This is a genomic window from Streptomyces sp. NPDC003248, assembly GCF_055563235.1.
In genome coordinates this window covers 170,530-227,559 of record NZ_JBVHDT010000002.1, presented here as the reverse complement: position 1 = coordinate 227,559, position 57,030 = coordinate 170,530, and the positions used below count along the sequence as shown (strand labels likewise).

The 57,030-nt window shown below is 71.2% G+C and carries 50 protein-coding genes and 1 tRNA gene (2 of these 51 cut by a window edge); 24 read left to right on the top strand and 27 right to left on the bottom strand.

Annotation, left to right across the window (positions count from 1 at the left end; genetic code table 11):
- Positions 1-336, top strand: the 3' end of a protein-coding gene (locus ACZ3KJ_RS06365) for a serine hydrolase domain-containing protein (RefSeq protein ID WP_467525069.1). It extends 1,050 nt beyond the left edge of the window; the window shows 336 of its 1,386 coding nt (coding positions 1,051-1,386); the start codon falls outside the window, past its left edge; its stop codon occupies positions 334-336.
- A 128-nt stretch (positions 337-464) separates the two neighbouring features.
- Here ACZ3KJ_RS06365 and ACZ3KJ_RS06360 read toward each other — a convergent pair whose 3' ends face one another.
- Positions 465-917, bottom strand: coding sequence for a GNAT family N-acetyltransferase (locus tag ACZ3KJ_RS06360; protein ID WP_467525068.1), 453 nt, complete (start codon positions 915-917; stop codon positions 465-467).
- Between the two features lie 13 nt (positions 918-930).
- Positions 931-1,395: a MarR family winged helix-turn-helix transcriptional regulator gene (locus ACZ3KJ_RS06355; RefSeq protein WP_467525067.1), complete on the bottom strand. Its 465-nt coding sequence runs from the start codon at positions 1,393-1,395 to the stop codon at positions 931-933.
- 145 nt (positions 1,396-1,540) lie between these two features.
- Here ACZ3KJ_RS06355 and ACZ3KJ_RS06350 point away from each other — a divergent pair, with 145 nt between their 5' ends.
- Together ACZ3KJ_RS06350 and ACZ3KJ_RS06345 are read left to right on the top strand one after the other, a co-directional pair.
- Positions 1,541-2,749 (top strand): MFS transporter, encoded by a 1,209-nt coding sequence (locus ACZ3KJ_RS06350; RefSeq protein ID WP_467525065.1) that lies wholly within the window; start codon positions 1,541-1,543, stop codon positions 2,747-2,749.
- A gap of 82 nt (positions 2,750-2,831) precedes the next feature.
- The gene (locus ACZ3KJ_RS06345; RefSeq protein ID WP_467525064.1) at positions 2,832-3,251 is read left to right on the top strand and encodes a GlcG/HbpS family heme-binding protein; all 420 of its coding nucleotides are present in this window, start codon (positions 2,832-2,834) and stop codon (positions 3,249-3,251) included.
- An 82-nt stretch (positions 3,252-3,333) separates the two neighbouring features.
- Here ACZ3KJ_RS06345 and ACZ3KJ_RS06340 read toward each other — a convergent pair whose 3' ends face one another.
- Positions 3,334-4,200, bottom strand: coding sequence for a GNAT family N-acetyltransferase (locus tag ACZ3KJ_RS06340; RefSeq protein WP_467525062.1), 867 nt, complete (start codon positions 4,198-4,200; stop codon positions 3,334-3,336).
- A gap of 699 nt (positions 4,201-4,899) precedes the next feature.
- On the opposite strand from ACZ3KJ_RS06340, the gene ACZ3KJ_RS06335 reads away from it, so the two are divergent.
- Complete coding sequence (locus ACZ3KJ_RS06335) at positions 4,900-6,402, top strand: globin domain-containing protein (RefSeq protein WP_467525061.1); 1,503 nt, start codon at positions 4,900-4,902, stop codon at positions 6,400-6,402.
- Positions 6,403-6,436: 34 nt separating this feature from the next.
- On the opposite strand, the gene ACZ3KJ_RS06330 is transcribed toward ACZ3KJ_RS06335, so the two are convergent.
- The 5 genes from ACZ3KJ_RS06330 to ACZ3KJ_RS06310 all read right to left on the bottom strand — a co-directional run bounded on the left by ACZ3KJ_RS06330 (position 6,437) and on the right by ACZ3KJ_RS06310 (position 10,164).
- Entirely contained in the window at positions 6,437-6,919 is a 483-nt protein-coding gene (locus tag ACZ3KJ_RS06330) for an NUDIX hydrolase (RefSeq protein WP_467525059.1), read from the bottom strand.
- An 88-nt stretch (positions 6,920-7,007) separates the two neighbouring features.
- Entirely contained in the window at positions 7,008-7,913 is a 906-nt protein-coding gene (locus ACZ3KJ_RS06325; RefSeq protein ID WP_467525058.1) for a LysR family transcriptional regulator, read from the bottom strand.
- Between the two features lie 227 nt (positions 7,914-8,140).
- Positions 8,141-9,292 carry a cystathionine gamma-lyase gene (locus ACZ3KJ_RS06320; protein WP_467525057.1) on the bottom strand — a complete coding sequence of 384 codons (1,152 nt, stop codon included), beginning with the start codon at positions 9,290-9,292 and terminating at the stop codon, positions 8,141-8,143.
- Complete coding sequence (locus ACZ3KJ_RS06315; RefSeq protein WP_467525056.1) at positions 9,289-9,780, bottom strand: low molecular weight protein-tyrosine-phosphatase; 492 nt, start codon at positions 9,778-9,780, stop codon at positions 9,289-9,291. Before ACZ3KJ_RS06315 ends, ACZ3KJ_RS06320 begins: the two co-directional genes overlap by 4 nt.
- A 6-nt stretch (positions 9,781-9,786) precedes the next feature.
- Positions 9,787-10,164 carry a phage holin family protein gene (locus tag ACZ3KJ_RS06310; protein ID WP_467525055.1) on the bottom strand — a complete coding sequence of 126 codons (378 nt, stop codon included), beginning with the start codon at positions 10,162-10,164 and terminating at the stop codon, positions 9,787-9,789.
- Positions 10,165-10,212: 48 nt separating this feature from the next.
- On the opposite strand from ACZ3KJ_RS06310, the gene ACZ3KJ_RS06305 reads away from it, so the two are divergent.
- The 4 genes from ACZ3KJ_RS06305 to ACZ3KJ_RS06290 all read left to right on the top strand — a co-directional run bounded on the left by ACZ3KJ_RS06305 (position 10,213) and on the right by ACZ3KJ_RS06290 (position 12,533).
- A complete protein-coding gene (locus tag ACZ3KJ_RS06305; RefSeq protein ID WP_389518958.1) occupies positions 10,213-10,530 on the top strand; it encodes a cupin domain-containing protein in 318 nt (105 codons plus the stop codon).
- 185 nt (positions 10,531-10,715) lie between these two features.
- Entirely contained in the window at positions 10,716-10,928 is a 213-nt protein-coding gene (locus ACZ3KJ_RS06300; RefSeq protein WP_391645679.1) for a DUF5326 family protein, read from the top strand.
- Positions 10,929-11,124: 196 nt separating this feature from the next.
- Positions 11,125-11,988 (top strand): IclR family transcriptional regulator, encoded by an 864-nt coding sequence (locus ACZ3KJ_RS06295; RefSeq protein WP_467525053.1) that lies wholly within the window; start codon positions 11,125-11,127, stop codon positions 11,986-11,988.
- 98 nt (positions 11,989-12,086) lie between these two features.
- On the top strand, positions 12,087-12,533 hold the full coding sequence (locus ACZ3KJ_RS06290; protein ID WP_467525052.1) for an SsgA family sporulation/cell division regulator: 447 nt from the start codon (positions 12,087-12,089) through the stop codon (positions 12,531-12,533).
- Between the two features lie 115 nt (positions 12,534-12,648).
- On the opposite strand, the gene ACZ3KJ_RS06285 is transcribed toward ACZ3KJ_RS06290, so the two are convergent.
- Complete coding sequence (locus ACZ3KJ_RS06285) at positions 12,649-14,418, bottom strand: YibE/F family protein (protein WP_467525051.1); 1,770 nt, start codon at positions 14,416-14,418, stop codon at positions 12,649-12,651.
- Between the two features lie 254 nt (positions 14,419-14,672).
- Here ACZ3KJ_RS06285 and thiC point away from each other — a divergent pair, with 254 nt between their 5' ends.
- Positions 14,673-16,469, top strand: coding sequence for a phosphomethylpyrimidine synthase ThiC (gene thiC / locus ACZ3KJ_RS06280; protein ID WP_467525050.1), 1,797 nt, complete (start codon positions 14,673-14,675; stop codon positions 16,467-16,469).
- A 213-nt stretch (positions 16,470-16,682) separates the two neighbouring features.
- On the opposite strand, the gene ACZ3KJ_RS06275 is transcribed toward thiC, so the two are convergent.
- From ACZ3KJ_RS06275 to ACZ3KJ_RS06265, 3 genes are all read right to left on the bottom strand, one after another.
- Positions 16,683-17,567, bottom strand: a complete 885-nt coding sequence (locus tag ACZ3KJ_RS06275) for a hypothetical protein (protein ID WP_467525049.1) — start codon at positions 17,565-17,567, stop codon at positions 16,683-16,685.
- 193 nt (positions 17,568-17,760) lie between these two features.
- Positions 17,761-18,843 (bottom strand): metallophosphoesterase, encoded by a 1,083-nt coding sequence (locus ACZ3KJ_RS06270; protein WP_467525047.1) that lies wholly within the window; start codon positions 18,841-18,843, stop codon positions 17,761-17,763.
- Positions 18,844-19,409: 566 nt separating this feature from the next.
- Entirely contained in the window at positions 19,410-20,522 is a 1,113-nt protein-coding gene (locus ACZ3KJ_RS06265; RefSeq protein WP_467525045.1) for a LacI family DNA-binding transcriptional regulator, read from the bottom strand.
- A 443-nt stretch (positions 20,523-20,965) separates the two neighbouring features.
- Between ACZ3KJ_RS06265 and hisC the strand changes: the two genes are divergently transcribed.
- The 5 genes from hisC to ACZ3KJ_RS06240 all read left to right on the top strand — a co-directional run bounded on the left by hisC (position 20,966) and on the right by ACZ3KJ_RS06240 (position 29,609).
- Positions 20,966-22,045 carry a histidinol-phosphate transaminase gene (gene hisC, locus ACZ3KJ_RS06260; RefSeq protein ID WP_467525044.1) on the top strand — a complete coding sequence of 360 codons (1,080 nt, stop codon included), beginning with the start codon at positions 20,966-20,968 and terminating at the stop codon, positions 22,043-22,045.
- Positions 22,046-22,305: 260 nt separating this feature from the next.
- A complete protein-coding gene (locus ACZ3KJ_RS06255) occupies positions 22,306-23,811 on the top strand; it encodes a cytochrome ubiquinol oxidase subunit I (protein WP_467525042.1) in 1,506 nt (501 codons plus the stop codon).
- 20 nt (positions 23,812-23,831) lie between these two features.
- Positions 23,832-24,836, top strand: coding sequence for a cytochrome d ubiquinol oxidase subunit II (cydB, locus tag ACZ3KJ_RS06250; RefSeq protein ID WP_467525040.1), 1,005 nt, complete (start codon positions 23,832-23,834; stop codon positions 24,834-24,836).
- A 59-nt stretch (positions 24,837-24,895) separates the two neighbouring features.
- Positions 24,896-28,432: a thiol reductant ABC exporter subunit CydD gene (gene cydD / locus ACZ3KJ_RS06245; RefSeq protein ID WP_467525038.1), complete on the top strand. Its 3,537-nt coding sequence runs from the start codon at positions 24,896-24,898 to the stop codon at positions 28,430-28,432.
- Between the two features lie 112 nt (positions 28,433-28,544).
- A complete protein-coding gene (locus tag ACZ3KJ_RS06240; RefSeq protein WP_467525036.1) occupies positions 28,545-29,609 on the top strand; it encodes a M23 family metallopeptidase in 1,065 nt (354 codons plus the stop codon).
- Between the two features lie 21 nt (positions 29,610-29,630).
- Here ACZ3KJ_RS06240 and ACZ3KJ_RS06235 read toward each other — a convergent pair whose 3' ends face one another.
- From ACZ3KJ_RS06235 to ACZ3KJ_RS06220, 4 genes are all read right to left on the bottom strand, one after another.
- Positions 29,631-30,530: an HAD hydrolase family protein gene (locus ACZ3KJ_RS06235; RefSeq protein WP_467525035.1), complete on the bottom strand. Its 900-nt coding sequence runs from the start codon at positions 30,528-30,530 to the stop codon at positions 29,631-29,633.
- Between the two features lie 90 nt (positions 30,531-30,620).
- Entirely contained in the window at positions 30,621-31,523 is a 903-nt protein-coding gene (locus tag ACZ3KJ_RS06230; RefSeq protein WP_467525033.1) for an LLM class flavin-dependent oxidoreductase, read from the bottom strand.
- 163 nt (positions 31,524-31,686) lie between these two features.
- Positions 31,687-32,235 carry an RNA 2'-phosphotransferase gene (locus tag ACZ3KJ_RS06225; RefSeq protein WP_467525031.1) on the bottom strand — a complete coding sequence of 183 codons (549 nt, stop codon included), beginning with the start codon at positions 32,233-32,235 and terminating at the stop codon, positions 31,687-31,689.
- 185 nt (positions 32,236-32,420) lie between these two features.
- Positions 32,421-34,208, bottom strand: a complete 1,788-nt coding sequence (locus tag ACZ3KJ_RS06220) for an SDR family oxidoreductase (RefSeq protein ID WP_467525030.1) — start codon at positions 34,206-34,208, stop codon at positions 32,421-32,423.
- Positions 34,209-34,530: 322 nt separating this feature from the next.
- Here ACZ3KJ_RS06220 and ACZ3KJ_RS06215 point away from each other — a divergent pair, with 322 nt between their 5' ends.
- The 5 genes from ACZ3KJ_RS06215 (at position 34,531) to ACZ3KJ_RS06195 (ending at position 38,483) form a co-directional block, all read left to right on the top strand.
- The gene (locus tag ACZ3KJ_RS06215) at positions 34,531-35,556 is read left to right on the top strand and encodes an ABC transporter ATP-binding protein (RefSeq protein ID WP_467525029.1); all 1,026 of its coding nucleotides are present in this window, start codon (positions 34,531-34,533) and stop codon (positions 35,554-35,556) included.
- Entirely contained in the window at positions 35,546-36,457 is a 912-nt protein-coding gene (locus tag ACZ3KJ_RS06210) for an ABC transporter permease (RefSeq protein WP_467525027.1), read from the top strand. The genes ACZ3KJ_RS06215 and ACZ3KJ_RS06210 overlap by 11 nt, the downstream gene beginning before the upstream one ends.
- Entirely contained in the window at positions 36,454-37,365 is a 912-nt protein-coding gene (locus ACZ3KJ_RS06205) for an ABC transporter ATP-binding protein (RefSeq protein ID WP_467525026.1), read from the top strand. Before ACZ3KJ_RS06210 ends, ACZ3KJ_RS06205 begins: the two co-directional genes overlap by 4 nt.
- A 10-nt stretch (positions 37,366-37,375) precedes the next feature.
- The gene (locus ACZ3KJ_RS06200; protein ID WP_389518938.1) at positions 37,376-38,095 is read left to right on the top strand and encodes an ABC transporter permease subunit; all 720 of its coding nucleotides are present in this window, start codon (positions 37,376-37,378) and stop codon (positions 38,093-38,095) included.
- Between the two features lie 301 nt (positions 38,096-38,396).
- Positions 38,397-38,483, top strand: a tRNA-Ser gene (locus tag ACZ3KJ_RS06195).
- Positions 38,484-38,692: 209 nt separating this feature from the next.
- Here the strand turns inward: ACZ3KJ_RS06195 and ACZ3KJ_RS06190 are convergent.
- From ACZ3KJ_RS06190 to ACZ3KJ_RS06150, 9 genes are all read right to left on the bottom strand, one after another.
- A complete protein-coding gene (locus tag ACZ3KJ_RS06190; RefSeq protein WP_467525024.1) occupies positions 38,693-39,508 on the bottom strand; it encodes an HAD family hydrolase in 816 nt (271 codons plus the stop codon).
- Positions 39,505-40,782, bottom strand: coding sequence for a serine--tRNA ligase (gene serS / locus ACZ3KJ_RS06185; protein WP_467525022.1), 1,278 nt, complete (start codon positions 40,780-40,782; stop codon positions 39,505-39,507). Before serS ends, ACZ3KJ_RS06190 begins: the two co-directional genes overlap by 4 nt.
- Before the next feature lie 621 nt (positions 40,783-41,403).
- A complete protein-coding gene (gene pheA / locus ACZ3KJ_RS06180; RefSeq protein ID WP_467525021.1) occupies positions 41,404-42,336 on the bottom strand; it encodes a prephenate dehydratase in 933 nt (310 codons plus the stop codon).
- A gap of 253 nt (positions 42,337-42,589) precedes the next feature.
- Positions 42,590-44,065: an iron uptake transporter deferrochelatase/peroxidase subunit gene (gene efeB / locus ACZ3KJ_RS06175; protein ID WP_467525020.1), complete on the bottom strand. Its 1,476-nt coding sequence runs from the start codon at positions 44,063-44,065 to the stop codon at positions 42,590-42,592.
- 8 nt (positions 44,066-44,073) lie between these two features.
- Complete coding sequence (locus tag ACZ3KJ_RS06170) at positions 44,074-46,092, bottom strand: copper resistance CopC/CopD family protein (protein WP_467525755.1); 2,019 nt, start codon at positions 46,090-46,092, stop codon at positions 44,074-44,076.
- A gap of 109 nt (positions 46,093-46,201) precedes the next feature.
- A complete protein-coding gene (locus ACZ3KJ_RS06165) occupies positions 46,202-46,654 on the bottom strand; it encodes a copper chaperone PCu(A)C (protein ID WP_467525018.1) in 453 nt (150 codons plus the stop codon).
- Positions 46,651-47,304, bottom strand: a complete 654-nt coding sequence (locus tag ACZ3KJ_RS06160) for an SCO family protein (RefSeq protein ID WP_467525017.1) — start codon at positions 47,302-47,304, stop codon at positions 46,651-46,653. Before ACZ3KJ_RS06160 ends, ACZ3KJ_RS06165 begins: the two co-directional genes overlap by 4 nt.
- A gap of 78 nt (positions 47,305-47,382) precedes the next feature.
- Entirely contained in the window at positions 47,383-48,138 is a 756-nt protein-coding gene (locus tag ACZ3KJ_RS06155) for a YcnI family copper-binding membrane protein (protein ID WP_467525016.1), read from the bottom strand.
- A 132-nt stretch (positions 48,139-48,270) separates the two neighbouring features.
- The gene (locus tag ACZ3KJ_RS06150; RefSeq protein ID WP_467525015.1) at positions 48,271-49,122 is read right to left on the bottom strand and encodes a hypothetical protein; all 852 of its coding nucleotides are present in this window, start codon (positions 49,120-49,122) and stop codon (positions 48,271-48,273) included.
- A gap of 361 nt (positions 49,123-49,483) precedes the next feature.
- Between ACZ3KJ_RS06150 and ACZ3KJ_RS06145 the strand changes: the two genes are divergently transcribed.
- From ACZ3KJ_RS06145 to ACZ3KJ_RS06135, 3 genes are all read left to right on the top strand, one after another.
- Complete coding sequence (locus ACZ3KJ_RS06145) at positions 49,484-49,948, top strand: ATP-binding protein (protein WP_389518929.1); 465 nt, start codon at positions 49,484-49,486, stop codon at positions 49,946-49,948.
- Positions 49,949-50,126: 178 nt separating this feature from the next.
- On the top strand, positions 50,127-51,095 hold the full coding sequence (locus tag ACZ3KJ_RS06140; protein WP_467525013.1) for an intradiol ring-cleavage dioxygenase: 969 nt from the start codon (positions 50,127-50,129) through the stop codon (positions 51,093-51,095).
- Positions 51,096-51,104: 9 nt separating this feature from the next.
- Positions 51,105-51,938 (top strand): triphosphoribosyl-dephospho-CoA synthase, encoded by an 834-nt coding sequence (locus ACZ3KJ_RS06135; RefSeq protein WP_467525011.1) that lies wholly within the window; start codon positions 51,105-51,107, stop codon positions 51,936-51,938.
- Between the two features lie 313 nt (positions 51,939-52,251).
- Here ACZ3KJ_RS06135 and ACZ3KJ_RS06130 read toward each other — a convergent pair whose 3' ends face one another.
- Positions 52,252-53,742 (bottom strand): aminopeptidase P family protein, encoded by a 1,491-nt coding sequence (locus tag ACZ3KJ_RS06130; protein ID WP_467525010.1) that lies wholly within the window; start codon positions 53,740-53,742, stop codon positions 52,252-52,254.
- A 180-nt stretch (positions 53,743-53,922) separates the two neighbouring features.
- Positions 53,923-55,428, bottom strand: coding sequence for a PP2C family protein-serine/threonine phosphatase (locus tag ACZ3KJ_RS06125; RefSeq protein ID WP_467525753.1), 1,506 nt, complete (start codon positions 55,426-55,428; stop codon positions 53,923-53,925).
- Positions 55,429-55,940: 512 nt separating this feature from the next.
- Here ACZ3KJ_RS06125 and ACZ3KJ_RS06120 point away from each other — a divergent pair.
- Both ACZ3KJ_RS06120 and ACZ3KJ_RS06115 read left to right on the top strand, forming a co-directional pair.
- Positions 55,941-56,606, top strand: a complete 666-nt coding sequence (locus tag ACZ3KJ_RS06120; RefSeq protein WP_389518924.1) for a bifunctional DNA primase/polymerase — start codon at positions 55,941-55,943, stop codon at positions 56,604-56,606.
- A 394-nt stretch (positions 56,607-57,000) separates the two neighbouring features.
- A protein-coding gene (locus tag ACZ3KJ_RS06115; RefSeq protein WP_467525751.1) for a hypothetical protein crosses the window boundary here: on the top strand, positions 57,001-57,030 show its beginning. The gene runs 507 nt beyond the window's last position; 30 of the gene's 537 nt are visible here — the first part of the coding sequence; the start codon lies at positions 57,001-57,003; its stop codon lies off the right edge, out of view.

Here is a 57,030-nt window from a genome sequence, read left to right as displayed (position 1 = left end):
CCGATGCGGGAGGTCGATCCTGCCGTCCTGGAACTGGCGGGCCAGTGGTACTGGGGTACCACCCCCTTCGCCCTGCGCCTCACGGCCGACGGACTCCTCTCCCTGGGGCCGCTCGCGGGCGGAGGACGGCGCTCACGCTTCCGCCAGGACGGCGAGGGGGCCTGGAAGGGGATGGAAGGGTACTTCGCCGGGGAGGCCCTTCGGGCCGTGCGGCGCCCGGACGGCACGGTGGACCATCTGGACCTCGGGTCCTTCGTCTTCACGCGCCGGCCCTACGACGACCGGGCCGATGTGCCCGGTGGCGTGGACCCGGACGGCTGGCGGGGAATCGGCTAGCCGCCACTGAGCGGGCTCTGCGGCTCCGTGACGCTCCGGGACTGAGGCTCCGCGGCTCTGTTCCATCTGTTCCACGTGAAACAGAGCCGCGTTCCCTTCGGAGCCGTGGACCGCGACCGGAAGGCCTGTCAGAGCTGAAGCTTGAATCCCACGTGCGAGGCCTGGAACCCCAGCCTCTCGTAGAAGCGGTGGGCGTCGGTGCGCGTGTTGTCGGAGGTCAACTGCACCAACTGGCATTGCGCGCGCCGGGACTCCTCGATGGCCCATTCGATGAGACGCGTGCCGAGACCGCTGCCCCGTTCGTCGGCGTGGACGCGCACGCCTTCGATGATCGACCTGGTCGCCCCGCGCCGGGACAGGCCGGGCACGATCGTCAGCTGGAGGGTGCCCACGACGCGTCCGTCGCGGACGGCGACGACCAGCCGCTGGTTCGGGTCGACGCCGATCCGTTCGAGAGCCACCAGATACGGCGCTAGGTCGTCCGGAGACTCCCGCAGTGCACCCAGCGGGTCGTCGGCGAGCATGCCGACGATCGCGGGGAGGTCATCGGCGACCACGGCGCGTATCTCGAGATCTTCCATGGCCGCACCTTAGCTACAGGGCGGCGGGAGCCTTCAGCGATTCCACGACCCGCACCAGCGGAGCCAGCTCCGGGTTCTTCGCCGCTTCGTCGAGGGCCTCACGCAGTGCCGCGTCGTTGGTCGGGCGGGCCTCCCCGAGCAGCTTCAGACCGGCCTCCGTGACATTGGTGTAGATGCCACGGCGGTCGGTGGGGCACAGATAGCGCTCGAGCAGCCCCCTGTCCTCGAGCCGGGAGACCAGCCGGGTGGTGGCGCTCTGGCTCAGGACCACCGCGTCGGCGACCTGCTTCATCTGGAGGTGGCCGCCGTCCCCGTCGTGCTGGCGGCTGAGCACGTCGAGCAGCGAGTACTCGCGCACGCTCAGGACGTGCCGGGCCTGCAGCGCGCGCTCGATGTGGGCCTCGATCCTCCCGTGCAGCAGGGAGAGGGCGCACCAGCCCTGGGCGAGGGCGGTGAGGGCGGGGTCCGTCGCGGTCATGGGTCCTCTTCCTCCGTCCCGGAGCGACTTGACTCCCAGGATAGAGCACCTCCGCAATTGTCGGCGATTGCATGTAGCCCGCGTATGCAACTATTGTGGACGCACGCAAAGCGCACCTGCAATCTTCTGGAGGGTGTACCCCACCATGCCTCTCGCGCTCCTGGCCCTCGCGATCGGGGCCTTCGGCATCGGCACCACCGAGTTCGTGATCATGGGCTTGCTGCCCGAGGTCGCGGGCGACTTCGGGGTCTCCATCCCCACGGCGGGCTTCCTCGTGACCGGCTACGCGCTCGGTGTCATGTTCGGCGCCCCGCTGATGACCGTTCTCGGCACCAAGATGTCCCGTAAGCGGATGCTGATGGTCCTCATGGGGCTGTTCGTCGTCGGCAACCTGCTGTCCTCCGTCGCCCCGTCCTTCTCCGTCATGCTGATCGGCCGTGTGGTCGCCTCGCTCGCGCACGGCGCCTTCTTCGGCATCGGCTCCGTCGTCGCGGCCGACCTGGTCGCGCCGGACAAGAAGGCCGGCGCCATCGCCATGATGTTCACCGGCCTCACCGTCGCCAACGTCGTGGGCGTCCCACTGGGCACCCTCGTCGGACAGAGCGTCGGTTGGCGCGCCACCTTCGGCATCGTCGCCGCCCTCGGCGTGATCGGCCTCGCCGGCATCGCCAGGCTGGTCCCCGAGATGCCCCGGCCCGAGGGCGTGCACCTGCGCCACGAACTGGCCGCGTTCAAGAACGCCCAGGTCCTGCTCGCCATGGCGATGACCGTCCTGGGGTTCGGTGGGGTCTTCGCGGCCATCACCTACATCGCGCCGATGATGACCCACGTGGCCGGCTTTTCCGACGGCTCCGTCACCTGGCTGCTGGTCCTCTTCGGCCTCGGCATGGTCGGCGGCAACCTCGTCGGCGGCAGGTACGCCGACCGCGCCCTGATGCCCCTGCTGTACGTCTCCCTGGGCGCCCTGGCGGTCGTCCTGGCCCTCTTCAGCCTCACCGCCCGTCACCAGGCCCTCGCGGCCGTCACGATCGCTTTGATCGGCGCCTTGGGCTTCGCGACCGTCCCGCCGCTGCAGAAGCGGGTCCTCGACCAGGCGCACGGCGCTCCGACGCTCGCCTCGGCGGTCAACATCGGCGCCTTCAACCTGGGCAACGCCCTGTCCGCCTGGCTGGGCGGTCTGGTCATCGCCGCCGGTCTGGGCTACACCGCCCCCAACTGGGTCGGTGCCGTCCTCGCCGCGGCGGCCCTGCTCCTCGCCGTCGTCTCGGCCGCGCTGGAGCGCCGGGACAGCACCCCGAGCGCCGTCGTCACGGGTTCCGCCCCCGCCGAGCGGCCGACCGCCGTCCACCGCTGAACCGCCCGGCGTGCCATCCGAGGCCACTGCCGCGTTCCCGGTCCGTCCCGTCCCCAGAAACACCCGCAAGGAGAACCTGTCCGTGAGCACCACCGCTGTCGCCCCCTTGACCATCCGCGATGCCGAGGTCCTCGTCGAGGCCGCCCGCCGCGCCGCCGAGGCCGCCGGGGCCACCGTCAGCGTGACCGTCCTGGACGCGGGCGGCCATCTGCTGGCCTTCCGCCGCGACGACCGCGCCGTGCTGATCTCCGGTGAGACGAGCACCCGCAAGGCCTACACGGCGCTCCAGCTGGACACGGCGACCGCCGACCTCGTCGACGCCGTGCAGCCCGGTGGGCTCTTCCACACCCTGCCCACCGCACTCGACCGGCCGTTGCTGTTCATCGCCGGCGGCGTACCGGTCCACCGTGACGGCCGGCTCGTCGGCGCGATCGGGGTCGGCGGCGGCGCACCCGAGCAGGATCACGGCTTTGCCGCCGCTGCCGTGCAGGCCCTCGCCTGACGGCCCTGTTCCGCACAGCGCACACGGAGAACGCCGGCCTCCCACAGCGAGGGGAGGCCGGCGTTCTCCGTGTGCGCGGGTGCTATCCGGCCGCCACGGTCAGCGGGGCGAACCGCCGACTCCAGTCACCCGGCAACTCCGTGGTCCCGTAGGTCATGACGGTGTTGAAGGCGACGGACCGCAGACCCCGCTCCTTCAGCCAGGCCAGCAGATCCGTGTGCCGCACGTCGATGTCCGTGCGCAGGGGCCGGTCCGTGTGAGCGGCGAGCGAGGTGACGAGTGCCTTGGCCGTCTTCGTGTCCCGTGCGATGAGCGGCCCCACCACATGGGTGTCCATGTTGGGCCATGCGGCCGCGTAGCCGATGATCCGGCCGCTGTCCTCGGCGACCCGCATCTGGTCGGCGAAGGCGGGCAGCCGCGCGATCACGAGAGTGCGGTCGGCGCCGAACACCTCCTCGTCGAGCCGGAGGAGGGTGGTGAGGTCCTCGGCCGTGGCCGCACGGGTGAGGACACCGGGCTCCTGAGCCTCCGGTGCGAAGTGCCCGAGCACCATCTCGGCACGTCCGGTGGCTTTGAACCCCAGCTCCTCGTAGAGCGGACGGCCGTTCGGGGTGGCGTGCAGGGTCAGCGGGGTGGCGCCCATCTCGGAGACGACGTGCCGCATCAGGCGTCGTCCGACGCCTTGACGGGCGTACCGCTCGGCGACCAGCACCATGCCGATGGCGCCGAGAGCAGGACGTCCGTGCGGGCCGTACTCGGTGACGACGCAGGCGCTGAGGAGGCCTCCGCCGGGGTCGTCGATGCCGTACCCCTTCCCGGCGCTGAGGAGGAGGCCCCACTTGTGCTCCTCGCGCGGCCACCCCCGGTCCTCTGACAAGTCGGCGCAGGCGGTGAGGTCGCGGTGCGTCAGACGGCGGACGGGAAGAGAGGGCGGAAGAGGTGTCGACACGCAGGTCAGGCTGTCCGACCGGTGCCCTCGGCGTCCACCTCTTTCATCGGTGGAAGCCGTGCTTTTGGCCATGTCGTGACCCGCTCCCCGGCGACATCGGGCCAGGAGGCGTTTCACGTGAAACCTCTCCACAGATCTCGGACAGGGACCTGCTCGTGAAGTGACCGTTTGCAGAGCGGTCGACAGGCGGCATTCATCGGCCCGGACCGTGACTTCCTCCGTAGGGAAAGATCTGTGGAATGCCCATGAATAGCCCTGCGGTGCCCGGTAATTCAAGGAATTGACGGTTCGTTCCCCTGCTTCCTTCGAAGGGAGGGAAGGGGGGACTTGTGTGCGCGGCCGCGCCCGGTATGGTCGACTCCGGTTCGTGTCCGAAGGTGTGGCGCGAGAGCGCTGCACCCCTTCCGCACGAGCCGGGAACGGGGCGATAAAGCCCGAGGGGACGGAGAGATCGAAGACCCGCCATCTCGGTTGTGCGGGCGAGGGGTCCGTAAGGGGTGGGATGCTGCGGTGGGGAGACTGCGGCCCATGTCGCACTCGCCTTCACGACCGTACGCGGCTGGGACACGGGTGGACCGCGACCATATCGGTCGCAGGACGGAGCGGAACGGAACAGCCGCCCGTCCGCGGGGGAAACAGGCACCTTCCGATCGTGCAAGTGCGTAGACCGACCTAGAGATGTTCGAGGCGAGGCACACCATGGACGCTCCGACCACCAGGTCGGCCGACAACGGCACGTCCGGCGGCGGGGACGGCTGGTTCACGCCGCGCAGACAGCCGGCGTCGGCTGCCGACAGCGAGCAGGCACCCTCCGAGGGCCGTCGTCTGGCCGGGCTCCGCCCCATGGGCAGGGGCACGGCGGCGTCGGCGGACGAGGCACTCCGGAGCGAGCCCGCCGAGCCGAGCACCCGCATACCCGGCCAAGACCCTCGACCGGCGGATTCCCGACCACCCGCGCCTCCTTCCCCGCCCGAGGCGTCCGCCGGCGTCCGGTCCGAGCGGGCCGTCGAGCATCGCGGGCACGTCCCGCCTGCGTCCCCCGAAGGACCCCGCGTCCCCACCCAGCGGTCCGCACCCGCCGGGAACGCCTCCCCGGACGCCATCCTCATCCGCCGCACCATGGACGAGGTGGCCCCCGTCGCCGACAAGGTCACCTCGTACTTCTACGCGTTGCTCTTCGTCCGCCATCCCGATCTGCGCCCTCTCTTCCCGCCCGCCATGGACGCCCAGCGAGACCGGCTGCTCACAGCCCTGCTCACCGCCGTCGAGCACATCGACAACACGCCGGTCCTGGTGAACTACCTGCAGAACCTCGGCCGAGGCCACCGCAAGTACGGAACCCGCCCCGAGCACTACCCGGCCGTCGGCGAATGCCTCATCGGAGCACTGAGCAAGTACGCCGGATCCGTCTGGGACGGGGAGACGGAAGCGGCCTGGGTGCGGGCCTACACGACGATCTCCCAGATCATGATCGACGCGGCGGCCGCCGACGAGCTGCGCGCCCCGGCCTGGTGGCACGCGGAGGTCGTCTCCCACGACCTGAGAACCCCCGACGTCGCCGTCCTCACCCTGCGACCCGACCAGCCCTATCCCTTCCGTGCCGGGCAGTACGCCGGCCTGGAGACCCCCTGGTGGCCACGGATCTGGAGGCACTACTCCTTCGCCTCGGCGCCTCGCTCCGACGGGCTGCTGACGTTCCATGTGAAGGCGGTTCCGGCAGGCTGGGTCTCCAACGCGCTGGTGCACCGCGCCCGACCCGGCGACGTCGTCCGGCTGGGTCCTCCGGCCGGCTCGATGACCGTCGACCACACCCGGGACAGCGGACTGCTCTGTGTGGGCGGTGGCACCGGCATAGCCCCCATCAAGGCCTTGGTCGAGGACGTCGCCGAGCACGGCGCCCGCCGCCCGGTGGAGGTCTTCTACGGCGCCCGCAGCGATCACGATCTCTACGACATCGACACGATGCTCAGGCTCAAGCAGTCCTATCCCTGGCTGGAGGTGCGCACCGTGATCGACCGGAACGGCCTGCTCCAGCTCCCCGCCGCCATACGGACCTTCGGCCCCTGGATCGAGTACGACGCCTACGTCTCCGGCCCGCCCGGGATGATCCGCAAGGGAGTGGACGCCCTGCGCGGCGTCGGCATCCCGGTGGACCGCATACGGCACGACTCGGTCGAGGAGCTCGTCGCGGCCGGGCAGTGAACCGGCGGACCAGGCGTCCGCGGGCCGGCCGCGGTCACCCCAGATCGGGCGCGTGCATCGCGCGGACGCCCTCGATATTGCCGTCGAGGTAGTGCCGCAGCGACAGCGGGACGAGATGCACGGAGGCGATGCCGACCCGGGTGAACGGCACGCGCACGATCTCGTACTCGCCGAGGGGCTCGTCGACCTCGGGGCCGTGCCGCAGGGCCGGGTCCATGGATTCCAGACGGCAGACGAAGAAGTGCTGGACCTTCACTCCGGTCGCGCCCCCGTCCGCGCCGATGTGCTCGACGGTGTCGACGAAGCAGGGCACCACGTCGGTGATCTTGGCGCCGAGCTCCTCGTACACCTCGCGGTGCAGGGCGTCGACGACGGACGTGTCCCCCGGCTCGACCCCGCCCCCGGGCGTGACCCAGTAGGGATCGGTACCGGGCTTGGTGCGCTTGATCAGGATCAAATCGTCACCGTCCAGCAGAACGGCGCGGGCGGTGCGCTTGACCACGGGTCGGACGGTCATGGGAGAAATGTGGCCCGGCTGGTTCCACGTGAAACATCACGAAACGTCACCGGATGAGCTCGGATCGTGTGGTTCCTGCCCCACTCGCTCAGCACCAGTCGGCCGCCGCCCTGAGCAGCCAGTCATGGGCCCGGGCGATGTGCGGCATCGCCAGCGTGCCGGTCCGCACCACCAGGACGTACGTCCGCAGCGGAGGCACCGCGGGCTCGTGCAGCGCGACGACGTCACCCCGGTCCAGCGCTGCCGCGCACAGGTAGCGGGGCAGCACTGCCAGGCCGGCGCCCGCGATGGCGCACGCGAGGACCGCGCGCAGATCGGGGACGATGACGGTGCCCGAGGCGGCGGGGCGCGAGTCGAAGACGGAGGCCCAGTAGCGCGAGACGAAGGGCAGCGACTCATGGACCTCGACCACGGGGAGATTCTCCAGAGCGGACGCGCCCGTACGGCGCAGGTTCTGGGCGCCGATCTCCTCGGCCCGGCCCGGAGCGGCGACGAGGACATGCTCCTCGTCGCACAGCGGGGTGGCCGTGAGGAGGGCACCGCGCGGCCGGAGTGTGCCGATGGCGAGGTCGTGGTGTCCCGAGGCCAGCCCCTCCAGGACCTCCTCGGCGGTGCCGAAGGAGGCGCGCAGCTCGAACCCCTGACCGTCGTCCCCGGTCAGCTCGGTGAGCGCGGGAAGCGCTCGCTCCGCGGTGAACTCGGGAGGCCCGGCAAGATGCAGCGTGCGCACGGAGGACTCGTCGTCGAGACCGGTCTCGGCGATCTCGACCAGGGCGTCGAGATGCGGGGCGGCCTTGTGGGCGAGTTCGTCCCCGATGGTCGTCGGCGTGACGCCACGGGCCTGCCGCAGGAACAGGGGGCGCCCCAGTTGTCGTTCCAGTGTGCGGATCTGGGAGGTCACGGCAGGCTGGGACAGGCCCAGCAGGGCGGCGGCGCGGGTGAAGGAGCCAGCCCGGTGCACGGTCACGAAGGTGCGCAGCAAGGCCAGATCCATGGCGCGCGTCCCCTTCCTTTGCCCGTCGTCCGGCCCTGAGGCAGGGCCCAACTATAAATAAGTCGATAGGTCTCTGTCGCTACTGTGATTGGACACTGACACAGAGTCAATTAGCCTTGTTCGCGCGGTTCTTCGCGCGCAGAACCGTGGACGGTCCGAGCCACGAGGGGGGAGGCTCGGACCGTCCGATGTACGTAGCGGGACACCGCCGCGGCCTGGCGCACGCCTCACCGAGCCGACTCCTCCAGCGCTCGCAGCACATCCGCCACCAGGTCCTCGGGATCTTCGGCGCCGACCGAGAACCGGATGAAGCCCTCCGGTACCGCGTCCCCGCCCCAGCGCCCGCGCCGCTCGGCCGTCGACCGCACGCCCCCGAAGCTCGTGGCGTCGTCCACCAGCCGCAGCGCCTCCAGAAAACGCTCGGCACGCGCGCGCGTGGGCAGCGTGAAGGAGACCACGCACCCGTAGCGCCGCATCTGCCGCGACGCCACCGGGTGGGACGGATCGCCGGTCAGCCCGGGATACCGCAGCCCGGTCACCTCGGGCCGCTCCCGCAGCGCCTCGGCGACGGCCAGGGCACTGGTGTTCTGCCGGTCCACACGCAATTGCAGCGTCGCGATCGACCGGTGCGCGAGCCAGGCCTCCATGGGCCCCGGAATCGCCCCGACGATCTTGCGCCAGCGCCGTACGGCCGTCATCGGCTCCCCGGCGTGCCCGGTGACGTACCCGAGGAGGACATCGCCGTGTCCGGTGAGCTGCTTGGTACCGCTGGCCACGGAGAAGTCCGCGCCGAGCTCCAGCGGACGCTGTCCGAGCGGCGTCGCGAGCGTGTTGTCGACGGCCACCAGGGCGCCACGCGCGTGTGCCGCCTCGACGAGCCGCCGGATGTCGCACACGTCGAGCCCCGGGTTCGACGGCGACTCGATCCACAGGAGCCTGGCGCCCTCGAGGACGCCGAGCTGGGCGTCGCCACCGGTCGGGGCGGTGCGCACCTCGATGCCGTACGCCTCCAGCTGGGCGCCGACCAGCGGCAGCGCCTGGTACCCGTCGCTCGGCAGCACCACGGCGTCCCCGGCGCGCAGCACGGAGAACAGCACCGACGAGATCGCGGCCATGCCGGAGGCGAACGCGAGCGTCTCGACGCCGGCCCGTCCCGGTGCCTCGAGCTCGCCGATGGCGCGCTCCAGATGCGTCCAGGTCGGGTTCTCGTCACGGCCGTAGGTGTACGGGCCCGTGGGCTCACCCGGCAGGTGGAAATGGGCGGCGAAGACAGGACCCGGCAGGGTCGGCTCGTACTTCACCGGCTCGGGCAGGCCCGCCCGCACCGCGCGGGTGCCCTCGCCCGCGGGGCGTACGCCGTCCTCGGCGGAACCGTTCACGCCACGCGTCCTTCCGCGTCCTTGCGGACCGAGGCGAGCAGGCCGTCGCTGGCCCGCTCCACCATCTCCAGGCACTCCTCGAAGCCGTCCCGGCCCCCGTAGTAGGGGTCGGGGACGTCGAGATCGTCGCCCGCGGCGGGGTCGTAAGCCCGCAGCAGGCGCACCTTGCGGGCGTCCTCGTCGGTCGGTGCGAGACGGCGCAGGTCCCTGAGGTGGCCGGAGTCCAGGGCGATCACCAGGTCGAGGCGGGCGAACCAGGAGCGCTCGAACACCCGCGCCGTATGGGCCAGGGCGTAGCCGTTCTCCTCCAGGACGGACAGGGCGCGCGGGTCGGCGCCCTCCCCCTCGTGCCAGTGGCCCGTGCCGGCGCTGCCGGCCTCGACCACCTGGTCGAGGCCGGCGTCCGCCACACGCGCGCGGAAGACCGACTCGGCCATCGGGGAGCGGCAGATGTTGCCGGTGCAGACGAAACAGACGCGGTAGGTCATCGCGGCTCAGTCCTTGTCGGGAAGGACGACGTCGAGCGCCCAGGAGACGATGGAGATGATCAGGCCGCCGAGGACCGCGGTCCAGAATCCCTCGACGTGGAAACTCAGGTCGAGCTGCTCCGCCAGCCACGAGGTGAGCAGCAGCATCAGCGCGTTGACGACCAGCGTGATCAGACCGAGCGTGAGGATGAAGAGCGGGAAGGTGAGCACCTTCACGACCGGCTTGACCAGGGAGTTGACGAGTCCGAAGAGCAGCGCCACCAGTATCAGGGTGCCGATCTTCCTGCCGGTGCTGTCACCGGTCAGGGTGATCTTGTCCAGCAGCCAGAGGGCGACCGCCAGGGCACCCGCGTTGGCGATCGTCTTGACTACGAAATTCTTCATGTGTCTGATCGTGGCAGAAGAGATCGGCTGCGAGCGTGGGCGAGGGCGATGAAGGCATTCCGGCTGGACGAACTGGAGGCGGAGCGAGCCGCCAACGACGGCGCCTACCTGCAGTTCCTGCGGGAACGGAACATGTCGGTGGGGCTGTACGCGCTCGATGCCGGGGATCACGATCCACAGAACCCGCACCACCAGGACGAGGTGTACTTCGTCGTCAGCGGCCGGGCCTCCCTGACCGTCGGTCTGGAGACCACCCAGGTCGCCCGTGGCAGCGTCGTGTACGTGCCGGCCGGGGTCGCCCACAAGTTCCACCACATCAGCGAGGACCTGCGCGTCCTGGTCGTGTTCTCGCCCCCCGAGGGGTGATCGTCTCCACCCGTGAGCCGATGCGCGGCTCGGGGTTCCCTAGGGGACCGGTCAGGGGAGGACAAGGGGTGAGAGGCCCCCGCCGGCACATCCTTCGGACCTAGCATCGACGGCAGGACATCGACAAGGATCCGGCCCGTCACAGGAGCCGGACACCGGCCCGGACGAGAATGAGGACGAGGGAGATGCGAGAGATCTTCGCGGGACTGCCGTGGTGGGTGAAGTGGGTGGCGGTGCCGGTCATCGCCCTGGTCGTCTTCGGCGGCCTGATAGCGAGCGTCGTCGGCTTCGTGATCGGCCTGCTCTTCAAGCTGCTGGTCTTCGTGGCGCTGGTCGGCGGACTCATCTACGTCGTCAGGAAGTTCACGTCGAGTTCCAGCTCGCGCGGCGACTGGTGAGCGGTGCGGGAGATGAGTGACCGGTAACGGGACTCGCCGGTTCCCTCGGCCGGGGGAAGTTTCCCGTACGTCCCGTCCGCGAGCGGTGGCGGAGGGTTAAAGTCCGGAGCCCGACGCGGGGGACGACCCCGCGAGCGGCGCATCCCCCTCCCGTGTTTCCCGCACGGGCCGCCCTCTCGCGCTCCGGGAGTGACCCTTGGCCACGGTTGACACCGCATCGCCGAATCCGTTCACGACCCCCACCCGGCCGTGCTCCACCGCGCCCCCGCACCAACGCCCGCCGAACGGCTGCGTTCCCGAGCAGCCGCATCCCGCGGCCACGCTCATCGGTTCCGTACAGCGCGCGATGCGCCTGCTGGAGACCGTCGCCGAACACGCCTGCGGGGCTCCCGCCAAGCAGCTGGCCCGGGAGACCGGCCTCGCCCTCCCCACGGCGTACCACCTGCTGCGCACCCTCGTGCACGAGGGCTATCTGCGCCGCGACAAGGGGCTGTTCTTCCTCGGGGAGTCAGCCGTGCGACTGGGCAGCAGCGGGGCGGCGCAGAAACGTCGCAGCACGGTTGTCGACACCCTCGCCCACTGGCGCGATTCGATCGGTGTTCCGGTCTACTACGCCGTGTACCGCGACGGCGAGATCGAGGTCATGTGCGTGTCCGACACCCCGGGCAACCCGGCGGTCGAGGAATGGGCCGACTTCCGTGAAACCGGTCATGCGCACGCCATCGGCCAGTGTCTGCTCTCCCAGCTCGACGAGGACTCCCGCCGTGACCACCTGGACCGCTACCCGGTGCAGTCCATCACCCCGTACACAGTCCGCGACGAGCACGTCCTGATGCGTCGACTGGCCCGTGTGCGCCGGATGGAGACGGTCGTCGAACGGCAGGAGTACGCGCTGGGCACGGTCTGCGCCGCGATCCCGATCACCGTGGGCACGACCGCGGCCACGATGGCCATCTCCCTGCCCGCCCACCAGGCGGACCGGCTGTCGGCGGCGGCGCGGCAGTTGCAGGACGAGGTCGGACGGATGCTGGGCTCGCTGGCGATCTCTATCAGTATCTGAAAACTCACTCCTTGTGATCTGCCGTGCACTTTCAGCAAGATGCCCTGACAGTCAGGGGTTCAATCCCAGCCAACCGACGGCCACGACGGGGTAAGGCGATGCGAGAGTCCGTGCAAGCAGTCCAGGCAGAGGTCATGATGAGCTTTCTCGTCTCGGAGGAGCTCTCGTTCCGCATCCCTGTGGAGCTGGGCTACGCCACCTGTGATCCTTACGCCGTCCGGCTCACTTTCCACCTTCCCGGTGACGCCCCGGTGACATGGGCGTTCGGGCGGGAGCTGCTCATCGACGGGGTGGGCAGACCGTGCGGCGAGGGGGATGTACGGGTCTCTCCGGTCGACCCGGATTCCCTGAGCGAGATCCTGATCCGGCTTCAGGTCGGTGGCGATCAGGCGATCTTCCGTTCCTCGACGGCTCCGCTCGTAGCCTTCCTCGATCGCACGGACAAGCTGGTGCCGCTGGGCCAGGAGGGCGCGCTGGCCGATTTCGACGCCTACCTGGACGAGGCGCTGGACCGGATCCTGGCGGAGGAGCAGAGCACCGGCTGAGCGGTGCGCACTGAAGCGCTGGCGTAACGCTTCAGCAGGGGCCGAGTCATTGCAGTAACGCTTCTTCTGGGCGGTCCGAGCCGGTCGCCGTTGCCGGCTCGGACCACTGGTCGCCTCAGCGCTTGCGACGTCTCCCCCTGCCACCGCGGGGGACCTGAGGAGCGGCACCCGTCGCACCGGCCGACGCCGGGTCCGCCGCCACTCCCGGTGCCACCCCTGGAGCCGCCTCGGTGGCCGTCCCGGGCCCGGGACGGTCGGCCGACACCACCAGGGCCGCGAGGGCCGTGGTCACCGGCACCGACGCGACCAGACCGATCGAGCCCACCAGCGTGCGCACGATCTCCTCGGCGACCAGTTCGCTGTTGGCGACCGTGCCGACGCTGCTCTGGGCGATCGAGAAGAGCAGCAGCAGAGGCAGCGCGGCACCGGCGTAGGCGAGGACGAGCGTGTTGACCACCGACGCGATGTGGTCACGGCCGATCCGGATGGCGGCCCGGTACAACCCGCGCCAGCCCATCGAGGGGTTGGCCTCGTGCAGCTCCCAGACAGCCGAGGTCTGGGTGACCGTCACATCGTCCAGGACACCGAGCGAACCGATGATGATGCCGGCGAGCAGCAGACCGCTCATGTCGATCGACGGATACAGCCCGTGGATCAGACCGGTGTTGTCGTCCGTGTTGCCGGTCAGGGCGGCCCAGTCGATGAACCACGAGCCCAGGAAACCGATCAGCAGCAGCGAGACGAGTGTCCCGAGCACCGCGACCGAGGTGCGGGCCGAGAGTCCGTGACACAGGTAGAGCGCGATCAGCATGATCGCGCTCGCTCCCACGACCGCCACGACCAGCGGGTTCGAGCCTTGAAGGATCGCGGGCAGGATGAAGAAGTTCAGGATCAGGAAACTGATGGCCAGTGCCACCAGTGCCATCACGCCCCGCAGCCGCCCGACGAGGACGACGGCGACGGCGAAGATGGCGGCGAGCACCGCCAACGGGACACGGCGGTTCACGTCGGTGACCGAGTACTGCAGGTCCTTCGGCGCGGAGGGCTCGTAGGCGACCACGACCTTCTGGCCCTCGTGCAGTTGCCGTGACTGGTCCGGCTGCACGATCTCCGTGAACGTACGGCCCTTGTCGTCGCCGGTGTCCACCCGGATCGTCGCCCGCTTGCAGGTGCCGTTCTCCTGCTGCTCCGCGGAGGAACCCTCGGCCGTCGAGGTGTCGCCGGTCGCGGTGGCGCCCGAGGCGTTCACCGACGAGCAGCTGACGCTCACCACCTTGGTGACCGTCGCGTGCTGCGTCTGCCGGTCGAAACCCACCCCGGTGCGCTCGTGCGGCGGAGCACCGCCGGGCCACAGCACGACAAGGCCGGCGAGCACGGCCACGGCAAACGGGATGAGAACGGCCGCGATGACCTTGCGCAGATGCTGGGAGACGGGGGCGGCCGGGCCGTGGCTGTGCGAGTGCCCGTGCCCTCCACCGGAGCCCTGGCCGTGTCCTCCGCCACCAGGACCGGGGCCATGCCCGCCGCCCGGACCGCCGCCGTGTCCACCGCCGAGTTCGTCACCCGGGCCATGCCCATGGCCGTGCCCGCCGTTGTGGGAGCTGCCCGGTCCGTGCCCGCCGTTGCGGGGACCGACCGGTCCGTGGCCGCCACCGAAGCCGGAGCGGCCCTCTCCGTACCCGGACACCGGGGCGCGCCCGCCCTGGGCATGGGGACTGGCTTCAGGAACGGTTCCAGGACCGTGACCGGCGCCCGGACCTGAAGCTGGGTGAGGGCGTGGCCCTGGACGCGGCCCTGGCCCAGGACCGGAATCAGGACCGTCTCCGGCACCCGGTCCGCGAGGCGGTTCGGGTGGTGGATACGGGGGGTGGTGTGTCGTGGTCACCGACCGATCATCGCAAGAACGACAGGGGCCCCCTGTTCACCGCGCCCGAATTGCCGCTAGCGTGGGGGCAACCTTTGCACACGCGGGAGCTCGGAGCACCGGGCTGAGAGGGCGCTGACCTCCGTCTTCGCGATGTTTCACGTGGAACGTCACTGGAACCGAGTGATGTTTCACATGGAACGTCGGCGGACGGTAGCCGCTGCGTCGACCGCTGAACCTGTTACCGGGTAATGCCGGCGTAGGGAGTAGGTCTCATGACCATCAAGGACGCACGCACGCCTGCCTCCACGCAGATCTCTGCCGAGATCTCTGCCAACGGGGAGGCCGGGAAGTCCATCGGCTGGCACAAGGCGTATGTCGAGGGCGCGCGCCCCGACCTGCGGGTGCCGGTCCGTCAGGTGCATCTCACCAACGGGCAGTCGGTCACGCTGTACGACACGTCCGGCCCGTACACCGATCCGCTCGTCGAGACCGACGTCCGCAGGGGCCTGCCGCCGCTGCGGGAGAACTGGATCATCGCCCGCGGGGACACCGAGGAGTACGCGGGCCGCCCCGTCCGTCCCGAGGACGACGGCATCAAGCACACCTCGCCGCGCGGCGGTCTGCGGAACCTGGACGCGGTCTTCCCCGGACGGCCCCGACTGCCGCGCCGTGGCCGGGACGGCAAGGCGGTCACCCAGCTCGCGTATGCGCGCCGAGGCGAGATCACACCCGAGATGGAGTACGTGGCCCTCCGGGAGAACGTGGCACCCGAGGTGGTGCGCGAGGAGATCGCGGCGGGCCGTGCGGTCCTGCCCGCGAACGTCAACCACCCGGAGATCGAGCCGATGATCATCGGCAAGCGGTTCCTGGTGAAGGTCAACGCCAACATCGGCAACTCGGCGGTGACGTCCTCCATCGAGGAGGAGGTCGAGAAGATGACCTGGGCGACCCGCTGGGGCGCGGACACGGTCATGGACCTGTCCACCGGTCGCAACATCCACACCACCCGTGAGTGGGTGCTGCGCAACTCCCCCGTTCCCATCGGCACGGTGCCGCTGTACCAGGCACTGGAGAAGGTCGACGGCAGGGCCGAGGAACTGACCTGGGAGATCTACAAGGACACCGTCATCGAGCAGGCCGAGCAGGGCGTGGACTACATGACCGTCCACGCGGGCGTCCGGCTGCCGTACGTCCCGCTGACCGCGAACCGCAAGACCGGCATCGTCTCGCGCGGCGGCTCGATCATGGCGGCGTGGTGCCTGGCCCACCACAAGGAATCGTTCCTCTACGAGCACTTCGAGGAGCTCTGCGAGATCCTCGCCGCCTACGACGTCACGTACTCGCTAGGAGACGGTCTCAGGCCCGGTTCGATCGCCGACGCCAATGACGAGGCACAGTTCGCCGAACTGCGCACTCTGGGGGAACTCAACCGGATCGCGAAGCGTTTCCATGTGCAGACGATGATCGAGGGCCCGGGACATGTCCCGATGCACAAGATCAAGGAGAACATCGACCTTCAGCAGGAGATCTGTGATGAAGCTCCGTTCTATACGCTCGGCCCGCTGACGACGGACGTCGCGCCGGCGTACGACCACATCACCTCCGGTATCGGTGCCGCGATGATCGCCTGGTGGGGCACGGCCATGCTCTGTTACGTCACGCCGAAGGAGCACCTGGGCCTGCCCAACCGTGACGACGTCAAGACCGGCGTCATCACGTACAAGATCGCAGCCCATGCGGCCGACCTCGCCAAGGGGCACCCCGGTGCGCAGGAGTGGGACGACGCGCTGTCCGACGCCCGCTTCGAGTTCCGCTGGGAGGACCAGTTCAATCTGGCCCTCGACCCGGACACGGCCCGTGAGTTCCACGACGAGACCCTGCCGGCCGAACCGGCCAAGACCGCTCACTTCTGCTCGATGTGCGGGCCGAAGTTCTGCTCGATGAAGATCTCCCAGGACATTCGCCGTGAACATGGAGGCTCACGTGCGGAGATCGAGGAAGGGATGGCGCAGAAGTCGCAGGAGTTCGCGGCGGCGGGCAATCGTGTCTATCTGCCGCTCGCGGACTGACATCGAATCCTCAGCGGTCCGGGGCGGCGCGAGGCCGCCTCGCGGTCAGGTCCACGGCTCGGCCCGCGGCTCGGCCTGTGTCGGCGGAGGCCGTAGGTGTGCCGGTGGCGCGAGACGCTCCTTGAGGTGAGGGGGCGAGCCGGGCTCGGGCCGGACCGTACCCAGCCGGGTGTACGGCTTGCGTCCCCTTGGGTGGGGGCGCAAGCCGTGGGCCTATTCCGGCTGGTGTTCGGGCCCTCCGAAGTCCGGGCTGGTGTAGTCCGGGCTGGTGTAGCTCGGGCGGGAGCCGGTCGAGCGCCCGTCGTCCGGGCTGCTGAAGCCCGGACGGTCGTAGCCGATCTTCGGCAGACGGCCGGGGGGCGCCTGTGGGGCCGGGTCGCTGTGCAGTGCGGCGGCCGTGCCCGGGTTGACGAGGGCCTCGCGCAGGAACGGCATTATGCCCCGTTCCAGCAGGGCTTCTCGCCAGGCTTCCCTGGCGCGGGTCACCTCCTCGCTCAGTTCGGCGTACGGACCGGCCTCCAGTGTCGGCCGGTTGCGCAGGGCCGTGAGGAGGAGTCCCACGGTGGCGACGAGGATCGCGGCCGCGGCGATGGCTCCGAAGGCCCAACCGGTGGTGAGCATGGCCTGGGCGAACGACTGCCCGGGGTCGAGCATCTTGAGGACGTAACCGACGAGCAGGAAGATCACCGCGGCGGTGCCGGCGAGGACGGGGGTGAGGACGGCGGCGATGGCCACGGCGCCCGCCCCGGCGCCCTCGGCGGCCTGGGCCGCGTCGCCCATGGTGGCGGCGAGCCCCATCCCGCCCACGTCCGGCTCGCCGTGGCCGGACTCCTGGGTGGGTGAGGACGAGGTGGACGGCGTCGGACGCCGCAGTTCCTCACGGACCTTCACGTAGTACTGGTATTCGGTCGCCGCGGCCGCCGTGATGAGAGCGGTGGCGTTGAGCGCCATGGTGCGCAGTTGTTCGGCGTTGAGCCGCTGTCCGACAGCGGTCAGTTCCGGGTGGTGTGGTGCGGAGCGCAGCGCCTCGTCGAGGACCCGCTCGTACTCCTGGCGGTCCTCGCTGTGCAGGTGCTGCGGAACGCTGTTCATGTGCATCCCCCGATGCTCCGTAGGGCTTGGGGCTCGCATGCCAACGAGCCGTCGGGCAGAAACGGAGGGGAGCCTGCTACGGATAAGCCGATGGTAGAGCGGCGACGGCCCGGGGTGACAGGGGGTTCGCGGAAATTGGCCCCTGGCCTGCGGGGTCGCCGGACGCGTCCGACGCGGGGGACGGCGGGTGCGTGAACGGTCAGTCGGTGAGCGGCAGTTGCTGGACCAGCAGCTTTCCGGCCATCGTCACGCCGCCGTCCATCGCGATGGCCAGTCCGTCCGCGTAGACGTGCGGTCCTTCGACCACCGGGCCGGACGCGTCGTCGTCGTCCTCGGAACCGACCTCGCCCGTCAGGTACGGAATCGGGCTGTGGCCGTGAACGATACGGGTGCCGCCGTACGTATCCAGCAGGGAGCGGACGGCGTCGGCGCCGCCCTCGTCGCGGAAGGAGAAGCGCTTGGTGAACTTGCGGAACAGATCCCACACTTCGTCCGCGTCGTTGCGGGTGAGCGTCTCGCGGACGGTGTCGTTGACCGCCTCGATCGAGTCGCCGTAGTCGAGATAGGCGGTGGTGTCGGAGTGGACGAGCAGGTGGCCGTCGACCTCCTCGACGGCGTCGAGGCGGGCCATCCACTGCAGATGGTGGTCCTGGAGGCGGTCCATGTCGGACTTCTGGCCGCCGTTGAGCAGCCAGGCCGCCTGGAAGGTGGCGGTGCCCGCGCCGGAGTTGACCGGGGTGTCGCCGAAGCGCTTGGCGCCGATGAGGAGGAGCTCGTGGTTGCCCATGAGGGCCTTGCAGTAGCCGCCGGCCGCGGCGGCCTCGGCGGACAGCCGCATCACGAGGTCGATGACGCCGATGCCGTCCGGACCGCGGTCGGTGAAGTCGCCGAGGAACCACAGCCGGGCGGTGCCCGCGCACCAGTTGCCTGCCGCGTCGATCAGGCCTTTCTCCTGCAGGGCGGCGACCAGCTCGTCGATGTAGCCGTGCACGTCACCGACGACGAACAGCGGACCGGGGCCGTTCGCGGGCAGTGGGGCCTGGACGGTGGCGGGGTCCACGGTCACCTGGACGGTGTCGCCCCGGTTGATGACGGGCAGATCGCGCTGGGTGGGCGTGTAGCCCTCGGGGTGCTCCAGCGGCTCCTCGATGGGCGGCGCGGCATTCCCGGGATGGCTGCTGTGGGCGTACGGACCGGTCTCGTGGACGTACGCGGGCACCCGGAAGTCGCGCAACGTCGCCGTCCGCTCCACCTCGGGTCCCTGACCGGCCCCCTGAGTCATCAGACCCCTCCACCATCGCGCCGCATCTGCACCGCCTCGGACTGCCTGGTCCCAACGGCCCGCGGTGCCGTGGGCCCATCATAGGAATGCGGATCGTGCCGTGTGATGACCCAGGGGTGGTGAATCGGAGCAAGGCTCCGGTTCACCGCGGCTTTCGCCCCGATTGGGGCGGGCTTCGGCAGTCGGTGTGCACCCGGCGCACACCGTGCCCACACCCTCGCCCCACGCACCTCTGACGTCACGATCGGAGTCCAGGGTACGTACGAAGGCTCCCCGAGGCCGAATCCGCGCCCGGTCGTCGCTCGTGTCCTGGTTCCCGTCGCCGGTGCCCGTGGCCGCTGCCGCGGTCTCGCGAGCCTCCTGTCGCCGATGCCGCGGGCGTCCGGCGCCCGCAGTGGCGGGCCGCCGTACGCGTTTCCGGCCCGGACGCCGGTCCCAGGGGCCCGACCGGACGCCGGTCTCGCCGGGCCCGCACCGGACGCCGCCCCACCGGGGCTTGACACGCGTCCCGTACCCCGGCCGGCCCCGGGGGGCGGCGGCCCCGCGGGGGACGTGCCCGCGGGGCCCTACGTCTCCTCGGGCGCCCTCGGTGGACTGACCGTCGTCCGCTGTGTGCGTCGCTGGGACGAGGTACGCACGATCAGTTCGGTCGGTATCACCTGCTCGACGGGCTGGTCCGCTTCGACGCCCTCGATGGCGTCGATGAGGAGCTGCACCACGGCCGTACCGATGCGGCGCGGTTTCAGGGAGAGCGTGGTGATGGGGGGCTCGGTGCTGGCGTACACGGTGGACTCGCTGCAGCACACCAGCAGCAGGTCCTCCGGGACGCGCAGCCCGTAGCGGCGGGCGGCGGCGAGCAGGTCGGTGCCGTTGGGGTCGAACAGGCCGTAGACGGCGTCGGGGCGGTCGGGGCGCGCCAGCAGCCGGTCGGCGGCGACGGCGCCCGCGCACGGGTCGTGGGCGGGGTAGGCCTCGTAGACGGGGTCCTGGCCGACCCGTTCGCACCAGTGCAGGTAGGCGCTGGTCGACAGGTGGGTGTACGTGTCGGTGGTGGTGCCGGTGAGCAGGCCGATGCGGCGGGCGCCGGCGTCGGCGAGGTGGTCGAGGATGTCGAGGACGGCGGCCTCGTGGTCGTTGTCGACCCAGGCGGTGACCGGGAGAGCGCCGGCCGGCCGGCCGTCGGAGACGACGGGTAAACCTTGCCGGACCAGCTCGCTGACCACGGGATCCTCGTCGGACGGGTCGATGACGACCGTGCCGTCCAGGGCGACGTTCGACCACACGTCGTGGCGGGAGGTCGCGGGCAGGATGACGAGCGCGTAGCCGCGGGCCAGGGCCGCGGAGGTCGCGGCACGCGCCATCTCGGCGAAGTACGCGAACTCGGTGAAGGTGAAAGGTTCATCCCCGTACGTGGTCACGGTCAGGCCGATGAGGCCGGACTTGCCGGTACGGAGGGTTCGGGCCGCGGCCGAGGGCCGGTAGCCCAGTCGGTCGGCGACCTCACGGACATGGCGTCGGGTGGCATCGGGGAGCCTGCCCTTGCCGTTGAGGGCATCGGAGACGGTCGTGATGGAGACTCCGGCGGCGGCGGCCACGTCCCTGATGCCCGCTCGGCCCGGCCGACCGCCTCGGCGTGATGTTTCCGCGCGGCTCACCTGGTGCTTCCCTGCTGCTGTCATGGCGAGCCGATAGTAGGGCTCATCCGGTGGGGTAGGGCGGACGCATATGCACGCGTTGACAGGCACGTTTCTGCATGGCCGTTAGTGGTCAAACGCCTTTGAAAGCAAGTCATTTCAAGGGTCCTATGCCAGGACGTGGGGTGTGGGCAGGGATGAGCCTGCCAACGCATCGATGTCTCGAAGAGGTCTCAACTCACCTGCACGAGGGACGCGCGCCACGGAGCGAGCTACCGGCGCGTAGATATATGTGGGGCGCGCCCCCGTTTCGTACGCCTTGGTGCGGTGATGCCACTGATGCGGCGCGCCGGGACGGGGCGGGGCCGGGACCGGAGGGGCAGGCGGGATGCCGTGCCCGAGTGCTCGGCCACAGCTGTTCGCACCCGCGCCGAACCCTCTTAAGGTGAGCAGTATTGAACGCGGTGGTGGTCACGAGGAGGACTGCGGTGAGCGAGACAAGCCCCAAGCTGCGCGCCGAGCTGGAGGGGATCCCCACCTACAAGCCGGGCAAGCCGGCCGCGGCGGGCGGTCCCGTGGCCTACAAGCTGTCCTCCAACGAGAACCCCTATCCGCCGCTGCCCGGAGTGATGGAGACGGTCACGGCGGCCGCCGCGTCCTTCAACCGCTATCCGGACATGGCCTGCACCGGCCTGGTGAACGAGCTGGCCGAGCGGTTCGGCGTGCCTGTCTCCCATCTGTCGACCGGCACCGGTTCGGTCGGGGTCGCCCAGCAGCTGGTGCAGGCGACCGCGGGTCCGGGCGACGAGATCATGTACGCCTGGCGATCGTTCGAGGCGTACCCGATCATCGCCCAGATCAGCGGTGCGGCCTCGGTGCAGGTACCGCTGACGCCGGGGGATGTGCACGATCTGGACGCGATGGCTGACGCGATCACCGAGCGGACCCGGCTGATCTTCGTCTGCAATCCCAACAACCCCACGGGCACCGTCGTGAAGCGGGCGGAGCTGGAGCGGTTCCTCGACCGGGTGCCCGGTGATGTGCTGGTCGTGCTGGACGAGGCCTATCGCGAGTTCATCCGCGATCCCGAGGTACCGGACGGTGTGGAGCTGTACCGGCAGCGGCCGAACGTCTGCGTGCTGCGCACCTTCTCCAAGGCCTACGGCCTCGCCGGGCTGCGCGTCGGTTTCGCGATCGCCCACGAGCCGGTGGCGGCGGCGCTGCGCAAGACGGCGGTGCCCTTCGGGGTGAGCCAGCTCGCGCAGGAAGCGGCGATCGCCTCGCTGCGGGCCGAGGACGAGCTGTTCGGCCGGGTCGGCTCCCTGGTCTGTGAGCGCCAGCGGGTGGTCAAGGGGCTCCGCGAGCAGGGCTGGACGGTGCCGGAGACGCAGGCGAACTTCGTGTGGCTGCGGCTCGGTGAGCGGACGACCGCCTTCGCGGCGGCGTGTGAGCAGGCCGGTGTCGTGGTCCGGGCGTTCCCCGGAGAGGGCGTGCGGGTGACCGTCGGGGAGACGGAGGCCAACGACATCCTCCTCAAGGTGACGGACGGGTTCCGCAAGGAGCTGTAGGGCGGCTCCGCGCGGGTGGCGACCCCTCTGGAGGGGGACCACCTGAGTGTGCGGATCGCTGTCGCGGGCGTCTCGGTTTCACGTGGAACCGAGACGCCCTTCCGTATGTCTGTCCACGGTGCCCTTCCGCCTTGTTTTTGCAGGTCAGAACGGTCTCCGCGCTTAAGGGACCCCCGCCCGCCGGGCTTCGAACGGGTATGCGTCATAATTGCTTGTGAATGTGAACGCTTTCACAAGCGTATGAGGTAAGGAGCGGCGACGTGGACCTGGCTTTGGCGCCGGAGACTCTGGCGCGCTGGCAGTTCGGCATCACGACCGTCTACCACTTCCTGTTCGTCCCCCTGACGATCTCGCTGGCCGCTCTGACGGCCGGCCTGCAGACGGCGTGGGTGCGCACGGAGAAGGAGAAGTACCTCAGGGCGACGAAGTTCTGGGGCAAGCTGTTCCTGATCAACATCGCGATGGGCGTGGTCACCGGCATCGTGCAGGAGTTCCAGTTCGGCATGAACTGGTCGGACTACTCGCGCTTCGTCGGTGACGTCTTCGGCGCTCCGCTGGCCTTCGAGGCCCTGATCGCCTTCTTCTTCGAGTCCACCTTCATCGGCCTGTGGATCTTCGGCTGGGACAAGCTGCCCAAGAAGATCCACCTGGCCTGCATCTGGATGGTCTCGATCGGCACGCTGCTGTCGGCGTACTTCATCCTCGCGGCCAACTCGTGGATGCAGCACCCCGTGGGCTACCGGATCAACGAGGCGAAGGGCCGCGCCGAGCTCACCGACTTCTGGCGGGTCCTCACCCAGAACACCGCGCTCAACCAGGTCTTCCACAGCTTCTCGGCGGCCTTCCTGACAGGCGGCGCCTTCATGGTGGGCATCGCCGCCTACCACCTGATGCGCAAGAAGCACATCCCCGAGATGCGCACGTCGCTCCGGCTGGGCCTGGTCACCCTGGCGGTCGGCGGGATGCTCACCGCGGTCAGCGGCGACACGCTCGGCAAGGTCATGTACGAGCAGCAGCCGATGAAGATGGCCGCGGCCGAGGCGCTCTGGGACGGCGAGGAGCCGGCGCCCTTCTCCGTCTTCGCGTACGGGGACGTCGACAAGGGGCACAACAAGGTCGCCCTGGAGATACCCGGCCTGCTGTCCTTCCTGGCCCACAGCGACTTCGAGTCGTACGTGCCCGGCATCAACGACACCAACGAGGCCTTGCAGGAGAAGTTCGGCGCCGGTGACTACAAGCCCATCGTCCCCGTCGCCTACTGGGGCTTCCGCTGGATGATCGGCTTCGGTATGGCGTCCTTCTCCCTCGGACTGCTGGGCCTGTGGCTCACCCGCAAGAAGTTCATGCTGCCGGCCGCGCTGCGGACCGCGGACGACGAAGTGCCGCACCTGGTGCTGCTGAAGAAGCCGCTCGGGACGAGGCTCACCCGGCTGTACTGGCTCCTGGCGCTCTGGACGATGGCCTTCCCCCTGATCGCCAACTCCTGGGGCTGGATCTTCACCGAGATGGGCCGCCAGCCCTGGGTCGTCTACGGCGTGATGCAGACCCGCGACGCGGTCTCCCCCGGTGTCTCCCAGGCCGAGATCCTCACCTCGATGATCGCCTTCACCCTGCTGTACGCAGTCCTCGCCGTCATCGAGGTCAGGCTGCTCGTGAAGTACGTCAAGGCCGGCCCGCCCGAGCTCACCGAGGCCGACCTCAACCCGCCCACGAAGATCGGCGGCGAGGCCCGTGACGCCGACAAGCCGATGGCCTTCTCGTACTAGGCCGAGGGAGCTGCACAGTCATGGAACTGCACGACGTCTGGTTCGTCCTCATCGCCGTCCTGTGGATCGGCTACTTCTTCCTGGAGGGCTTCGACTTCGGGGTCGGTGTCCTCACCAAGCTGCTCGCCCGCAACCGGCCCGAGCGGCGGGTGCTGATCAACACCATCGGTCCGGTGTGGGACGGCAACGAGGTGTGGCTGCTCTCGGCGGGCGGCGCGACCTTCGCCGCCTTCCCGGAGTGGTACGCCACGCTCTTCTCCGGCTTCTACCTGCCGCTGCTGCTCGTCCTCGTCTGCCTGATCGTGCGGGGCGTCGCCTTCGAGTACCGGGTGAAGCGGCCGGAGGAGAGGTGGCAGCGCAACTGGGAGCACGCGATCTTCTGGACGTCGCTCCTGCCCGCGTTCCTGTGGGGTGTGGCCTTCGGCAACATCGTGCGGGGCGTGAAGATCGACCGGAACTTCGAGTACGTCGGCGGCCTGGGGGACCTGCTCAACCCGTACGCGCTGCTCGGCGGCCTGGTCACCCTGACCCTGTTCACCTTCCACGGGGCGGTCTTCACGGCCCTCAAGACCGTCGGTGACATCCGGGAGCGGGCCCGGAAGCTGGCGTTCAAGGTCGGCCTGGCGACCGCCGTCCTGGCGCTGGTCTTCCTGCTCTGGACGCAGGCCGACCACGGTGACGGCAAGAGTCTGGCCGCACTGGTCGTGGCGGTCGTCGCCTTGGTCGCGGCGCTCGTGATGAACCAGGCCGGACGTGAAGGGTGGTCGTTCGCGCTGTCCGGCGTCACCATCGTGGCCGCCGTGACGATGCTGTTCCTGACGCTCTTCCCGAACGTCATGCCGTCGACGCTGAACGAGGAGTGGAGCCTCACGGTGACCAACGCCTCGTCGAGCCCGTACACCCTGAAGATCATGACCTGGTGCGCGGCCGTCGCCACGCCTGTCGTGATGGTCTACCAGGGGTGGACCTACTGGGTGTTCCGCAAGCGGATCGGAACCCAGCACCTCGCCGAAGCCGCGCACTGAGTTCGATTCGGGGCATGTTTCACGTGAAACATGCCCCTTGAGAAGAGGGTGTGTTTCACGTGAAACCGATCGACCCCCGTCTGCTCCGCTACGCACGGGCCACCCGTCTCTTCCTGGTGGCGGTCGTCGGTCTGGGTGCCGTCGGAGCGATGTTGGTCATCGCGCAGGCGATGCTCATCGCCGAGGTGGTCGTCGGCGCGTTCCAACGGGGGCTGTCCGTCGATGACCTCGGCACGCCGCTGCTGCTGTTGGCGGCCGTCGCGATCGGCCGCGCTCTGGTCTCCTGGCTCACCGAACTTGCCGCGCACCGCGCGAGTGCCGCTGTGAAGTCGGAGCTGCGCGGGAGGCTGCTCGAGCGTGCCGCGGAGCTGGGGCCGGGGTGGCTGAGCGGGCAGCGCACGGGTTCGCTGGTCGCCCTCGCCACACGGGGTGTGGACGCCCTCGACGGCTACTTCTCGCGGTATCTGCCGCAGCTGGGCCTCGCGGTGGTGGTGCCGGTGGCCGTGCTGGCGCGGATCGTGACCGAGGACTGGGTCTCCGCCGCCATCATCGTCGGCACCCTGCCGTTGATCCCGCTGTTCATGGCGCTGATCGGCTGGGCCACACAGTCGCGGATGGACCGTCAGTGGCGGCTGCTGTCCCGGTTGTCGGGTCACTTCCTGGACGTCGTGGCCGGGCTGCCCACCCTGAAGGTGTTCGGCCGGGCCAAGGCGCAGGCGGAGTCGATCCGCCGCATCACCGGCGAGTACCGGCAGGCGACCATGCGGACCCTGCGGATCGCGTTCCTCTCGTCGTTCGCTCTGGAACTGCTCTCCACGCTCTCCGTCGCCCTGGTCGCCGTGACGATCGGCATGCGACTCGTCCACGGCGAGATGGACCTGTACATCGGTCTGGTCATTCTCGTGCTCGCCCCGGAGGCGTATCTGCCGCTGCGGCAGGTCGGGGCCCAGTACCACGCGGCCGCCGAAGGACTCGCGGCGGCCGAGGAGATCTTCGCCGTGCTGGAGACACCGGTACCGGCCTCGGGCACGGGGCCGGTACCGGAGGGCGAGGTCGCCTTCGAGGGGGTCACGGTCCGCTATCCCGGACGGTCCGCCGACGCCGTCACCGAGGTGACCTTCACCGTCCGCCCGGGGGAGACGGTCGCGTTGGTGGGCCCGAGCGGAGTGGGCAAGTCGACCCTGCTGAACGCGCTTCTGGGCTTCGTACGGCCCGCCGAGGGGCGGATCCGGATCGGCGGAGCCGATCTGAGCGACCTGGACCTGGAGCAGTGGCGGTCCCGGATCGCCTGGGTGCCGCAGCGTCCGCACCTCTACGCCGGGACGATCGCCGAGAACGTCCGGCTGGCGCGTCCGGACGCCGATGACGCCGCCGTCCGGCGGGCGTTGCAGGACGCGGGCGCGCTGGAGTTCGTCGACGCGCTGCCCGCCGGGGACCGGACGGTGCTCGGCGAGGACGGTGCCGGACTGTCCGCCGGGCAGCGGCAGCGGCTGGCACTGGCCCGGGCGTTCCTCGCGGACCGGCCGGTGCTGCTGCTGGACGAGCCGACGGCGGCCCTGGACGGGGAGACCGAGGCGGAGGTCGTGGCGGCTGTACGACGGCTTGCGGCCGGGCGGACGGTGCTCCTGGTGGTGCACCGTCCGGCGCTGCTGGCGGTGGCGGACCGAGTGGTGCGGCTCGCGGTGGCGGATCGGACGCTATGGCCGGCAGCGGCGGACCGGGTGGCGGTGACGGGGCGGGCCGAGGTACGCGGAGGTGTCGAGGAGGCGTCCCAGAGCGTCCCGGCACCGTCGGCGGAAGCGCACACCCCCGCCTGGTCCGGTCCCCGCACGCGGCCGCAGGCCGCCGGCGGTGTCCTCGGCCGGGTCCGCGCCATGGCCGGGGCGCGGCGCGGCCGGCTCGCCCTCGCCCTGCTGCTCGGCAGTCTGGCCCTGGGCAGTGCGGTCGGACTCATGGCCACCTCCGGGTGGCTCATCTCGCGGGCCGCGCAGCAGCCGCCGGTGCTGTACCTGATGGTGGCCGTGACGGCGACCAGGGCCTTCGGGATCGGACGGGCCGTGTTCCGCTACGCCGAGCGGCTCGTGTCGCACGATGCCGTGCTGCGCATGCTCGCCGAGACCCGTGTCGCCGTCTACCGGCGGCTGGAACGGCTGGCGCCCGCCGGACTGCGCACCGCCCGCCGCGGCGATCTGCTGACACGGCTCGTCGCCGATGTGGACGCCCTCCAGGACTACTGGCTGCGGTGGCTGCTGCCGGCCGGCGCGGCCGTCGTCGTCTCGGCCGGATCCGTCGCGTTCACCGCGTGGTTGCTGCCCGAGGCGGGGGCGGTGCTCGCGGCGGGGCTGCTGGCGGCCGGCGTGGGCGTGCCGCTGATCACCGGCGCCGTGGCGCGCCGGGCGGAGCGCCGGCTCGCCCCTGCCCGGGGCGTGCTCGCCACCCGTACGGCGGACCTGCTCACCGGGACCGCCGAGCTGACCGTCACCGGCGCCCTGCCCGTCCGCGCCGCCGAGGTGCGGGCGGCCGACTCCGTGCTCACCCGGATCGCCTCGCGCGCCGCCACCGCCACCGCGCTCGGCGACGGGCTGACCGCGCTCCTCTCCGGGCTGACCGTCGCGGCCTCCGCCCTCGTCGGCGCCCAGGCCGTCGCCGACGGGCGACTGGGCGGCGTCACGACGGCCGTCGTCGTCCTCACGCCGCTGGCCGCCTTCGAGGCGGTGCTCGGGCTGCCGCCAGCCGTGCAGTTCCGCCAGCGGGTGCGCCGCAGCGCGGAGCGGGTGGTCGAGGTCCTGGACGCGCCCGAGCCGGTGCGTGAGCCGGAACGGCCCCGGAAGGCGCCCGTGTCGCCGTTCCCGCTCGTCGTCAAGGATCTCGTCGCCCGGCACGCCGGGCAGGACCGGGAAGCGCTCGCCGGTGTCGGCCTCACCCTGGAGCGGGGACGCCGGATCGCCGTCGTGGGGGCCTCCGGCTCCGGCAAGACCACCCTCGCGCAGGTGCTGCTGCGGTTCCTGGACGCGGAGGCGGGGGCGTACACGCTCGGCGGGGTCGACGCGTACGCCCTGAACGGCGACGACGTCCGTCGGCTGGTCGGGCTGTGCGCGCAGGACGCGCACCTGTTCGACAGCTCCGTCCGAGAGAACCTGCTGCTGGCGAGGAAGGACGCCACCGAGGACGACCTGAGGGACGCGCTGGCGCGGGCCCGGCTGCTGGAGTGGACCGACGGCCTGCCCGACGGGCTCGACACGTTCGTGGGCGAGCACGGCGCCCGGCTGTCCGGCGGGCAGCGGCAGCGGCTCGCGCTGGCCCGCGCGCTGCTCGCCGACTTCCCCGTCCTAGTGCTGGACGAGCCTGCCGAACACCTCGATCTGGCGACCGCGGACGCGCTCACCGCGGATCTGCTGGCCGCCACCGAGGGCCGTACGACGCTCCTCATCACGCATCGGCTGGCCGGTCTGGAGGCGGTGGACGAGGTGGTCGTGCTGGACGCGGGCCGGATCGTGCAGCGCGGCAGGTACACCGAACTGGTCGCCGAGGAGGGACCGTTGCGCAGGATGGCCGAGCGTGAGGCGGCGGCGGAGGAACGGGCCGGGGCACGCTGACCTCCCGGGGGAGCCGGGCGGGTCACAGAGCTGAGCCATTCGGGGCGGGCGGTCCCCCAGGCGTACGACTTGAACAGGACCGGCGCCGGGCCTGCACGACACGATCGCTGACATGTGCTCATCTCGCCGTCTCCCTCTGCTCGTCTCGGCCCTGCTGTGCGCGGCCATGGTGCTCGCGGCACGGCCCGCCGCCGCCGACGGCGCACCCGGCGAGGAGGGATCCGACTCCGACTCCGGCGTCAGCGCGCGGGTCGTGCGGCTGTACCGGGACGCGGCCGTGGCCACGCAGCGGTACGAGGCGGCACGGCTCGAGGCGGAGGCTCAGCGGGCCCGGGCCCAGCGGCTGGAGGAACTCCTCGACCGCGAACGGCAGAAGATCGCCGCTCTGCGCGAGGACCTGGGGCGTATCGCGCGCGCCCAGTACCGCGGCAGCGGGGGGCTGTCGTCCGCCGCGCACATAGTCCTGGCCCGTGACCCCGACGCGTGGATGCGTGGTCAGCGGGTCTTCTCCCGGACGGCCGAGGCCGTCGACAACGTGATCGGCAGGAACCGGCGGGCGGAGGCACGGCTGGCCGTCGACGAGGCGAAGGCCGCCGCGGCCTGGCAGGTGCTGGACCGGCGCCACACGGAACTGTCCGTGCTGAAGCAGGGCATCGAGCAGAAGCTGGAACAGGCGCGGTGGGAGTTGCAGGGGCGGGCGGACGCCTCGGTGGCGGCCGGCTCGTGCCGCGGTGCCGTACGCCTCGACCAGCCGTCGCCGCGCCGCACCCAGGAGTGGGTGACGCCCGTCGAGGCGTACACCCTGTCCGCGAGCTTCGGCAGCGGAGGGGACCACTGGGCCGACCTGCACACCGGGCAGGACTTCGCGGTGCCGATCGGGACGCCCGTGCGGGCGGTCGGCGTGGGCCTGGTGGTGCGGGTGTCGTGCGGGGGCCCGTTCGGCATCGAGGTGGTGCTCCAGCACGCCGACGGCTACTACACGCAGTACGCCCACCTCGCGGCGGTCACCGTCGACCAGGGCGAGCAGGTGGTCCCCGGACAGTGGGTCGGCCAGTCCGGCACGAGCGGCAACTCCACGGGGCCGCACCTGCACTTCGAGGTGCGGGTCACCCCGCAGGCGGGGTCGGCGGTGGACCCGGTGCCCTGGCTGGCGGTACGCGGGGCGCCCGTCGAGTAGGGCGTTCGCCGGGGGCGCGTCTCAGCGGGAGGGCCGGGCCCGTTCGGCGACCAGTTGCTCGATGACGACGGCGACCCCGTCGTCGTTGTTGGCGACCGTCTGACCGGAGGCCGCCGCGACGACGTCCGGATGGGCGTTGCCCATGGCGTAGGACCGGCCCGCCCAGGTGAGCATCTCGACGTCGTTCGGCATGTCCCCGAAGGCGACGACCTCCTCGTGGGAGATACCGCGCTCGGCGCAGCACAGCGCGAGTGTGCTGGCCTTGGAGACCTCGGGTCCGCTGATCTCCAGCAGGGCGCTGGGGCTGGAGCGGGTGACGTTGGCGCGGTCGCCGATGGCGAGGCGCGCGAGGGTGAGGAAGGCGTCGGGATCGAGCGTGGGGTGGAAGGCGAGGATCTTCAGCACCGGCTCGCCGGCGCCGGGTGCGTCCGGTCCCAGCAGCCGCTCGGCCGGCGCCAGGGCGTCCGGTACCTCCAGGTGCATCTTCGGGTACTCCGGCTCCTGGTAGAAGCCGTAGGTCTGCTCGACGGCGTACATCGTCCCGGGTGCCGCCTCACGCAGCAGCCGTACGGCGTCCAGCGCGTTCCGCCGGGCCAGCTCCCGCACCTTCACGAACCGGTGGGCGCCGCGGCCGCCGTGCAGGTCGACCACGGCGGCGCCGTTGCCGCAGATCGCGAGGCCGTGCCCGTGGACGTGCTCGCTGACGACGTCCATCCAGCGGGCCGGGCGGCCGGTGACGAAGAAGACCTCGATGCCCGCTTCCTCGGCCGCCGCCAGGGCCGCGACGGTCCGTGGGGACACCGACTTGTCGTCCCGCAGCAGGGTGCCGTCGAGGTCGGTGGCGATCAGCCGGGGCGGGACAGTGGCGGCAGGGGGCTCGGGCTGTCGAGTCGCTGAGGTCACCGGGCCATTGTCCCGCATGCCTCCGCACGTCCGTGCGGGGCTCCGCACGGACGAGGCCTCGCCTGCCGGCCCTGCCGCCCCTGTCAGCTCTGCCGGTGAAGCCGGCGGTCAGCGCAGTTGCCCCGGCGCCTCCATGGCGATCTGCTCGAAGACCTTCTCGTCCGCCGCGAAGTCGGAGTCGGGGATCGGCCAGTGGAGCACGAGCTCCGTGAAGCCGAGTTCCTGGTGCCGGCCCGCGAAGTCGACGAAGGCGTCCAGGGACTCCAGCGGGCGGCCGCGGTCCGGGGTGAACCCGGTGAGCAGGATCTTGTCGAGCTCCTGGACGTCCCGCCCGAGGGCCACGCAGGCGTCCGTCAGCTTCTCGATCTGGTCGCGGAGAGCCTGCACCGACTGCTCCGGGGTGCCGGTCTCGTACAGCCTGGGATCGCCGGTGGTCACCCAGGCCTGTCCGTGCCGGGCCGCCAGCTTCAGCCCGCGCGGGCCGGTCGCGGCGATCGCGAAGGGCAGCCGGGGCCGCTGGACGCAGCCGGGGATGGTGCGCGCCTCGTGAGCCGCGTAGAAATCACCCTCGTACGACACGGAGTCCTCGGTGAGCAGCCGGTCGAGCAGGGGCACGAACTCGGCGAAGCGGTCGGCGCGCTCACGGGCGGTCCACGGCTCCTGGCCGAGGGCGGTGGCGTCGAAGCCGGTGCCGCCCGCGCCGATGCCCAGGGTGACGCGACCGCCGGAGATGTCGTCCAGGGAGATCAGTTCCTTGGCGAGGGTGACCGGGTGCCGGAAGTTCGGCGAGGTCACCAGCGTGCCGAGGCGCAGACGGTCGGTGATCGACGCGGCGGCGGTGAGCGTCGGGACGGCACCGAACCACGGGCCGTCGCGAAAGGTACGCCAGGACAGGTGGTCGTAGGTGTACCCGGCGTGGAAGCCGAGCTGCTCGGCACGTGTCCAGGACCGGGCACCGCCTTCGTTCCAGCGGCGGTGCGGGAGGATCACGGTACTCAGTCGCAGACTCATGACGTCGAGCGTAGGCGGCCGACCCCGTTTCACGTGAAACGGTCAGCGCCCTTCCTGACCGTGGCGTGGCCGTGAGGGGGACGGCGGCTGACGGGATCGCCGCTCGCCGCTCGCCTCCCGTCGTACGGCTTCCGCCGCTCGCCTCCCGTCGTACGCCTCCCGCTCAGTGCGTCTCCGGAAAGCGCAGGTACCGCGGCGGTACGGCCTTCGTCAGCCACACCCCGTTGGCGCTGACGTGGAAGACGTACCCGTCACGGTGCATGGCTCCGGCGTCCACGGAGAGCACCACCGGCCGGCCGCGCCGGGCGCCGACCCTGGTCGCCGTCTCGCGGTCGGGTGAGAGGTGCACGTCGTGCCGGCTCATGGGGCGCAGCCCCTCGGCCCGGATCGCCTCCAGACAGCGGTCCGCGGTCCCGTGGTAGAGGTACGGCGGCGGGGTCGCCGGGGGCAGACCGAGGTCCACCTCGATGCTGTGGCCCTGGCTGGCCCGGATACGGGTGCCCTCGACCGCGAAGCGTTTCTTGTCGTTGGCGGCGACCACCTGGTCCAGTTCGTCCCGGGTGATGGGGAAGCCGTGGGCCGCGAGGGCCGCGATCAGCGTCTCGATCTCGACCCAGCCGCCGTCGTCGAGCCGGAGGCCGATGCGCTCGGGCTGGTGGCGCAGGTGTTTGGAGAGGTACTTCGACACCTTCACCACGCGTCGTTCGTCCATCCGCTCAGCATGACGGGCGAGACGTGAATCACGCATTTTGTTTTACGTCCGAGGTTTGGTCCACAAGCAACCCGTGTTATCCACAGGGGAATTGGCGTCTCTGTGGACAACTGGACTGCCTCAGCGTCCTGTTCAGGCAAACCGGGCCGCTTTTCAGTGCAGTTGAAGGTCCGTCCCTGAACCTCTCATCCCAGCGGCCTGATGCGCGCGAGGCGCCTCAACACCCCCGGCGCCACTCGCGACAACGCGTGCACAGCGCGCGCCTCGGGAGTCACCGAGACCACCGCGTCGTCCCGCAGCACCGCGCGCAGGATCGCCCGTGCGACCTTCTCCGGCGGGTAGTTGCGCAGCCCGTACGCGCGCCGGGACCGCTTCCGCCGACGCGCCTCCTCCGCGGCGTCGACGCCGACGAACCGCGCCGTGGACGTGATGCCGGTGTCGACCAGGCCGGGGCAGACCGCCGTGACACCGATGTCCCGACCGGCCAGTTCGGCGCGGAGGCACTCGCTCAGCATCAGGACGGCGGCCTTGGACGTGCTGTAGGCGGGCAGCACCCGTGAGGGCTGGAAGGCGGCGGCCGACGCGATGTTGACGATGTGGCCGCCCTGGCCGCGTTCGGTCATCTGCCGGCCGAAGAGACGACAGCCGTGGATGACGCCCCAGAGGTTGACGTCCAGGAGCTTGCGCCAGTCCTCGGGCGTGGTGTCGAAGAAGGAGCCCGACAGGCCGATCCCCGCGTTGTTCACCAGCACGTCCAACACGCCGTGCGTGGTGAGGACTTCGTCGGACAGCTTCTCCATCGCCCGTTCGTCGGCCACGTCGACCTGCTTGGCCCAGGCCTCCGGTGCGCCGGCCAGACGGGACGCCGCGGCGGTGCGGGCCGCGCCGTCCGCGTCCAGGTCCACGGCGATCACACGGGCGCCGGCCTCGGCGAACGCGAGGGCCGTGGCCCGTCCGATGCCGCTGCCCGCCCCGGTGACCAACACGAGCTGTCCGCCGAAGCGTTCGGCGAACGGGCCGTGGGCCCGCCCTGCGTGCACCGGGTCCGCAGCGCCGTGACCGATGTCGCCCTCCGCCTCCACCGCAGTCACGAACTCCGCGATCCAGGCCGAGACCTGATCCGGCCGGGTGCGCGGAACCCAGTGCCGCGCGGCCAGCGTCCGCCGTGTCAACCGGGGTACCCATTGATCCAGTTCGTCGTACAGCCACGCCGACAGATACGCGTCGTCGAGGGGCGTGATGAGCTGCACGGGCGCGTGCGCCTGCGCGTCGGGCCGGGGACGGCGCATCCGGGGCCGTACGTTGTCGCGGTACAACCAGGCGCCGTGGGCGGCGTCGTCGGGCAGGGAGGACGTCGGGTAGTCGCCGGCCGGGACCTTCTCCAGCCGTCGCAGAACGCCCGGCCAGAGCCTGCCGAGGGGTCCGCGCCAGGCGAGTTCGGGCAGGACGGGCGTGTGCAGCAGGTACACGTACCAGGACTTGGCGCCCTGGCCGAGGAGTTGCCCGACCCGGCGCGGAGTGGGCCGGCGCAGGCGCCGTTCGATCCAGTGGCCGAAGTGGTCCAGGGACGGGCCGGACATCGACGTGAAGGAGGCGATCCTGCCCCGGGTCCGCTCGGCCGTGACGAACTCCCAGCCCTGGACGGATCCCCAGTCGTGGCCCACCAGGTGGACCGGCCTGCCGGGGCTGACCGCGTCGACGACCGCCAGGAAGTCGTCGGTCAGCTTCTCCAGGGTGAAACCGCCCCGCAGCGGCGCGGGCGCGGTGGAACGGCCGTGGCCGCGGACGTCGTAGAGGACCACGTGGAAGCAGTCGGCCAGCCGGGACGCGACCTGCGACCACACCTCCTTGCTGTCCGGATAGCCGTGCACCAGGACGACCACCGGCCGTTCGGGGTCGCCGAGTTCGGCCACGCACAACTCGATCCCGCCGGTCGGCACCCGGCGCTCGCGCACACCCTCCGGCAGCGTCACTCCGCCTTCACCTCTCCCTCGCCCGGGCCTCCGTCACGTCCAGGGCCGGTGGCGGCCGGCGACGGCGCCGACGCGATCGGGCCGCCCGCGCCGCTCGCCACGCGCGGCCTGCCGCGCTACGTGGTGTCCGTAACGTGACCCCGCCGAATCTGGCACTTGTTAGAGGAGGCGTCAATAGCGTGGACACCCAGCAGTCGATCACCACCCCTCACCCTCAGGCAGGGGTTCCCCTACGGACCCGTACGTCTGAGGTCGGACGCGAGAACGGCTCTGAGGTCTGACGCGTCGCGTGGCGTACGTCACTACCTTCGACGGTGTGACTGTGATCGCGACCGAAAGCCTGAGCAAGCGGTTCCCCCGGGTGACCGCGCTCGACCGGCTGTCCGTGGACGTCGGACCCGGTGTGACCGGACTCGTCGGCGCCAACGGAGCCGGCAAGTCCACGCTCATCAAGATCCTGCTGGGTCTCTCGCCCGCCACGGAGGGCCGCGCCGCGGTGCTCGGCCTCGACGTCGCCACCGAGGGCGCAGCCATCCGTGAACGCGTCGGCTACATGCCGGAGCACGACTGCCTGCCACCCGACGTCTCGGCCACCGAGTTCGTCGTGCACATGGCACGGATGTCGGGCCTGCCGCCGACGGCCGCGCGCGAACGCACCGCGGACACGCTGCGCCACGTCGGCCTGTACGAGGAGCGCTACCGCCCCATCGGCGGCTACTCGACCGGAATGAAGCAGCGCGTCAAGCTGGCGCAGGCCCTCGTCCACGACCCCCAGCTGGTCTTCCTCGACGAGCCGACCAACGGCCTCGACCCGGTCGGCCGCGACGACATGCTCGGCCTCATCCGCCGTATCCACACCGATTTCGGCATCTCGGTCCTGGTCACCTCGCACCTGCTGGGCGAGCTGGAGCGCACCTGCGACCACGTCGTGGTCATCGACGGCGGCAAGCTCCTGCGCTCCAGCTCCACCACCGACTTCACCCAGACCACGACCACCCTCGCGATCGAGGTCACCGACACCGACGAGCACCCCGACGGCACCCGCGCGGTGCGCGAGGCGCTCCGCGAGCGGGGGGCCGACGTCCTCGACGGCCACAGCGGCCTGCCGGGCTCGGGCCACATCCTGCTGCTGACCGCACAGGGCGAGGAGACGTACGACCTGGTCCGGGACGTGGTCGCCGACCTGGGCCTCGGCCTGGTGCGCATGGAACAGCGCCGGCACCACATCGCGGAAGTCTTCAAGGACGCCGACAAGGACACCGACAAGGACGGCGACCAGGGCACCGGCACGGGCATCGGCAAGGACAGCGGCGAGCAGCGGAAGGAGGCCGTCGGCCATGGCGGTTGAACAGCACCCCGTCACCTCCCCGTCGGGTGACCAGAGCCGCATCCACGACATCGGCTACCGCGGGTACGACGGCCCGCGCCTGGGCCGTTCCTACGCCCGCCGCTCCCTCTACTCGCAGTCCCTGCGGGGCGCCTACGGCCTCGGCCGGTCGGTGAAGTCCAAGGTGCTGCCCATGCTGCTGTTCGTGGTGATGTGCGTGCCCGCGGCCATCATGGTCGCCGTCGCGGTCGCCACGAAGGCCGAGGAACTCCCCCTGGACTACACCCGGTACGCGATCGTCATGCAGGCCGTGATCAGCCTGTACGTCGCCTCCCAGGCACCCCAGTCCGTCTCGCGCGACCTGCGCTTCAAGACCGTGCCGCTGTACTTCTCCCGTCCGATCGAGACCGCCGACTACGTGGGCGCCAAGTTCGCCGCGCTCGCCTCGGCGCTGTTCGTCCTCACCGCCGCACCGCTGCTGGTGCTCTACGTGGGCGCCCTGCTGGCCAAGCTGGACTTCGCCGACCAGACCGAGGGATTCGCCCAGGGACTGGTGTCCGTGGCCCTGCTCTCCCTGCTCCTCGCCGGTATCGGACTGGTCATCGCCGCCGCCACCCCCCGCCGCGGCTTCGGCATCGCGGCCGTCATCGCCGTCCTGACCATCTCCTACGGCGCGGTCTCCACGCTCCAGGCCATCGCCGACGTCCAGGACAGCACCGGCGCCATCGCCTGGATCGGCCTGTTCTCGCCGATCACGCTCATCGGCGGGGTGCAGTCGGCCTTCCTCGGCGCGACCTCGGCGTTCCCCGGCGGGATCGGCCCCTCCAGCGGCGAGGGCGTGGTCTACGTCCTCGTCACCCTCGGCCTGATCGCCGCCTGCTACGGCCTGCTGCTGCGCCGCTACCGGAAGGTGGGACTGTGACCACGCTCTCCCTCGACCACGTCTCCCGCTGGTTCGGCAACGTGGTCGCCGTCAACGACATCACCATGACCATCGGGCCGGGCGTCACCGGCCTGCTCGGCCCGAACGGCGCCGGCAAGTCCACCCTCATCAACATGATGGGCGGCTTCCTCGCCCCCTCCACCGGCACCGTCACCCTCGACGGACAGCAGGTGTGGCGCAACGAGCAGATCTACCGGCACATCGGCATCGTCCCCGAACGCGAGGCGATGTACGACTTCCTCACCGGCCGCGAGTTCGTGGTCGCCAACGCCGAGCTGCACGGCCTGGGCGAGAAGGCCGCCCGGAAGGCGCTGGCCACCGTGGAGATGGAGTACGCCCAGGACCGGAAGATCCAGACGTACTCCAAGGGCATGCGTCAGCGCGTGAAGATGGCGAGCGCCCTCGTCCACGACCCGTCGCTGCTGCTGCTCGACGAACCCTTCAACGGCATGGACCCGCGCCAGCGCATGCACCTCATGGACCTGCTGCGGCGCATGGGCGACGAGGGCCGCACGGTGCTGTTCTCCTCGCACATCCTCGAAGAGGTCGAGCAGTTGGCCCGGCACATCGAGGTCGTCGTCGCCGGACGCCATGCGGCCAGCGGTGACTTCCGCAGGATCCGCCGCCTGATGACCGACCGCCCGCACCGGTACCTGGTGCGCTCCAGCGACGACCGTGCCCTCGCGGCCGCGCTGATCGCGGACCCGTCGACGTCCGGCATCGAGGTCGACCTCGCCGAGGGCGCGCTGCGCGTCCAGGCCGTCGACTTCGGCCGCTTCACGGCCCTGCTGCCGAAGGTGGCGCGCGACCACGGCATCCGCCTGCTCACGGTCTCGCCGTCCGACGAGTCTCTCGAGTCCGTCTTCTCGTATCTGGTCGCGGCGTAGGAGGCCGAAGATGTACGACCCCACCGTCGCCCGCCTCACCTACCGGGCCCTGCTCGGCCGTCGCCGGGCCCTCATCCTCGGCGCGCTGCCGCTGCTGCTGATCGCGATCTCCGTGGTCGTGCGCGCTCTCGCCGGAGCCGACGACCAGACGGCCTCCGACCTGCTCGGCGGGCTCGCGCTCGCCACCATGGTGCCGATCATCGGCGTGATCGCGGGCACCGGCGCGATCGGCCCGGAGATCGACGACGGCTCCGTGGTGTACCTGCTGTCCAAGCCGCTGAAGCGGCCCACGATCATCTTCACCAAGCTGATCGTGGCGATCGCGGTGACGATGGTCTTCTCGGCGCTGCCGACGCTGATCGCGGGCTTCGTCCTCAACGGCAACGGCCAGCAGATCGCCGTCGCCTACACGGTGGCCGCGCTGGTCTCCTCCATCGCCTACGCCGCGCTGTTCCTGCTGCTGGGCACGGTGTCCCGGCACGCGGTGGTCTTCGGCCTCGTCTACGCCCTCGTCTGGGAGGCCCTGTTCGGGTCCCTGGTGCCGGGCGCGCGCACGCTCAGCGTCCAGCAGTGGTCGCTGGCGGTCGCCGACAAGGTCGCCGGCGGGGACCTGATCGTCTCCGACGTCGGCCTGACGACGGCGACGGTCCTGCTGGTCACGGTGACCGTGCTGGCCACCTGGTACGCGGGCCAGAAGCTGCGGGCGCTGACGCTGGCGGGCGAGGAGTGAACGACGGGGGCGGCGCCTGCGGACACCGTGTGGCGCCGCCCGCGCCGTTTTATTCAGTGGCGCGCGGTGTGCCCGGACGGCACAGTGGTCGTGTCCGCGGGCGCCGGGACGGTACCGGCGCCACGTACGGGGAGAGGAGCGGGACGATGTCCCTGCACAGCAGTCCGTTCCGCTTCCGACAGGGCAGCCCCCAGCGGGCTCCGGAGTAGTTACCCCTCCGTCGAGCCCGCCCCACACGGGGGACTGCCCGGGGCGGCCGCTTCGAGCACGCGATGTCGCTCTCGCGTGAGGCCGCCCACCCGGAGGATTGGCCGAGTGGTAAGGCACCGGCTTGCTGAGCCGTGGTCGGGTCGGAAGGCCCGCGCACGTTCGATCCGTGCATCCTCCGCGAGACGTTGTCACTGGGACTGGGCCGGGGGTCGGTCGGCGGTACTGAGGGAAGGGTGGGGCGGGAGCGGGGAGTTCTTCGGGTGCGGGAGCGTCGTGGCTGGTCGCGCAGTTCCCCGCGCCCCTGATCGCCTGTGGCGATCGGGGGCGCGATTGGCCGGTGCTCCTGATCGCCTGGTCGCCTGTGGTGATCGGTGTTTTCGTGGGCCGTCAGACCAGCAGTCTTTCGATCACCCGTGCGATGCCGTCCTCCTCGTTGGAGGACGTCACCTCGTCGGCCACGGCGGTGAGTTGCGGGTGGGCGTTGGCCATGGCCACGCCCCGTGCGGCCCAGGCGAACATCGGGATGTCGTTGGGCATGTCGCCGAAGGCGATCGTGTCGGCGGCCTTCAGGCCCAGGCGCCGGGCGGCCAGGGAGAGACCGGTGGCCTTGGACAGGCCGAGGGGGAGCAGCTCCACGATGCCCGCGCCGGCCATCGCGACGTTGACGAAGCCGCCCGCTGCCCGCAGGGCCGCCTCCGCCAGCTCGTCGTCGGAGAGCCGGGGGTGCTGTATGTAGATCTTGTTGAGCGGCGCGGACCACAGGTCCGACGCGTCGGTGAACGGCGTCGCCGGGAGCTTGCCGGTGACCGCGTAGCCGGGGCCGACGAGCACCTCCCCGTCCAGTCCGTCGCGGCTCGCCGCCAGGTACAGCGGTCCGACCTCCGCCTCGATCTTGGCGAGGGCCACTCCGGCCAGCTGCCGGTCCAGGGTCACCGACGTCAGCAGACGGTGTGCGCCGGCGTCGTAGACCTGGGCGCCCTGGGCGCAGACCGCGAGGCCGTCGTAGCCGAGGCTGTCGAGGATGTGCCGCGTCCAGGGGGCGGCACGGCCGGTCACGACGATGTGGGCGGCCCCCGCCGCGGTGGCCGCGGCGAGGGCGTCACGGGTGCGCCGTGAGATCGACTCGTCGGAGCGCAGCAGCGTCCCGTCGAGGTCGGTCGCGATCAGTCGGTAGGGGAAGCCCGGTGCGGTGGCCTCGCTCACTTGGCCACCGGCTCCAGCACCTCTCGGCCGCCGAGGTACGGGCGCAGCACCTCGGGCACGCGCACGGAGCCGTCGGCCTGCTGGTGGTTCTCCAGGATCGCCACGATCGTGCGCGGAACGGCGCACAGCGTGCCGTTGAGCGTGGCCAGGGGGCGGATCTGCTTGCCCTCGCGGACCCGGATCTGGAGGCGGCGGGACTGGAACTCGGTGCAGTCCGACGTCGAGGTCAGCTCGCGGTACTTGCCCTGGGTCGGGATCCACGCCTCGCAGTCGAACTTGCGGGCGGCCGAGGAGCCCAGGTCACCGGTGGCGACGTCGATCACGCGGAACGGCAGTTCCAGGGAGGTCAGCCACTGCTTCTCCCACTCCAGCAGGCGCTGGTGCTCGGCCTGGGAGTCCTCCGGGGTGACGTACGTGAACATCTCGACCTTGTCGAACTGGTGCACGCGGAAGATGCCCCGGGTGTCCTTGCCGTGCGAGCCGGCCTCGCGGCGGAAGCAGGGGGAGAAGCCCGCGTAGCGCAGCGGCAGGCGCTCGGCGTCGATGATCTCGTCCATGTGGTACGCGGCGAGGGGGACCTCGGAGGTGCCGACGAGGTAGAGGTCGTCCTTGTCGAGGTGGTAGACGTCCTGGGCCGCCTGGCCGAGGAAGCCGGTGCCCGCCATGGACTGGGGGCGCACCAGCGCCGGGGTGAGCATGGGGGTGAAGCCGGCGGCCGTCGCCTGGGCGATCGCCGCGTTCACCAGCGCGAGCTCCAGCAGGGCGCCGACGCCGGTGAGGAAGTAGAAGCGGGAGCCGGAGACCTTCGCGCCGCGTTCGACGTCGATCGCGCCGAGGAGCTGGCCGAGCTCCAGGTGGTCCTTGGGCTCGAAGCCCTCGGCGGCGAAGTCGCGGAGCTCGCCGTGCGTCTCCAGGGTGACGAAGTCCTCCTCGCCGCCGACGGGCACGTCGGGGTGGACGAGGTTGCCGAGCCGCAGGAGCAGTTCCTGGGTCTCCTGGTCGGCCGCGTCACGTTCGGTGTCGGCCGCCTTGACGTCGGACTTGAGCTGCTCGGCGCGCTTGAGCAGCTCGGCCTTCTCGTCCGCGGAGGCCTTGGGGATGAGCTTGCCGAGCTGCTTCTGTTCGGCGCGCAGCTCGTCGAAGCGGACGCCGGACGACCTGCGCCGCTCGTCGGCAGACAGGAGAGCGTCGACGAGCGCGACGTCCTCTCCACGGGCGCGCTGGGACGCGCGCACACGGTCGGGGTCCTCACGGAGCAGGCGAAGGTCAATCACGTGCTCAAGGCTACCGGTGAGGAGTGACGGCTCACGACTCACTATTGCGGAACACGGCTTACAGAGCGATATGGGTCGATTGCCTGGTGTGCTTGCGTGGGTCGATCGGAGTGCTCCGTGCCCTGGAACGGAGCGGGCGTCCGGCGCCGGGTTGACCCGATCGCCTTGTGGAGAACGGGACTTGGGAGCCCGTTGTCCACAGGTATCCACACCCGAGGAGAGTTATCCACAGGCTGTGAGGAAAATCTGTGGACATCGGAATTGATCATTCCTGAGGCGGTTCGTGGACCGCGTAATTCCTTGGTCAAACCGATCCCCCGCCCGCTTTCGGGTGGAAATGGGTCACCTCAAAGGGGCGATCGAAGGAAACGGAGGGACGAAGGGTGATCTGTAGGGCCGGGACCGCCCTTGTGGCCAGAAGGGCGATTTGTCGACTGAAGGGCACTTCGTTGTCGACTTGTCCCCAGGTCGAGAAGCCGCCCTGTGGATAACTTCTGTGGACAACGAAGATATGCCGGTCGGACCGGCCCGAGGGCGGCGGTGTGGGGACGCGGGGGCCCGGAGGGAGCGCCCGGAGGGGACGCCCGGAGGGGACGCCCGGAGGGGGCGCGGCCCGTGAGGTCAGAAACGGCCGTCCTGGCAGCGCGCGACCCAGTCCGCCGCCGCCACGAACTCCTCGTCCGAGGTGCCGGGCAGCGGAGCCTGCACATCGGCCGCGGTGACGTTCGCGCGCGGGTACGAGCCGAGGAAGCGCACATCACGGCAGATCCGCTTCAGGCTCGTGAGCGCCTCGGCCATCCGCCGGTCGGTGATGTGGCCGGCGGCGTCGATGCAGAAGCAGTAGTTGCCGATGCCCGCGCCGGTCGGCCGGGACTGCAGCACCATCAGGTTGATGCCCCGGGTGGCGAACTCGCCCAGCAGGTCCCGCAGGGTGCCGGGGTGGTCGTCACGCTGCCACAGCACGACGGACGTCTTGTCGGCCCCCGTCGGCGCCGCGGGCCGGGCCGGACGGCCCACCAGCACGAACCGCGTCTGGGCGTTCTCCGCGTCGTGGATCTCGGTCTCCAGGGCCTCCAGGCCGTACCGGGCCGCCGCGAACTCGCCCGCGAAGGCCGCGTCGTAGCGGCCCTCCCGCACCAGACGGGCGCCGTCGGCGTTCGAGGCGGCCGACTCCCACACCACGTCCGGGAGGTTCGCCTTCAGCCAGTTGCGCACCTGAGGCTGCGCGGCCGGGTGCGCGGTGACCGTCTTGATGTCCGACAGCTCGGTGCCGGGCCGGACCAGCAGCGCGAAGGTAATCGACAGCAGCACCTCGCGGTAGATCATCAACGGCGCGCCGGCGACCAGCTCGTCGAGGGTGGTGGTGATCCCGCCCTCGACGGAGTTCTCGATCGGCACGAACGCGGCCTCGGCCTCTCCCGTGCGCACCGCGTCCAGGGCGGACTGTACGGAGACGTACGGGACCAGCTGTCGGGTCGCCGTTTCGGGCAGCGTGCGCAGGGCGACCTCCGTGAAGGTGCCCTCGGGGCCGAGGTACGCATAGCTCGCTGGCATGACCTCACCCTAATGGCGCTTGCGGAACAGGACGCACGTGTCTCACGACGGCCGTTCCCCCGAGTGAATCCGCGTGACCTCGACAGCTTCCGGAAACGGCTCTGGACACCGGCCGTACAAGGCTCTCGACAGCAGCCGCACAAGACTCTCGACACCGGCCGCACAAGGCTCTCGACAACTGCCGCCGTACAAGGCTCTCGACACAGTCTCGCGACGCCTCTCGGCGGGACTTGGGCGGCGGTCGCGTTCCCCCTCAGGCCTCCAGCAGCCGCTGCCCCACGTACTCCCCCTGCGCCGCCCCGCCCGGTACCGCGAAGAGACCGCTCGCCTCATGGCGGATGTACGCCGACAGGGCGTCCCCGCGGTCCAGCTTGCGCTGCACCGTGACGAAGCCGCGCAACGGGTCCGCCTGCCAGCAGATGAAGAGGAGCCCCGCGTCCGGCACCCCGTCCGCGTCGATGCCGTCGTGGTACGAGAACGGCCGCCGCAGCATGGCCGCGCCCCCGTTCTGGTCCGGCCGGGTGATCCGGGCGTGCGCGTTGAGCGGCACGACCAGGTCGCCGTCGGCGTCCGTCTTCTCCAGGTCCATCTCGGTGGTCTCGGTGCCTCCGGTCAGCGGCGCCCCGTCGGATTTGCGGCGCCCGATGACCTGCTCCTGGGCCTTGAGCGACAGCTTCTCCCAGTCGTCGAGAAGCATGCGGATACGGCGTACGACGACGTAGGAGCCGTGGGCCATCCAGGCGGGGTCGTCCGAGCCGGACGCCGGCACGAAGATCCGCTCGTCGAAGTCGGCGTCCGTCGAGCGGGGATTGCGGGTGCCGTCCATCTGGCCCATGAGGTTGCGTGTGGTCATGGGGTGGGCGGTGGCGCCCGGTGTGCGGTTGAAGCCGTTCATCTGCCAGCGGACGGTGGCGGCGCGGCCCGCCTCCTTCTGGATCGCGCGCAGGGCGTGGAAGGCCACCAGGGCGTCGTTCGCGCCGATCTGCACCCACAGATCACCGTTGCTGCGGGACTTGTCGAGCTGATCGGCGGAGAAGTCCGGCAGGGGGTCCAGCGCGACCGGACGCTGCTTCTCCAGACCGGTGCGGGTGAAGAAGCTGTGGCCGAAGCCGAAGGTGACGGTCAGCCCGGACGGACCGGCGTCCCGGGCCACGCCGGTGTCGTCGTGCGGTGCCTCCTCGCCCGCCATCAGGCGCCGAGCCGTCTCGGACCAGCGGCGCAGCAGCGCGGCGGCTTCCTTGCGGCCCGCTCCGGCGGCGAGGTCGAAGGCGACCAGGTGCCCGCGTGCCTGGAGGCCCTGGGTGATGCCGGGCTGATGTTTCACGTGGAACATCGCCTGCTCGGAGCCGATCGAGGACAGCGGGGTCGCCTCGGCGGGCGCGGCGGCGTACCCGGCGCCCGCGCCCGCGGCACCGAGCACCAGCCCGGTGGCACCGGCGGTGCCGAGCAGCTTGCGCCGGGACAGGCTTCCGGGAGCGGAGGCCCCCGCGGGGACTGCCTCGGGGGCCGTCCCGCCATCGGTCTGGGAGCCGGTCCGGGAACCGGCCTCGGGACTGCTCTTCGACCCGGTCTCGGAGCTGGCCTTGGCGTTGGTCGCGGAGCTGCTCTTGGCACTGGCCTTGGCGTTGGTCGCGGAGCTGCTCTTGGCGCTGGTCTTGGAGTTGGTCTTGCGGTCGGTTCCGGTGTCGGCGTCGGGCGTGCGGGCCGCCCTGGTGGACTGGTCGGGCATGGTGCGGTTCAGCCGATCTGCGCGTTCTTGGAGACGGTCACCTGGTCGATGTCGGAGGTCCGCACGGTCACGGCGATCTTCCATTCGCCGGCCACGGGGATCTGCACTCCGTCCGCCGACCAGTGGCCGGTGGTGATGTGGTCGGGCGCGACGGGCAGCGGCCCGATGTCCTTGGCCGCGAGCGTGAGGGCAATCTTCACCTCGGGGACGTCGAAGGCGCGGCCGTTGGGGCGGGTGACGTAGACGTGCATGACGTTGGCGCCGGTCCGCGCGGGGTCGAGGTTCACGCTGACCACGCCCTGGCCGTCGGCGCCGCCGGTGTCGAAGGACATGTCGAGGGTCAGGGCGCCGGAGCCGGCCGCCGGGGACGACGACGAGGCCGCCGTGGCCGCCCTGGCCTCCTGCTCCGTACGGCCGGGCTCGGTGGACGTCAGCGCGGTGGTGACGGCGAGCAGCACGACGGCGACACCCGCCTCGGCGAGCACCGAGCGGCGCAGGCCGAAGCGGTTCGGGTCGGCGTCGCGCTGCCGCTTCTGCCGTGCGGCCTCCACGGCGGCCCGCTGCCGGGCGAGCTGCGCGGTCCGCTCGTCGTCCTTGTCGCGGGCTCCGGTACCGGCTTTCCCGGCCCTGGTACCGGCTTTCCCCCCACCGGTTTTCCCGGCTCCGGCGGCGGCCTTCCCCCCACCGGCTTCCCCGGTACCGGCGGCGTTCTCCGCACCTGCGGCCTTCCCTGCACCTGCGGCCTTCCCGGCACCGGCCGTGCTCACCTTCGCGGAGGCGGGTTCCCGCGCCGCGGACCGTGCCGCGACGGACGTCTTCCCGGGGGCGGCCAAGGGTGCCGTCTCCGTCATCCGCGTCGTCCACCGCCGTGAGATCCAGGCGAGGCCGACCAGCAGCGCCACCAGCCCGATCTTGACGAGCAGGAGCTGCCCGTAGCGGGTGTCGGTGAAGGCCGACCAGGACCCGAGCTGGCGCCACGACTGGTAGACGCCGGTCACGACCAGGGCGAGGACGGAGGCGAAGGCGACCTGTGAGAACCGGCGGACGGCCGGCGCCCCGACCGGTGCGTCCGAGCGGTACAGCGCCACGAGGAGCGCGCACAGCCCGCCCAGCCAGACGGCGGCGGCCAGCAGGTGCAGGACGTCCGCGGGCATCGCGATGCCGGGCTGCACCCCGGTGGAGGCGTGCTCCGCCATCGCCCAGCTCGCCGCGAGCCCGGCGGCCACGACCGAGCCGCCGACGGCCAGCCCGAAGGTCAGATCCCGCTTCTCCTCGTCCTCCCGCTTGTCGTACGCGCCGAAGAGCACGGCGATGAACAGCGCGGCCGCGGCGAGCAGCAGCAGCCGGGAGACCAGCGCGGCGCCCGTCTTCGTCTGGAGGACCTGCCCGAGCAGGTCGAGGTCGAAGACGTCGGCGACCTTCCCGGTGCCGGTGTAGGAGCCGCGCAGGAGCAGCAGGAACAGGGTGGCCGCGGTGAGCGCGAGCCAGCCGGAGACCACGAGCCGCTGCACGGCCCGCACCCCCGTGCCGCGCGGCCAGCAGGCCAGCACGAACACGGCCCCGCCGACCATGACGAGGTACCCGGCGTAGGACACGTACCGTCCGAACCCGTACAGCCCGCCGACGAATCCGCCGCCGGCCTCCTGCGCGGAGACCGAGACGCTGGTCTTCGAGGGGGAGCCGATGGAGAACGTGTAGGCGCCGGCGACGGGGTGGCTGTCGGCGGACACCACCTGGTAGGTCACCGTGTACGTGCCGTCGGGCAGCCCCGAGTGCAGGGGCACGGCGTAGGTGGTGCCGCTGACGTTGGTGGGCTCGCCGGTGTCGGCGCGTGTGCCCTTGGGGTCGAGGACGCGCAGGGAGTCGCCGTTCATCGCGACCTGTTCGGAGAAGGTCAGCGACACCTGCGCGGGTGCCGTGTCGACCACCGCCCCCTGCGCGGGGTCGCTGCCGGTCAGCGCGGCGTGCGCGGACGCCGGTCCGGCGCCGGCGAGGAGCGCGCCGGCGACGGCGAGGAACAGCAGCACCAGGGTCCGCACCCCGGCCGCCGCGGCGGTGCCCGGCCTGCGGGTCCTGGGCGTGCCGTTCGGCCTCCGGGCACCGGGGGCGATGGTCTGGCTCACGGTGGTCCTTCCCTCAGTTCCCGGTCTTCGGGGTGTAGGTGGCCGCTTCCACCGGCATCTGGACCTCGACGGTTCCGGACTCGGCGAAGTGCAGTTCCACGGTCACCTTCTCGCCCTGGCTCGGCTTGCGCGTCAGCTTCTCGAACATCAGGTGGTTCCCGCCGCTGGAGAGAACGAGCCGGCCGTGCGCGGGCACGTCGAGGGAGTCGGCCTCCTCCATCGTCCCGTCGACCGTCTCGTGGACGGTGACGCTGCCGGCGACGTCACTGCTGACGGACGTCAGTTCGTCCTTCGTCCCGCCCTCGTTGGTGATCGTCAGGAATCCGGCCGCCATGGAGTCGGAGACGGGCTGCGGCATGTAGGCGCCGCTCACGGACAGGTCGGCCGCCGAGGCGTCGGAGCCGCAGCCCGCGAGGACCAGGCTCCCGGCCAGGACCGCGGTGGCGCAGGCGGTGGACCGCCTCACGGGTTCTGCCCCTTGAGGATCTTGGGCAGGTCCTCGGTGTAGTCGTCGACCGTGGCGTCCTCGCCGTAGAGGAGGTAGCCGGCGTCCGTCTTGGGGGAGAAGGCGATGACCTGGGTGCCGTGGGTGGAGACCGTCTTGCCGTTCTTGTCCTTGTGCGGCGCCTCGATGGAGATACCGAGGGTGCGGGCGGCGGTCTGGATGGTGGTGAAGTCACCGGTCAGTCCGACCACCTGCGGGTCGATGCCCTTCAGCCAGGCGCCGAGCGCGGCGGAGGTGTCGCGGTCCGGGTCGGTGGTGACGAACACGACGCGCAGCTCGTCCTGCTCGGCCTGGGACAGCTGCTTCTTCGCCACGGCGATGTTGCTCATCGTCAGCGGGCAGACGTCGGGGCAGTTGGTGTAGCCGAAGTACAGCAGCGTCGGGTGGCCGGCGGTCTCCTCGCGGAGGTCGTACTGCTTGCCCTGGGTGTCGGTCAGCACCAGGTCCGGCTTGGTGAAGGGCTGGTCGAGCACGGTCGCGGCCTGCTGCGAGCCGTCCTCGGCGACGGCTGCGACGGGGCTGGAGCCGCTGTCGTCGCTGCTGCCGCAGGCGGAGAGGGTGAGGGAGGCGGCGGCCAGCAGCGCGGCCGCGGCGAACGTCGTCTTGCGCATGGATGAAAAGTCCCAGATGTGATGGTTCCGGTGCGCGCCGGGGTCATGGCCCCGGCGCGCACCACGGACGGCCTGACGTCAGGAGGCGTCGCCGGTTCCGGTGGTCCGGCGACGCCCGGCGAGCACGCCGTACGCCACACCGGCGGCGCCGACGACGATGCCGACGACGCCCAGGACGCGGGCGGTGGTGTCGGAGTCGCCGGAGGAGTCGGAGGCCTCGGTCGTGGCGGCGGCGGCCTCGGCGTCGTCGTCCTCAGAGGCGGAGGCGGAGGCGGAGGCGTGGGCGTGGTCGTCGTCGGCCGCGTCGGACAGGGTGAGCACGGGAGCCGGGGTGTCGGGCTCCTCGGCGCCCTCCTCCTGCACCTCGATCCAGCGCACGACCTCGTTGTTGGAGTACGTCTGGATCGCCTTGAAGACGACTTCGTCGGTGTCCTCGGGCAGCGCGCCGACGGAGACCGGGAACTGCTGGATGAAGCCGGGCTGGATGCCCTTGTCCTCCGCGGTCCAGGTGACCTTGGAGACGGCCTCGGTCACCTGCTGTCCGTGCAGCTCCAGCGGCTTGGCCAGCTTGCTCTTGGTGACGACGATCTTCCAGCCGGGGACCGCCTGCGGCAGCACCGAGGCCAGCGGAGTGTCGGTCGGGAAGTTGACCTCCAGCTTGGTGGTCGAGGCGTTGTCACGCTCGTTGGGGACGCGGAAGTTCACGAGGGCGTACCCGCCCTTGGCGGCCGTTCCCTCCGGCTGCACGCTCACGTGCGCGAAGGCGGGAGCGGACAGCACCAGAACGGTGGAGCCGGCGACGGCAGCGGCGGCGGCGAGACGAGAGATCTTCATGACGGCGAAGCACTCCACTCCGAGTGAGGTCTGCGGTGAGGTGGGGCGTGGGCACGGAAAACGTGCGCACGCGCGCGTGCCGCACGACGGCGGCCCCTCCCGGTGTGTCGTGGAGTGACGGGTCGCGTCGCGTCAGGCAGCGAGGACGAGGAGCGCGGCGGCCGGCGGTCCTCGCCTGATCACCGTGTGCTGGAGTGCCTCGGCGGGCGGCTTGAGCGGCGTGGACGGGGCGGTGCGCGGGGTGCGCGGGTACCACGCGGGCGTCCCGGGCAGCCCCGCGAGCAGGGCGCGGACCAGCGCGAGCGCCCCGCGCAGGGCCCGTACGAGCGCGCCTTCGGCGACGCCGTGCGCCGACAGGTCCATCAGCCGCAGCAGGGCGGTGTCGCCGCGCCGCAGCAGCCATCCGGCGGCCACCGCGGCGAGGACGTGGCCGAGCAGCATCGGCAGGGACGGCAGCAGCGACACCGACGAGCCGGCCGTGGACAGGGCGTCCGCGGGATGGTGCATGGCACTCATGCCGACGTCACCGCTCCCGGTGCCGGCCGCGGTACCGGTGCCGTTCCCGTAGACCCGCGCCTCGACGAGGATCCGCTGCGCCTGGGCGGGGCTGAGTGCCGCGGCCGTCGTGCCGCACAGCAGCCGTGCGGCCTGCTCGACCAGTGCGGCGTCGGAGACGTCCGCCGTGGTCGACGCCGCGGCCGCGGTGCCGTGCTGACCCAGTCCGAACAGGGTGTGCAGTACGGTCTGCCCCACCGCGAGCAGCGCGGCGATGCCGGGAAGGGAACGCTCACGTCCGGCGAGCGGCACGACGACCGCGAGGGCCCCGGCGAACCCCGCCCCCAGCGTCCACAGCGGAACGGCGGCGCAAGCGGCCATCGAGTGCCCGGCCCCGGCCAGCACGACGCAGACCGCGGCGAACACCGCGGCCCGCAGCAGCCGGAGAGAACCTCCGGAGCGCGCCGGGCGCCGGTGGGGGTCAGTCATGGCGGCCTCATCATCCCACTGGCCTTACGGCGCCCACACGGCAGGTCCACAACATGCCGGTGGTCCGGAAGATCACCTTTTGGTCATCCCTGGGGCAAGTGCAGCCTGAGAGGGTGCGCGGCGGGACAAGTGGGGCCAGTGGGACCAGCGGGATCGGAGGGCTCGGAGGGCTCGGAGGGCTCGGAGGGCTCGGAGGGCTCGGTGAGACCGCCACTCCAGGGCCCCGCAAAGGCCCGCATACACCGATTCGGCGCCGTGGCGCATCCCCCATATGGGCGGCATCACGCGGAATCCGCGCTTACCGAAGGGCCCGGGCGGCAATACCTATCGGTATGTCGAGCCGCGGCCAGGAGGCTGGAGCATGAGCATCTGGTGGTCACTCCATCTGCGGCGCGACGCCGCGAGCGTGCCCCTCGCCCGGCGTCTGTTGCTCGGCACCATGGAGACGGCGGGTGTCGACCCGGACGTCTCCTACGACCTCTCCGTCGCCCTCAGCGAGGCCTGTGCCAACGCCGTCGAGCACGGCGGGGGCGCCACGCACGGCGGCTGTTCGGAGGCGTACCGCGTCACGGCCTACCTCGACGGCGAGAAGTGTCGCATCGAGGTCGCCGACTCCGGCCCGGGCTTCGCCGCCGAGCGGCAGGTGCGCCCGTTCCAGGCCTACGAGGTGTCCGGCGCCGACGACGAGACGGGCCGCGGCCTGTTCCTCATCCAGGAGCTCGCCGACCACGTCCACATCAGCAACAAGCCGGGGCGGACCGGGGCCGTGGTGAGCTTCGACAAGATGCTCAAGTGGCGCAAGGGCGCTCCGCTGATGGCCGTCTGACGGACTGTCTGACGGACTGTCTGACGGGTTGCCTGACGGGTTGCCTGACAGGCTGCGTGACGGGCTGTGTGACGAGATGGCCGACGCCGGCCGGCCGTCTTCAGGTTCCACAGCACTCACAGCTTGCTCACAGTCTCACCCCACCTCCCTGACGGGTGGCGTTCCTACGTTCGTCCGCATGACGGGAAACCACGAGAACAAGACGATCACCAGGCGCCGCGCCCTCGCGGTGACCGGCGGCACGGCCGCCGCCGGTGGGCTCGCCGTCGTCGGCTACCAGTCGGCGTTCGCCGACACGGCCGCGGAGGGCGAGGCGACCGCGTCGGCCTCGGCGTCGGCTTCGGCGACCTCGACCGGCAGCAGCTGCATGACGCTGATGACGAGCGTCACGGAGGGCCCCTACTACCTCGATGGTGCCTTGGTGCGCAAGGACATCACCGAGGGCAAGAGCGGCGTCCCGCTCACCCTGCGCCTGACCGTCGTCGACGCCACCGACGGCTGCACCCCGGTCCCGGGCGCGGCCGTGGAGATCTGGCACTGCGACGCCTGGGGCTACTACTCCGGCTACACCACCGCCAACCCCGGCGGCTCGGCCCCCGCCGAGAGCGAGGACGGCTCGACCGCCGACGACGACACCTACCTGCGCGGCTACCAGATCGCCAACGCCAACGGGGTCGTCAAGTTCGAGACGATCTTCCCCGGCTGGTACACGCCGCGCACCTGCCACATCCACCTCAAGGTGCACACCGGCGGCCAGAAGGAGGACGGCACCTACGAGGGCGGCAAGGTCAACTACACCGGCCAGCTCTTCTTCGACGACGACATCGCCCAGGAGATCTTCACCCTGGAGCCGTACTCGAAGCACTCCGGCACGTACACCAAGCTCGCCGACGACATGGTCTACGACGACGGGGGCGCCTCCAGCGGCCTGCTCACCCTCAAGGCCGTGAAGAAGGCCGACCCGTCCAAGGGGTACAAGGGGTTCCTGACCGTCGGCATCGACCCGGACGCCGAGAACACCGGCGCGGGCAGCGGCGGCGGTGGCGGCGAGGGCGGCACGCCGCCGGGCGACGCCCCGACCGGCGCCCCGCCGAGCGACGCCCCTTCGGGCTCGGCGTCGGCCTCGACGTCCTCCTCGTCGTCGTAGGACATGGCCGTGACGAGCCGTGAGGACGAGGCGCTCGCACAGGCCGCCGTGTCCGCGCTGACCGGGCAGCTCGCCCTGGCCCCCAAGCCCGGGTTGCCCGACCCGCGCGATCTCTCCGCCCGCGTCACCCGCGTCGACCACCGCGCCCTGCGCTGGTCGGCCAAGGCGTTGGCACCCGGCCTCGCGGCCATGGCCGCCGCCGCCCGCCGTACCGGCGAACCCACGCCCCGGCTCCGCGCCGAGCTGGGCGCGATCGGGCGGTGCACCGAGCACTCGGTGGGGCTGGCCGGCGGCGGGCACCGGGGCGCGCTGTGGACGCTGGGTCTGCTGGTCGCGGCGGCCGCCCTCGATCCCCGCGCGCGGGGCACCGAGGTCGCCGCCACCGCCAAACGCATCGCCGCCCACACCGACCGGGCCGCCCCTCGGCGCCCGTCGCGGGGCTCGACGGTCTCGGCGAAGTACGGCGCGGCCGGCGCCCGCGGCGAGGCCCGGGCCGGCTTCCCGCACGTCCGCCGGGCCCTGGACGCCCTGGGCAAGGCCCGCACCGCCGGCGCCGACGAGCCCCAGGCCCGCCTCGACGCGCTGCTCACCGTGATGTCCACCCTCCAGGACACCGAGCTCCTGCACACCGCCGGCCCGGCGGGCCTGCGGCACGTCCAGGCGGGCGCCCGTGCCGTCCTGGAAGCGGGCGGTACGGCGACGGCGGCCGGCCGCGAGGCCCTGTCGGCGTTCGACGCGGACCTGCACGCGCGCGCGTGGAGCCCGCGGGGGAGCGCGGGACTGCTGGCGGGGGCGCTGTTCGTGGACGCGCTGCCGGTGAACACCTCCGCACGGGCTGCCTGATCCCGCCCGGCGGGGACGCGCGGGAACGCGCCGGGACGTGCGGTCCTGCGAACGGGCCGCCCGCTCCCGCGTGTCCCGGCGCCCTCGCCGGGCGAGTGCCAGTGCTCGCCGAGGTGTCCGACCGCGAGGCCCTCCGCATCCGCCCGCGCCACCGGTCACGGCGCCGGCCGGACACGGCCCTGTCCGGGCACGGCGATGGCCGGGCACGGCGATGGCCGGGCACCTCAGCAGTACCCGGCCATCGTCCCCGTATCAGGCCCGGCGCGAAGCCGTCGTCCTGCGTCCCGTCGTCCCGCGTCCTGTCGTCCCGTCGTCAGGCCCGGAGCGACGCCATCCAGGTCTCGACCTCGTCGGAGCGCCGCGGCAGCCCGTCGGACAGGTTGCGGTTCCCGTCCTCCGTCACCAGGATGTCGTCCTCGATCCGGACGCCGATCCCGCGGTACTCCTCGGGCACGGTCAGGTCGTCGGCCTGGAAGTACAGTCCGGGCTCGACCGTCAGCACCATGCCGGGCTCCAGCACGCCGTCCACGTACGACTCGGTCCGCGCGGCGGCGCAGTCGTGGACGTCCAGGCCGAGCATGTGCCCGGTGCCGTGCAGCGTCCAGCGCCGCTGGAGACCGAGCTCGAGCACCCGCTCCACGGGGCCCTCGACGAGCCCCCACTCCACGAGCCGCTCGGCCAGCACCCGCTGGGCGGCGTCGTGGAAGTCCCGGTACTTCGCGCCGGGCTTGACCGCCGCGATCCCGGCCTCCTGGGCGTCGTAGACGGCGTCGTAGATCTTCTTCTGGATCTCGCTGTACCGGCCGTTGACCGGCAGCGTGCGCGTGACGTCGGCCGTGTAGTACGTGTGCGTCTCCACACCCGCGTCGAGCAGCAGCAGGTCGCCCGAGCGCACGGGCCCGTCGTTGCGCACCCAGTGCAGGGTGCAGGCGTGCGGGCCGGCCGCGGCGATGGTGCCGTAGCCGATGTCATTGCCCTCCACGCGCGCGCGGAGGAAGAACGTGCCCTCGATGTAACGCTCGGAGGTCGCCTCCGCCTTGTCGAGGACCTTGACCACGTCCTCGAAGCCGCGGACCGTCGAGTCGACGGCCTTCTGGAGCTCGCCGATCTCGAAGTCGTCCTTCACCAGACGGGCCTCGGAGAGGAAGACGCGCAGCTCCTGGTCGCGCTCGGCGGTGACCTTGTCGGTCAGCGCGGCCTCGATGCCGGCGTCGTGGCCGCGCACGACCCGCACCGGGCCGGTGGCCTCGCGGAGCCTGTCGGGCAGCTCGCGCACGTCCGCGGCCGGGAGGCCGTACAGCTTCTCCGCCTCGGTGAGGGAGTGGCGGCGGCCGACCCACAGTTCGCCCTGGCCGGAGAGCCAGAACTCGCCGTTCTCGCGGTCGGAGCGCGGCAGCAGGTAGATCGTCGCGCTGTGGCCCTCCCCCGTCGGCTCCAGGACGAGGACGCCGTCCTCGGTCTGGTTGCCGGTGAGGTACGCGTACTCGACGGAGGCGCGGAAGGCATACTCCGTGTCGTTCGAGCGGGTCTTCAGGTTGCCCGCGGGGATCACGAGGCGCTCGCCCGGGAAGCGCGCGGAGAGTGCGGCACGGCGGACGGCGGTCTCGGCGGCCTGGGGGATCGGCTCCAGGTCCCGCAGCTCCGTGTCGGCCCAGCCGGACTTCATGTTCTCGGCGAGCTCGTCGGACACGCCCGGGTACAGGCCGTTCTTGCGCTGCTTGATCGGCTGCTCGCCCGCGTCGGCGGCGGCATCGTCCAGAACAGCTTCCGGGGTCTCCGGAATGAGCTCTTCTGCCACGTTCATCCTCCTAGGTACGGCACTGGGCCCCCTCCATCGTACGGTCGTACAGAAGGGGGCCCAGGGCCCGAGTACCTGTTACCCCGGCGGTCCGGGTGCCTCGGCGGTGCGGTTGCTCCCGCTTCCCGCTGTCCGGCTGTCCCGCTGTCCGGCCGCTCCGGCTGGCAGGGGCCGGCCGGCGGCGCCCTACTCGAAGCGCGCCGCCAGCAGGACGACGTCCTCCGCGCCGCCCGTGGCGTCCTGCCCGTCGGGCAGCACCGTCCGCAGGACGTGGTCGGCGATGGCGCCGGGGTCGTGCCGAAGCGGCCTGGGGACGCCGGCGGCGGCCGCGTGCAGCCGGGCGAAGGCCCGGTCGACGGGGTCGCCGGTGCGGTGCAGCAGCCCGTCGGTGTAGAGCAGGACGGTCTCGCCGGCCTCCGTCTCCAGCTCCGAGCTCGGCGCCTCCCAGCAGGCGAGCATGCCGAGCGGCGCGGAGACGGAGGTCTCGACGAACTCCGTGCGCCGCGCGCCGACGAGCAGCGGCGGGCAGTGGCCGGCGCCGGCCAGGGTGATCCTGCGCAGCTCGGGCTCGCAGTAGGCGAAGAGGGCGGTGGCGGAACGGGCGGGCTCGGTCAGCCGCAGCAGCAGCTCCAGGTCGGACAGGACGGCGACCGGGTCCTCGCCCTCCATCACGGCGTACGCCCTCAGGGAGGCGCGCAGCCGGCCCATCGCCGCGACCGCGCTCGGCCCGGATCCGCTGACCGAGCCGACGGCGAGGCCCAGGGCCGCGTCCGGCAGCGGCAGCGCGTCGAACCAGTCGCCGCCCGCGCGCGGACCGGTGCGGTGCCGGGCGGCGAGCTGGACGCCGGCCACCCTCGGCAGCCGCGAGGGCAGCAGCTCGTCGACCATCGTCGCCATGGCCGCGCGCGTGCGCTCCACCTCGACGATCCGGGCGAGGTGCTCGGCGGCGTGACGGACGTACAGACGGGCCAGGTGGCGCCGGCGCTCGACCGGTTCGGCGGGCTCGTCGTACAGCCACACGGCGGCGCCCAGCCCGCCCGCGCTCCCGGCGGTGAGGGGCAGGGCGTAGCTGGCGGCGTAGCCGAGGCGGGCGGCGACCTCGCGGTGGCGGGGGTGCAGGCCGTCCTCGGCGAACAGGTCGGGCTGGACGATCCCGTCCTCGCCACCGGGCAGCCCGTCGAGGATCCGGCCGTAGGGCAGGGCGCTGCGCGGCACGGTCTCGATGTGACCGAGATCGGCGCGCCCCAGACCGAGGCCGATCGTGGTGTCCGGGCCGAGGCCGTCGCGGGGTTCCAGGACGACGAGTCCGCGCCGGGCCCCCACGAGGGCGGCTCCGGCGTGCAGCAGTTCCTGGAGGGCGTCGGTCAGGGTGTCCGTCCTGGCCAGGCGCTCGGTGAGTTCGTGGAGCGTGGTGAGGTCCGAGACCCAGCCGGCGAGGCGGTCCTGGATGAGCGCTCCCGCGGCGGGGGGAGCCGGTGGGGCGGCCGGGACGACGGGCGCGGGCGCGACAGTGTGTGCGGGAGAGGGAACCGTTGAGTCGATTCCAGCCACTTTCGAAGGGTGAGGGGCGTTCATGGCGTCCGGCTCTCGGACCGGTGCGTATTGCGCGAAAACATCGCAGACCCCCATGTCATTCTGCGCCGCTGGCGGTGTCTCCACATGTACACGCACTCGTGAGGGGATGTCCAGCATTGTCCTGCGGGGATCGCTGGTGTCCGTGGGACCGGTGGGGATGTCGCGCACGTTGGTCCGGCTCCCTTGCAAAAAAGCAAAGTTGGCTTAAAACTGCCTCGGGTAAACGGTTATTGCGGTCGACTGGCCTTGCTCCACGGAGCGTCACAGCGGTCGTGATGGGTACGTACTCGGTAAGGACCAGGGGTCGTCGGGAGCCACCCGGAACCTGGTGACCGACCCGGGCGTCTTAGCCATCGACGACCGTGCCCCATCCTCCCGCGGCGGAGGCGGAGAGAACCACGCGCACGGCAAAACGCCAGACTTCGCCACCCCACGCCATGCCCATGTTCGAGGTGGGCGCAGTATGGACGGAGTGGCCGCGGAAGCAGCGGACGATCGAACCCCAGGGGTTCCCCTTGTCCATGACAGGGGTGTGATGCGCCAACAGGTACGCACAGTGAAGTGATCGACCCATGGTGTGATGTGGCCCACGGTGTTGCCAGCGGTGCAACGGAAAGGAACGAGCGCTCATGCGCGAGATCCTCGGAAGGCGACGCAGGCTCCTGTCCCAGCGCAGCGACGGGGGGCCTGAGTTGATCGACGCGGCCCTGACCTTCGCGACGGAATGGCAGTGGCCCGTGCTCCCGGGTGTGACGGCGGACCCGCAGGGACGTTCCCGCTGCGGCTGCCCCGACCCGGAGTGCTCGGTGCCCGGCGCTCATCCCTTCGACCCCGGCCTCCTCGCGGCCACGACCGACGCCCGCATGGTGCGCTGGTGGTGGAGCAACCGCCCGACGGCGCCGATCGTCCTGGCCACCGGGGGCACGGCCCCCTGCGCGGTCAGCCTGCCCGCCCTCGCCGGCTCCCGCGCGCTCGTGGCGCTGGACCGGCAGGGCATGCGGCTCGGCCCGGTCGTCGCCTCGCCCACCCGCTGGGCGATCCTCGTCCGGCCCTACTCGATGGAGCAGCTGGGCGAGCTGCTGTACGCCAAGGACTTCGTGCCGGGCTCCCTGCGCTTCCACGGCGAGGGCGGCTATCTCGCCCTGCCCCCGTCCGAGACCGGCCAGGGGGAGATCCGCTGGGAGCGGGCCCCGCTGCCCGGCTCGGCCTCGCCCTGGGTGCCCGACGTGGAGGCCGTGGTGGACGCGGTCGTCGACGTCCTCACTCGTACGGGTGTGAGCGCGCCCGAGTTGTGAGGGTGTCGGGCGTGCGCGGAGGGGACGCCCGACTTCGCTCGTTATCTTCCGCTCCATGAATATTCGTCTGCTCGCCCTCGGGGGCGCTGTGGTGTGCGCGGTCGCACTTCCTCTGGCCATGGCGTCCGCGGGGTCCGTGGGGGACGGCGGGGGGCCGGCGGTGCGGCTGCCCGCGGTGACCGACCGCGGTGCGGTGACCGAGAGCCGTACGGGCGTCGAGAGCCGTACGGATGCCGAGAACCGTACGGGTGCCGGCGGCGGTACGGACGGCGACCCGGCCACGGACGGCGACCGGTCCACGGACGGCGACCGGGGCGTGGACATCGACCGGGGGACGGACAGCGACCGGGGCAGGGATGGTGGTGACCACCGTGCGGACGGCGACGTCCGCGATGTGGACGGTGACCGTGGAATCGCAGCGGAG

Coding starts and splice junctions, on each gene's coding strand:
- ACZ3KJ_RS06140 (WP_467525013.1), top strand. CDS start 50,127: ATGACGGGAAACCACGAGAACAAGACGATCACCAGGCGCCGCGCCCTC.
- ACZ3KJ_RS06150 (WP_467525015.1), bottom strand. CDS start 49,122: ATGACTGACCCCCACCGGCGCCCGGCGCGCTCCGGAGGTTCTCTCCGG.
- ACZ3KJ_RS06265 (WP_467525045.1), bottom strand. CDS start 20,522: ATGACAGCAGCAGGGAAGCACCAGGTGAGCCGCGCGGAAACATCACGC.
- ACZ3KJ_RS06290 (WP_467525052.1), top strand. CDS start 12,087: ATGCGAGAGTCCGTGCAAGCAGTCCAGGCAGAGGTCATGATGAGCTTT.
- ACZ3KJ_RS06225 (WP_467525031.1), bottom strand. CDS start 32,235: ATGGACGAACGACGCGTGGTGAAGGTGTCGAAGTACCTCTCCAAACAC.
- ACZ3KJ_RS06130 (WP_467525010.1), bottom strand. CDS start 53,742: ATGAACGTGGCAGAAGAGCTCATTCCGGAGACCCCGGAAGCTGTTCTG.
- ACZ3KJ_RS06200 (WP_389518938.1), top strand. CDS start 37,376: ATGTACGACCCCACCGTCGCCCGCCTCACCTACCGGGCCCTGCTCGGC.
- ACZ3KJ_RS06310 (WP_467525055.1), bottom strand. CDS start 10,164: ATGAAGAATTTCGTAGTCAAGACGATCGCCAACGCGGGTGCCCTGGCG.
- ACZ3KJ_RS06355 (WP_467525067.1), bottom strand. CDS start 1,395: ATGACCGCGACGGACCCCGCCCTCACCGCCCTCGCCCAGGGCTGGTGC.
- thiC (WP_467525050.1), top strand. CDS start 14,673: ATGACCATCAAGGACGCACGCACGCCTGCCTCCACGCAGATCTCTGCC.
- pheA (WP_467525021.1), bottom strand. CDS start 42,336: ATGCCAGCGAGCTATGCGTACCTCGGCCCCGAGGGCACCTTCACGGAG.
- ACZ3KJ_RS06210 (WP_467525027.1), top strand. CDS start 35,546: ATGGCGGTTGAACAGCACCCCGTCACCTCCCCGTCGGGTGACCAGAGC.
- ACZ3KJ_RS06330 (WP_467525059.1), bottom strand. CDS start 6,919: ATGACCGTCCGACCCGTGGTCAAGCGCACCGCCCGCGCCGTTCTGCTG.
- ACZ3KJ_RS06275 (WP_467525049.1), bottom strand. CDS start 17,567: ATGCACATGAACAGCGTTCCGCAGCACCTGCACAGCGAGGACCGCCAG.
- ACZ3KJ_RS06300 (WP_391645679.1), top strand. CDS start 10,716: ATGCGAGAGATCTTCGCGGGACTGCCGTGGTGGGTGAAGTGGGTGGCG.
- ACZ3KJ_RS06120 (WP_389518924.1), top strand. CDS start 55,941: ATGCGCGAGATCCTCGGAAGGCGACGCAGGCTCCTGTCCCAGCGCAGC.
- efeB (WP_467525020.1), bottom strand. CDS start 44,065: ATGCCCGACCAGTCCACCAGGGCGGCCCGCACGCCCGACGCCGACACC.
- ACZ3KJ_RS06145 (WP_389518929.1), top strand. CDS start 49,484: ATGAGCATCTGGTGGTCACTCCATCTGCGGCGCGACGCCGCGAGCGTG.
- ACZ3KJ_RS06360 (WP_467525068.1), bottom strand. CDS start 917: ATGGAAGATCTCGAGATACGCGCCGTGGTCGCCGATGACCTCCCCGCG.
- cydB (WP_467525040.1), top strand. CDS start 23,832: ATGGAACTGCACGACGTCTGGTTCGTCCTCATCGCCGTCCTGTGGATC.
- ACZ3KJ_RS06325 (WP_467525058.1), bottom strand. CDS start 7,913: ATGGATCTGGCCTTGCTGCGCACCTTCGTGACCGTGCACCGGGCTGGC.
- ACZ3KJ_RS06335 (WP_467525061.1), top strand. CDS start 4,900: ATGGACGCTCCGACCACCAGGTCGGCCGACAACGGCACGTCCGGCGGC.
- ACZ3KJ_RS06240 (WP_467525036.1), top strand. CDS start 28,545: ATGTGCTCATCTCGCCGTCTCCCTCTGCTCGTCTCGGCCCTGCTGTGC.
- ACZ3KJ_RS06315 (WP_467525056.1), bottom strand. CDS start 9,780: ATGACCTACCGCGTCTGTTTCGTCTGCACCGGCAACATCTGCCGCTCC.
- ACZ3KJ_RS06235 (WP_467525035.1), bottom strand. CDS start 30,530: ATGCGGGACAATGGCCCGGTGACCTCAGCGACTCGACAGCCCGAGCCC.
- ACZ3KJ_RS06305 (WP_389518958.1), top strand. CDS start 10,213: ATGAAGGCATTCCGGCTGGACGAACTGGAGGCGGAGCGAGCCGCCAAC.
- ACZ3KJ_RS06160 (WP_467525017.1), bottom strand. CDS start 47,304: ATGCGCAAGACGACGTTCGCCGCGGCCGCGCTGCTGGCCGCCGCCTCC.
- ACZ3KJ_RS06155 (WP_467525016.1), bottom strand. CDS start 48,138: ATGAAGATCTCTCGTCTCGCCGCCGCCGCTGCCGTCGCCGGCTCCACC.
- ACZ3KJ_RS06270 (WP_467525047.1), bottom strand. CDS start 18,843: ATGACTCAGGGGGCCGGTCAGGGACCCGAGGTGGAGCGGACGGCGACG.
- ACZ3KJ_RS06230 (WP_467525033.1), bottom strand. CDS start 31,523: ATGAGTCTGCGACTGAGTACCGTGATCCTCCCGCACCGCCGCTGGAAC.
- ACZ3KJ_RS06125 (WP_467525753.1), bottom strand. CDS start 55,428: ATGCTGGACATCCCCTCACGAGTGCGTGTACATGTGGAGACACCGCCA.
- ACZ3KJ_RS06350 (WP_467525065.1), top strand. CDS start 1,541: ATGCCTCTCGCGCTCCTGGCCCTCGCGATCGGGGCCTTCGGCATCGGC.